The sequence below is a fragment of the Streptomyces sp. NPDC107471 genome (assembly GCF_055582845.1).
The window spans coordinates 337,665-393,936 of sequence record NZ_JBVJPC010000006.1; the positions used below are offsets into that span (position 1 = coordinate 337,665).

A 56,272-nucleotide genomic window follows, 5' to 3' on the forward strand; every position below is an offset into this window, starting at 1 on the left:
CCCCGCGGCGGACCGTCCCCTCGCCGAGGAGCCCGCACTGGCCCATCTGCACGGACTGGCCCATCTGCACGGACTGGAACGGGCGCTCGCGGAGCTGGCGGCGCCCCTGCGGACCCCGAGCGGCTCGCCGCTGGTGGGGGCCTGAACCGACACGGCCATGTCCGTGACGGCCCCGTGAATTTACCGCGGTTGGTCTAGACCGGTCGTGATCGACTGCTACCGTCGCCCCGACGGCACGGACCGAGAGGGGACGACTGTGGCAGACGGCGGCGGACGGCGACGGGCCTACATCGGGTCGTTCACGGCGGCGGGAGGCCCCGGCATCGTGACGGCCGCGGTGACCCCGGCCACCGGCGCGCTGAAGGTGCTGAGCGGCCTGAACGGCGTACCCGATCCGTCGTACCTGGCCCTGTCGGCCGACCGGGACGTGCTGTACGCGGTCAGCGAGACGGCCGAGGGCGCGGTCGCCGCGTACCGGGTGACCGGCGACCGGCCCGAGCCGGCCGGCCCGCCGGTGGCGGTGGACGGGAACGGCCCCACGCACCTCGCCGTGCACGACGGACACGTCCTGACCGCCAACTACGGCTCCGGCAGCGTCACCACCCTGCCCCTGCGCGCCGACGGCTCCCTCGCGGGCGCCCCCTCCGCCGTGCTCCGGCACACCGGTTCGGGCCCGCACACACCCCGCCAGCAGGGCCCGCACGCCCACCAGGTGCAGCCCGACCCGAGCGGGCGGTGGATCGTCAGCGTCGACCTCGGCACGGACTCCGTGCGGGTGTGCACCCTGACGGACGGGGCGCTCGACGTGCACCGCGAGATCGCCCTGCGCCCCGGCTCCGGTCCGCGCCACCTGGCCTTCCACCCCGACGGCACCCGCGCCTACGTCCTCAACGAACTCACCCCGACCCTCACCGTGTGCCGCTGGGACGCCGAGGAAGGCTCCCTGAAGCCCCTGAGCGAGGTCCCGGTGCTCGCGGGCGCCCCTTCGGGCGACGCGTACCCGTCAGGTGTCGTCACGTCCCCCGACGGCCGGTTCGTGTGGACCGCCACCCGCGGCGAGGACGTGCTGTCCACGTTCGCCGTCGAGGGCGACGACCTGCGCCTGGTCGGCACGGTCATCTGCGGCGGCCACTGGCCCCGCGCCCTCGCCGAGTCCGACGGATTCCTGTACGTGGCGAACGAGCGCTCCGGCGAGGTGACCTGGTTCGCCGTGGACCAGGCGACCGGCCTGCCCAGGTACGAGGGCTCGATCGAGGTACCGGCCGCCTCCTGCGTGATCTTCGACTGAGCCGCGGACCGCACGCCGAAGGGCCCGCTCCGAAGGATGGAGCGGGCCCTTTCGGTGATGCGCGGTCGCGGCGTGCGCTCAGCGCACCGGCGCGCCCTGTACCTGCTGCGGGGCGATGCCCAGCGCGGTCGTGTACTTGGCGAGGACGAGCTTGCCGATCGCCGGGTAGGGGCCGAGCGGCTCGGCCGCGGCGCAACCGGCCTCCTTGGCGGCCTCCTCGATCACGGCGGGGTCGATCTCCGGCCCTATCAGGTACGGCGCGAGCGCGAGCTGCTGCGAACCGGAGGACCGCAGTTGCTCGGCGATGGACGCGATCGAACCGTCCTGGTCGAGCGCCGCAGCCATGACGGGCACGGCCAGCCGCGCGGCGAGCAGCATGCCGGTGATACCGGCCGCCTGCACCGCCTCCTCGCCGCCCACCGCGCCGAGGATGATGCCGTCGGCTGCGGTCGTCACGGCGAACAGGCGCGCGCGGTCGGCGCGGGCCAGACCGGCCTCCGACAGCCGTACGTGCAGCGCCTCGGCGAGCAGCGGGTGCGGGCCCAGCACATCGGTGAGGTCGGCCGCGATCCGGCTGTCCATCACCGCCTGGCGGATCCGGCGCAGCAGCGAACTGTCCGGCCCGGCGAGCAGCGGCACCACGACGGCGACGGGGCCGTCGGGCTCCTTGACGTCCATTCCGGCGGCCTTGGCCTGCTCGTACCGCGCGGTGCGCTCGTCGGCGGTGTGGGCCAGCACGGCCTGCAGCGTGGGGAACTCCGAGTCGTCCCCGTCCAGGTAGCCGATCCGCGCGTCGAGGCCGGGCAGCTCGGAGCGGGCGATGCTCACGACCTCCTCGGCGAGGCCGCGCGTGGCGGCACCGGGCGTACCGGGCACCGCGAGGACGAGCGCGGGCGCGCCCTCGGGAGCCGCCAGCGGCTCGGGTCGGCGGTGCCGCCCGGGCTGGCGAGGTCGCGGCATTCGTACTGGCAGGCCGGACGCGGGCCCAGTGGGGGAGCTCATGGCGACGCATGTTACTGGCTTCCTGGGCTTCCCTGTTCGGGGAGGGTGCAGGTGAGCGGTATCCGTCCGGTTTTGTCTGATGAGTTACGTCCGCTTCAGCCCCTCTTTGGGGTCACGACGTACAACATCGCCGCATCGGGCGGCAGGGTGAGCGAACTACGCGCCAGTTCTGTGGCGATCTGTACGGATCCCTCCAACGGCCCGCCCGCGGCCGGGACCAGCCGCGCGCCCGGCAGCCGTCGCTCCAGTTCCTCCTCCAGCGGTACGAGGAGGGCGGCACCCATCCTGAACAAGCCACCGGTGAGACCGACCTGCGCCTCGCCCTCCGCGGGGCAGACCGCGGCCGCGGAGTCGGCCATGTGCCGGGCCGCGTCGCGCAGGATTCCCCGGGCCACCGGGTCGCTCCCGGCGCAGGCCGCCACCTGGGGCGCGAAGGACGCGAGGACGGCCGCCCGGTCCGTGCGCGGATAGAGCCGGCCGGGCAGCTCCCGGACCGGTCCGAACGACTCCTCGGCCCGGGCCAGCAGCGCCGCCGAACCCCCGGACCGTCCGTCATGGGCACGCAGGGCGGCCTCCAGACCGGCCCGCCCGATCCACGCCCCGCCCCCGCAGTCGCCCAGCAGATGACCCCACCCGTCCGCCCGGCGCCAGGTCCTGAGGTCGGTGCCGATCGCGATGAGACCGGTGCCGGCGGCGACGACAGCGCCCGCGCGAGGTCCGAGAGCTCCGGCGTACGCGGTCACGGCGTCCGCGACCAGCGCGACGGTCCGCACCCCGAACTCCCGCTCCAGCGCACCGGGAAGCTCCGCCCGCAGGGCGTCGCCCAGGGTCGCGAGACCGGCCGCCCCCACGACGGCGGTACCGAGTCCGCTCACCCCGGATTCGGGCAGCAACGCCCGCACCAGGGGAACCAGTTGCTCCATCAGATGCCCCGGATCGATACCGCGCGCCCCGGTCCGGACCGGAACCCGCGTCTCCCGTGCCGCGCTGATGTCCCCGTCGGGAGTGCCGACGACCACCCGCAGGCCGGAACCACCGGAGTCGACGGCGAGGAACCCGTCCCCGGCCGCTGAAGGCACCAGGCCCCCTCCTTCCCGACCACCGGCGGCACGCTCGGTCCGACCGGCTCGAAGATCTCGACGCGGAGGAAGGGTAGCGCCTGCGGGACGGCCCGCGCGGGGAGACTTCCCTGGGTATGCGGGGTGTCAGTGTGTGCCAGTAGAGTGACGCGCCGTGGCACCACGACCCTTGTACGAACTTGTCGAAGCGGGCTGGGCGAAGGCTCTCGAACCCGTGGCCGAACGCATCGCGCACATGGGGGACTTCCTCCGGGCCGAGATAGCGGCGGGCCGGACCTACCTCCCGGCCGGGGCGAACGTCCTCAGGGCCTTCCAGCAGCCCTTCGACGACGTCCGCGTCCTGATCGTCGGTCAGGACCCCTATCCCACGCCGGGCATGGCGATCGGGCTGAGCTTCGCGGTGGCGCCCGAGGTGCGCTCACTGCCCGGCAGCCTGGAGAACATCTTCCGGGAGATGCACTCCGACCTCGGACTGCCCAGACCGTCGAACGGCGATCTGACGCCGTGGACCGAGCAGGGCGTGCTCCTGCTCAACAGGGCGCTGACGACCGCCCCGCGCAAGCCCGGCGCGCATCGCGGGCAGGGCTGGGAGGAGGTCACCGAGCAGGCCATCCGGGCGCTGGCGGCGCGCGGGAAGCCGCTGGTGTCGATCCTGTGGGGGCGTGACGCCCGCAACCTCCGCCCCCTCCTCGGCGAGCTCCCGGCGATCGAGTCGGCCCATCCCTCGCCCATGTCGGCGGACCGCGGCTTCTTCGGCTCGCGTCCGTTCAGCCGGGCCAACGACCTGCTGGTCGCCCAAGGGGGACAGCCGGTGAACTGGCAACTGCCGTAGCCCTTTGTCGACGCGGGTGACCGCGGACGTGGTGCGCGTGCGGCGCCGGACCCCCGAAGATCCTGGGGGCCCGGCGCCCGCGGAGCGGCGGGGCGTTGTTCGGTGTCGGTGTCGGTGTCGGTGGCCGTTGCTGTGGCCGTGGCGCCCCGCATCACCCCACCACGGCCGCCCGCACGCACAGCACGTCCGGCAGGTGCGAGGCCAACTGCCGCCAACTGTCGCCGTCGTCGGCCGAGGCGTACACCTCGCCGTTGCGGTTGCCGAAGTAGACGCCGGCCGGGTCCGCGTCGTCCGTGCACATCGCGTCCCGCAGCACCGTGCCGTAGTGGTCCTCCTGCGGCAGGCCCGCCGTGAGCGGCTCCCAGCTCTTGCCGGCGTCCGCCGTGCGGAAGACACGGCACCGGTGACCGGCCGGGACACGGTCCGCGTCGGCGTTGATCGGGAAGACGTATACCGTCTCGCCGCGCCGGGGATGGGCGACCGCCGCGAAGCCGAAGGTGGACGGCAGTCCCTCGCCGATGTCCGTCCAGTGCGCCCCGGCGTCGTCGCTCCGGTACACACCCCAGTGGTTCTGCAGGTACAGCCGGTCGGGATCGGCCGCGTCCCGGGCGACCTTGTGCACGCACTGGCCGAACTCCGGGTTCGGGTCGGGCAGGAACACGGCGGAGACACCGGAGTTGGACGGCACCCAGCTCGCGCCGCCGTCCTGGGTGCGGAACACTCCCGCCGTGGAGACGGCCACGGTGACCGCGCGCGGGTCGCGCTGGTCCGTCAGGACGGTGTGCAGACCCTCGCCGCCACCGCCCGGCACCCATTTCGACCGGGTCGGATGCTCCCACAGGGGCCGGACCAGCTCGAAACTCTCCCCGCGGTCCTCCGAGCGGTACAGCGCGGCCGGTTCGGTGCCCGCGTACACCACGTCCGGCTCGGCCGCCGCCGGGTGGAGCTGCCAGACCCGCTCCAGGGAGGCGCCGGTGTCCTTAGGGAACTTCACGGCGGGCTGGGCCGGCTCCGTCCAGGTGCGGCCCAGGTCGTCGGAGTGGAACACCGACGGCCCCCAGTGCGCGCTGTCGCCGCCGGCCAGCAGGCGCGGGCGCTCGCCCCGGGTGTCGATCGCCACCGAGTACACGGCCTGCGCGTTGAAATACGGACTCTCGTCGAACTCCCAGGTGCCGCCTCGCTCGCGCCCGATGAACAGGCCCTTGCGCGTGCCCACGGCAAGCAGCTTCTCAGCCATACCGATCTCCTCCGTGACGTCTTTGTCCCAGACATCGGCCAGTCTGCACCCCGCCACTGACAGTCACCTCCGGAACAGGCTTCACCGCAGGTCAGGGCGGGGATGGTAACCGGCTGAGGCCCTTGACGGGCGGCTTTCGGCAAGATGCCCGCGGCGGTGGGCGGCCGCTGGGACCGTCGTGACGGAGAACTCGCCGCGAGTCGTGAGCATCGCGGAGTGATCCCCCGTATGGGAGGTCGGTCCGGCATGTTCGTGCGCCCGTCGCTCATGAGGAGGATGCCCTCGATGGCGTTCCGTGGTCCCAAGGTCTGGCTGTGGCGCTGGCGACGCAATCCGCTCCGACGCCGGGCCGACGCCGTCGAGGCGTGGGTCGTGCTCGGTGCGTGGCTGCTCACCGTGGCGGCCGGGGTGCTCGCCGGTCTGGGGGTCAGCCGGGCCGTGGAGCACCAGCTCGCGCTGGAGCGCGTCGAGTGGCGGCCCGTCGTGGCCCGCCTCGCCGACCGGGCGCCCGGCACGGCCGACCCGGGCACGTCGAGCGGCGACCGGGTGTGGGGCGAGGTGGCCTGGACCGGGGCGGACGGCTCCGCCCACACCGGGCAGGTGCGCGTCGATCCCGGCAGCACCCAGGGCACACCCGTCACCGTCTGGACCGACGACCGGGGGCGGCTGATGACCCAGCCCGCCACCGAGGGCCAGGCCCGGGTCCGCGCCGCGGCGATCGGCGTACTGGTCGGCGTGAGCACGGCGATGATCCCCTTCGTAGGGGGCCGGGTCCTGCGCGGCCGCATGGAACGCCACCGCCTCGACCAGTGGGCCACGGACTGGGCCTACTTCGGACCCCTGTGGGGCGGCCGGAGGGCTGACGGGAGGTAGGGGCGGGGCCCGCGGCCGCGGGGAGCGCGGTGGCGGTGTGGGGAGGCGAGGGCCACCTTGCTTCGGGCCGCTGTGGTGCGGTCGACGGGCCGACGGTAGGTAGCGGCGGCGAGCGGGGCTGCCGGGAGCGCACCCACGGGGGGTACGGAGGGGTGCCCCGATTCGGGCCGCTGTACGGCAGCCGACGACAGGCAGCACGGGCAGGCCCGGCCGCGGGGAGTGCGCCGACGGTGTGGGGAGGCGAGGGGCACCCCGCTTCGGGCCGCTGTGGTGCGGCCGATGGGCCGACGGGAGGTAGCGGCGGTGGGCTGGACCTCCGGGAGCGCGCCGACGGGGTGCGGGACCCGAGGGATACCTCGCGCTGTATCTCGCCGCCATCTCCACCGCCGCCGCACTCGCCCTCAGCGCGAGAGTCCTACGCCAAGCGCGGGGGCACCCCTTCCCCGCCCGTACCCAGTACCTCCCCGCAGGCCCGCAGCAAGCGTTCGTCGTCGTGCACGTCATGGCTGCCGTGTCCGCCCGACGCCGAGGCCAGGTGCCGGCGCCGAGACGCCAGTTCGGCACGGAGGAGGTCGTGGAGGGGCGCTCCGGCAGGCCCGAGGGCGGCGAGACAGGCGGTGATGGTTCGGCGCGTGTACGGGGCCTCCGTCCAGGCCGTCCGCAGGACCGGCGCGGCGGACTCCCCGTCCCCGGAGATCCGCCACACCGCACACGCGGCGGACACCCGCTCCCGCAGGTCCTGCGACGACACCATCCGCCGCAGCTCCGGCAGCGCCACACCGGCCTTCGGCCCGAGGCGCGCCAACGCCCCCGCGGCCACACGTCGCCGAGGCCGCCCGACCGCCAACTCGGCGGTCAGCACGGGCAGTACGGCCGTCGCGTCCCCCTCCACGGCCCACAGCGCCCTCGCGGCCACCGCCGCGCACTCGGACTCCAGCAGCTCCCGCAGCACGGGCACGACCAGGGAGGGCGCCGCGCTCCCGAAAACCTCCAGAGCACGAACGGCGGCCTCCACCACGGCGCCCCGCGACCGCAGCCCCACCGGCAGGCCCCGCAGCAGTCGCAACACCTCCGGTACGGCCTCCGCGTCACCCAGCGCGGTGAGCGCCGACAACAGCGGTACGGCCCGTTCGAAGGTCCTGGCGGAGTCCGGCGCGACCTCGCCCAGACGGCGCCGCAATGCGGGAGCGAGCGGGGCCGCCCCAGGGCCCAGGCAGGGGATCACCCGGCCCAGATCATCGGGTACGTCCGGACCGGCCAGCACCTGCGCCAGCACCGGTGTCGCCCGTGCATCCCCGCTCCTGGCCAGGGCCTTGAGCGGACCGCCCAGGGCCGGTGCCCCGCGCCCCCCACGCCGTACCCACAGGTCGGGCCGGGAGGTCACCAGGGCGGCCAGATCGTCGGCGGCGGGTGCGGCCAGGTCGTACAGCTCCTCCAGCACCGACACCGCCGCGTCGCGCAACCTGTCCTCGTCGGCGGCCAGTTGGGCGCCGACCAGGGCGACGGGCTCGGACCAGTCGCCGCGCCACTCGCGGAACAGCCCCGCCGACATCCACACGGCGTTGCACCGGTCGACGGCATCGGGACTGGTCAACTGCCCCCGCAGCAGAGCCGTACGGTCGTCGAGCCGGTCACCGAGACCGCGGTGCAGGGCCCTCAGCAACTGCGAGCCCTCCTCGTCCGAGGGCCGCAGCCGTCGTAACCGATGCGCGAGGGTGTCGGCGTGCGGGCATCCGGCCGTCTCGCGTCCCGTGGACCGCAGGGCGGACCGGGCTCTGAGCAGTCCGACGGCCACCGACACCAGATCGGGCGGAAGCCGGTCGGGGGCGCAGTCGGCGAGCTGGCCGAGGGCGGCGAGCCGCAGCCCGGCGCTGCGGGGCGCGGAACTCTGCGCGGTCAGCAACTCAAGCGCCCCGGACGCGTGTTCGGGATGCCGCCGCACGAAGAGGCCCAGGCTCTCGGTGAGAGCGAGCAGGACCCGGTCGTCCCGCTCCAGTGCACAGCGCTCCCGCAACAGGCCGAGCACGCGGACCGGTTCGTCCAGGAACCGTACGAGGGCACCGGAGGCCGCCCGGCGGACGGAGGGGTCGGCGTCCCCCGTCAGCTCGGCGAACACCTCGGCGCCGGCGCGCAACCCCGCTTGGGCCCGCGGACCGCTCTCCAAGCTGCCCTTCCGACTCCCGCTCTCCGCCCCGATGCTGACGAGCAGTTCGACGATGCCGGCGCGGTCCGCGACCTCCCCGCTCGCCACGAGCGCGAGCAGGAACGGAACACAGGCCAGGGCCGCGTCGTACCCGCCCCCCTGGTGGTGCACCGCGCCGTACATCCCGTCGAGGGCGGCCTCCCGCTCGGCCGGGTCCGCGGAGGCGAGCCCCCGCAGCAGTCCGGGCACGTCCGCCGCGCCGCCGTACGCATGCCGCAGCGAGGCCCAGTCGACCTCGTCGATCCCCGTGAACACGTTGTCCTCCCCAGGCGAAGTACCAACTGATCGGAGTCTGCACCACGGGACCGACAACGAAGCGCAATCACTGTGTGACGGTGAGCGATCCGGACAGGGAGGTGGTCCGGATCTCGCCAAATGCCCCCGGAGCGGCCTCAGTTGCCCCCGGGCAGGGCCCTCGCGAGGACCGCGTCCACGTCCGCGGCGTCGGGCAGCGTGCCGAACGCGTGCCCCCAGTCGCCGCCGAGCCGGGTCGCGCAGAACGCGTCGGCGACCGCCGGCGGGGCGTACCGGACGAGGAGGGAGGCCTGGAGCGTCAGGGCCATGTGCTCCACCAGGCGCCGCGCACCCGCCTCGGACGCCGTGGCCAACAGGTCCTTCAGGCGGGCCACGGCCGAGTCCAGGCGGGCGTCCGCACCCTGGGCCAGGGCGAGTTCGCCGAACAGCGCCTGGGCGGTGTCCGCATCGCGGCGCAACGCCCGCAGCACGTCGAGGGCGTTGACGTTCCCGGAGCCCTCCCAGATCGACAGCAGGGGAGCCTCCCGGTAGTGCCGGGGCATGCCCGAGTCCTCCACGTAGCCGTTCCCGCCGAGGCATTCCAGGGCCTCCGCGGTGAAGGCCGGACCCCGTTTGGTGACCCAGTACTTGCCGACCGCGGTGGCGATACGGCGGAAGGCCTGCTCGCCGGCGTCCCCGCGCACGGCCCGGTCCGCGGCGCCCGCGAGCCGGAGCGTGAGGGTGGTGGCGGCCTCGGACTCCAGCGCCAGGTCGGCCAGGACGTTGCGCATCAGCGGCTGGTCGATCAGCCGGGCGCCGAACGCGCTGCGGTGCCGGGCGTGATGCCCCGCCTCCACCAGCGTCTTCCGCATCAGGGTCGCCGACATCATCACGCAGTCGAGACGCGTGCAGTTGACCATCTCGATGATCGTCTTGACGCCCTGCCCCTCGGGGCCGACCAGCCAGGCCACGGTCGCGTCGAACTCGGGCTCGGAGGAGGCGTTCGACCGGTTGCCGAGCTTGTCCTTGAGGCGCTGGATGCGGAAGGTGTTGCGGCTGCCGTCCGGCAGGATCCGCGGCACCAGGAAGCACGACAGCCCGCCGGGCGCCTGCGCCAGCACCAGGAACACGTCGCACATCGGCGCCGACGTGAACCACTTGTGCCCGCGCAGCGTGTACACCCCGGGCTCCGCCGTGGGCGTGGCCGTCGTGGTGTTGGTGCGGACGTCGGAGCCGCCCTGCTTCTCGGTCATCCCCATGCCGGCGAGCAGGCCCCGCTTCTCGGTCGGCACCCTGAGCTCCGGCTCGTACTCCCGGCCGGTCAGCAGGGGTTCGTAGACCTTCGCCAGGTGCGGTTCCCGGCGCAGCGCGGGGATCGCCGCGTACGTCATCGACGTGGGACAGCCGTGGCCCGCGTCCGTGTGGCCCCACACCAGGCCACCCGCCGTGCGCGCGACATGGGCGCCGGTACGGTCCTGCGCCCACGGTGCGCCGGCCAGGCCCTCCGCGACGGCGGTCCGCATCAGGTGGTGCCAGCTCGGGTGGAAGTCGACCTCGTCGACCCGGTTGCCGTACCGGTCGTGCGTGCGCAGCACCGGCTCGTGCCGATTGGCCAGATCCGCCCACTCCTGGGCCTCGGCACTGCCGGCCCGCAGTCCGAGCCGCCGTATCCCCTCCTCGGCCCAGCCGGCACCCTCACGGCGCAGCCCCTCCAGCAGGACGGGGTCGTCGGAGGCGTCGTACGGGGCCAGGAGAGGGGGCTGGTTGGTGACGGCGTGGGTGGCGGACTGCTCGGACGCGGGAAGGGAGACCATGGAGTCCATGTTGCACTTCCCATGCGGCTGTAGCAATGGTGCAACAAGAAGTGCGTCGTACAGTACGTGACCATGCGGAGGAACGTGTCGGAGCAGCCCGGTGAGGTCGATCTGCGGCCGCTGTCGGCCCGGTCGGTCGTGCTGAGCCTGCTGCTCGGCGCGCACCCGCCGGAGATGCCGGTCAAGGACCTGGTCCGCGCGGTGGAGCCGTTCGGCGTGGGCGGGTCCACGCTGCGTGCCGCGCTCAGCCGGATGGTGAGCGCGGGGGACCTGCGGCGCGCCGACACCGTCTACGGCCTCAGCGACCGGCTGCTCGCCCGTCAGCGCCGCCAGGACGACTCCGTGCACCCCCGCACGCGCGCGTGGAGCGGCGACTGGGAGATGGTCGTGATCACCGCGACGGGTCGCGGGCCGGCCGAGCGCGCCGAACTGCGGGCGCGGCTGACCGCCCTCCGGCTCGCCGAACTCCGCGAGGGCGTCTGGCTGCGCCCCGCCAACCTGGCCCGGCCGCTCCCGGAGGACCTGGACGGGGTCGCCCAGCGCTGCACGGCCCGCCCGGCAGGTTCCGGCCCCGAGCTGGCGGCCGCGCTGTGGCCCCTCGACGACTGGGCGGCGAACTCCCGGGCACTGCTCGCCCACGTCGCCCGCGCGGATCGACCCGCGGACCGGCTCACCGGCTTCGCGGCGGTCGTACGCCATCTGCTGACCGATCCGGTGCTGCCGCGCGAGCTGCTGCCTCCCCACTGGCCGGGCGCGGACCTGCGCTCCGCGTACGCGGCTTACCAGCGGGAGCTGGCGGACACGGTCCCCCAGGAGCGACTGCGCACATGACACGGCGGCCGCGCGGAGCGCCCTGCGGGGACGCTCCGTACGGCCGCCTTCACCTGCCGAGCGGCTACTTGTAGGTGATGTCGGATGTCGCGTACTTGCAGTAAGTACTGTCGGGTCCGGAGCCGTTCGTGGTCGGCTCCTTGCCCGTGTTGTTCCCGATGTACTTCTGGCACGGCACGATCTTCTTGCTGGAGTCGCCCACGATCGTGATCTTCTTCAGGGTCGCGCTGTCGCCGTAGTTGGTGTTGATGCCGACGAGCTTGTTGCCCGAGTAGGTCGCCTCGATGGTGTTGAGGTTGATCGTCCGCTTGTACTGCGTCGAGCAGTTGCCGCAGGAGCGCACGAAGGTGCCGAAGTTCTGCACCGCGAAGTTGGAGATGTTCAGCGTGCCGGCGCCGTTGAACTGGAACACCTTGTCGCTGGCCGACCGCGCGCCACCGCCGGATACGGTGTACACGTTCGACGACGAGGAGCCCCGGAAGGTCGCCGCGTCCTCGCCGACGTCCTCCCACCACACGTTCTGCAGCGTGCAGCTTCCCGCGCAGTGGATGCCGTCGGCGGCGGGGGCGCCGATGATCACGTTCTTCAGGACGGTGCCGGCGGCCAGGTTCAGGATCGGCCCCTGGTCCTCGTCCTGGCTGTCGCTGCCCAGGTCGCCCGAGCCGTACAGGCGCTTCATCCCGTAGTCCTTGGTGCCGGACAGCTCGATGGTCGAGGAGACCGCCTGGCTGCCGTTGGCGGTGGGCCAGGTGGCCGCGCTCGCCGTCGGCGCATTGACGGTCATGATCATGCCAACCGAGAGGCCGAGAGCGGCCGCGGCGCCGGTCAGCGCACGCGTACGCGCGCGTGGACGTGCCGAAGAAGTCATGTCCCGGTTCCTTCTTCCGTGTCGGGGGGTGGACGTGTGGGGGGTCAGATCTTTCCGGCGCCCGCGCCGCCGGTCACCGAGGTGACGACGGAGGAGGCGGGCTCGGCGGTGTAGCTGTACGGAGCGGTGGTGAAGGTGCCGACCCGGGAGACCTCGGTTGCAGCTCCGCCGAGGTCGTTGCCGCGGAGGTTGGCGTAACCGTCCACGTCACTGCTCCGGTTCGTGGTGACAGCGACTCCGGTACTGCGGAAGACGTTGTTCTCCACGAGCATCTGGGCGCCCATGCGCGAGTGCACCGCGGTCTCGGCGCCGACGACGTAGTTGTCGTAGAAGTGCCCGGTGCCGAAACGCAGGCTGGGGATGCGCGAGTTGACGTTGTTGAACCAGTTGTGGTGGTACGTCACCTTCAAGTGCCCGGTGTCCTCGCTCGCGTTGTTGTCGCTGTGGCCGACGAGCGAGCCCTTGAAGTGGTCCTTGAAGGTGTTCCAGGACACCGTGACGTTGTCCGAGCCGTGGTTGATGTCCAGCAGCCCGTCGTAGTAGTCCTTGTCGTGATCGCGGTCCGCCGAGAAGGAGTTGTGGTCGATCCACACCTTCGTCGAGGCCTGCACCTCGATGCCGTCGGCCGGTGCGAGCGGCTTGCTGATGTTCAGGTTGCGGACCACGACGTTCGTGACCTTCTTCAGCCGCAGCCCGCCACCGGTGAACCCGGACGACGAACCGACGCCCAGCACCGTGGTGTTGGAGCCGACGTCGACCGTGCCGCTCAGCGAGATCAGGCCGTTGACCCTGACCACCTTCGCCGTGCTGCCGGTGACGGCCGTCTTGAAGGCGCTCAGTGTGGAGACGGTGACCGCGGAGGCGCTCCCGCCGCCGGTGGTTCCGGCGCCGAAACCGATGGGGGAGGTCTCGGCGGCCCCGGCCGGCTGCGGGACGGCCAGGGCGGCCGCCGTCGCGAGCACGGCCGCACCGGCGGCCAGAGCGGATCTTTGCGCGTGTGTACGTGGGGGGCGAGTACGCATGCGGGTGCGTCCCTTCGTGGCGCCTGCCCGACGCCTGATCGGTCATGTACGTGAAATTTGTTCTCCATGTTGAACAGCGCAGGCGGTGCTGAGCCGCAATGCGCTGTCCCGGTTCAGCGGGTCGGTCACATCGCTGAACGGAACGTAGAGGGTAAGCGCTTTCTGGTCAACGCTTTGCGCAGAAGACATTCGGTCACTCGGGCGGGGGAGGGGGTGGGGCCGTGAGCGAATTCTTTCGACGCGTGGGAGCGCTTCCATGGCAGCCATGTGCATGCCACCATGCTCGCCGGACGCCTCCCTTCCGAGGGAGGGCCGAGACCGTCCGAGAGGGGTGAGGCGGTGGCGCTCCCGCGTATGCGTACGTTCGTCCGCGCTCTGGTGCTCACCGCACCCTGGCGTGGGGTGGATCGCGGCAGTCGGAGCGAGTCGTGCTCCGCTGCCGGCCGTGAGATCCCGGAGAACGCTGCCGGCCGTGACCTCCCGGAGAACGAGGAGCCGGCGCGTCCGAGGTCGCCGTGGCCGCCGGGTCCGGCCGACCTTGCTGGTCGCCAGTTCGGACCGCCGACGGTCCGGGCGGCTCGTGGATGCCGTCGGCTGACACCGGGGCGAACGACCGGCTGCGCTCGCACGACGAGGCTGTCCCGGACGGTCGGCCCGCCCGAGTTGAAGACTGTCGGCCAAGACTGTCGGCCGCGGCGCGTTGATCCGCGGAGGTGTCCACCGGGCTCTCGCGGTCATCCTTCGTCGGCCTTCGTCGGCAGAGCCACCCCTACCGGCACCCGAGTCCTGCCACTGCCGCGAGCGGCAACCTCTCCCCACCGTCCCACCCTGACCCACAGACCACCTCACCCGCCGATCCCTACGCATGAGAGGGGCAAGGACGTGTCCATCACCCCCAGGAGACCGCTGAGTTCGGTGTTGCTGGTCCTGCTGGCGTTACTCGCGGCGGCACTCTTCGCCGCCGTCCCCACCGCTTCGGCCCGCACGGAGGCCGCCGCCACGGAGGCCGCCCCCTCGGCGGTCCTCACCGAGGTCACCGGCTTCGGCGCGAATCCCAGCAATCTCCAGATGTACCTGTACCTGCCGGACAATGTCACCGCGCACCCGGCGGTCGTCGTGGCCGTGCACTACTGCACCGGCTCGGGTCCGGCCATGTACAACGGCACCGAGTGGGCCCGACTGGCCGACACCTACGGCTTCGTGGTGATCTACCCCTCGGTCACCCGGTCCAGCAAGTGCTTCGACGTGTCCTCGCCGCAGGCGCTGAAGCGCGATGGCGGCAGCGACCCCGTCGGCATCAAGTCGATGATCGACTGGACGGTGCGGACCTACTCCGCCGACACCACCAGGATCTACGCCACCGGCATCTCCTCGGGCGCGATGATGACCAATGTCCTGCTCGGCGACTACCCGGACGTGTTCGCGGCGGGCGCGGCCTTCTCCGGCGTCCCGTTCGGCTGCTTCGCCACGACCGACGGCTCCGAGTGGAACAGCGCCTGCTCGGGCGGCACCGTCACCCACACCCCGCAGCAGTGGGGCGATCTCGTCCGGGCCGCGTACCCCGGCTACACGGGCCCCCGGCCGCGCATGCAGGTGTGGCACGGCACCGAGGACGACGTGCTGCGCTATCCCAACTTCGGCGAGGAGATCAAGCAGTGGACGAACGTCCTCGGCGTCAGTCAGACACCGGCCGCCACGGACACGCCTGTCTCCGGCTGGACCCGCACCCGCTACGGCGCCACCGGTGACCGGGCCCCCGTCGAGGCGATCAGCCTCCAGGGAGTCGGCCACAACCTCTACAGCACCGGCATGGCCGCCCGCGCGCTCACCTTCTTCGGTCTCGACAGCTCGGGCCCGGCGCCCCAACCCCAGCCGGGCGCCTGCAAGGTGACGGCCACGACCAACGCCTGGAGCACCGGTCTGACGGCCTCGGTCACCCTCACCAACACCGGCACGAGCACGATCAACGGCTGGCAACTGGCCTTCACCCTCCCCGCCGGCCAGACCATCACCAACGGCTGGGGCGCCACGTACAGCCCGTCCTCCGGCGCGGTGACGGCGACGAACGCGAGCTACAACGGCACCGTCGCGCCGAACGCGAGCGTCAGCATCGGCTACCAGGCCGACCACGGCGGGAACAGCGCGGCGCCGGGTGCCTTCGTGCTCAACGGGAAGACCTGCACGGCCGGTTGACGGCTCACGGGCTCTCGCTGTCCTCCGGCGGGACGTTCCGGCGCAGTGCCCGGGCGTCCCGCCGGACGGCGTGCCAGGAGCGCAGCAGACCCCGCACCTGGTCGAGCAGTCCGGTGAGCACGTACAGGAACACGGACACTGCGCTCGCCGCGCCCAGGATGTCCAGGACGATCCGCGACTCCATGCTCGGGGCCTCCTCCGAGAGGGAGGGCGGTCGAACCGAGCGCGAGCCGCAGGCAGGATGGCAGGTGTCTCAGGCCGACCACCCGGTACCGACGGTGATCAACTGAGGCCCTGCCGGCGTGCAGGCCGCGTGTGAAGTTGTCGCGATTGACGCGCCGCCGATCCGTTCGGCGGACGCGCCCGAAAGGGACGCCGGACCCATTCCCGTCGCAGTCGGCGAGCCGACCGTGCGCAGGGAGCCTACTTCTCGCGTCCCCCGCGCCGAAGGCCTTTCGGGAAACAGGGCTCAGACCGACCGGTGGTACTGGTCCGGCACATGCACGTCCCCGCCCAGCTCCCGGGCCGCGAGCCGCGCCCAGGACGGGTTGCGGAGCAGTTCGCGGCCCAGCAGCACCGCGTCCGCCTCGCCGTTGGAGAGGATCTTCTCGGCCTGCTCGACCTCGGTGATCAGGCCGACCGCGGCGACCGGGAGGTCGGTCTCCGCCTTGACGCGGGCGGCGAAGGGGACCTGGTAGCCGGGGCCGAGGGGGATGCGGACGCCCGCCGCGTTGCCGCCGGTGGAGACGTCGAGGAGGTCGATGCCGTGGGCCCGCAGGTCGTGGGCGAAGCGGACGGTGTCGTCCGGGGTCCAGCCGTCCTCCTCCAGCCAGTCGGTCGCCGAGATGCGGAAGAAGAGGGGCTTGTCGTCGGGCCACACCTCACGGACCGCGTCGACGACCTCCAGCGCGAAGCGGGTGCGGTTCTCGTACGAGCCGCCGTACTCGTCGGTGCGCCGGTTGCTGTGCGGGGAGAGGAAGTTGCCGATCAGATAGCCGTGGGCGCCGTGGATCTCGGCGACTTCGAAGCCGGCGGCGAGAGCACGCCGGGCCGCGTCGGCGAACTGCCCGACCACCTTGCTGATCTGATCCGTTGTCAGCTCCGTAGGGACGGGGTGCCGCTCGTCGAAGGCGAGCGGGCTCGGGCCGAGCGGCTGCCAGCCCAGTGCGTCCGGGGGGAGCGGCGCGCCGCCCTTCCAGGGCTGGTCGGTGGCGGCCTTGCGGCCGGCGTGGGCGAGCTGGATGCCCGGGACGGTGCCCTGGGCGGCCAGGAAGCCGGTGATGCGGCGGAACGCCTCGACCTGGGTGTCGTTCCAGATGCCGAGGTCGTAGGGGGAGATGCGGCCCTCGGGGCTGATGCCGGTCGCCTCGACGATGATCAGGCCGGTGCCGCCGGCCGCGCGTGCCGCGTAGTGCGCGAAGTGCCAGTCGTTCGGGGCGCCGATCCCGGGGCCGTCCGGAGCGGCCGAGTACTGGCACATCGGCGGCATCCACACCCGGTTCGGGATCGTCACGTCGCGCAGGGTGAAGGGCTCGAAGAGTGCGCTCACGGCGGGCTCCATTTCGTCACGGGACCGGTGGTGGTCGACTCGTACGATAGGCATCGTAGTACGTCGGATGTCAAACTACGAAGGGTCTCGTACAATAGGGCTCCCGAGGCCGGTCCCCGAGTCCGCACGGCCCCCGGGACACCTGGAGAAGTGGAGCCGCCGTGACCTCCCCCGCCATCAGCAGTCGTGCCCTTCCGCACCCCGAGCGCGGCGAGATCCGGCTGGAGGGCATCCTGCACGCCCTCTCCGACCCGATGCGCCTGCAGATCGTGCGCGAGCTCGCCGCGGTCGGCGACGAGCTCTCCTGCTCGCACTTCGACCTGCCCGTCACCAAGTCGACGACCACCCACCACTTCCGGGTGCTGCGCGAGAGCGGGGTGATCCGGCAGATCTACCGGGGCACGGCCAAGATGAACGGCCTGCGCCGGGACGAGCTGGACGGGCTCTTCCCGGGCCTTCTAGACGCCCTCCTGGACGCCGCCGCCCGCCAGGCCGTCCGGAGCGGGAGCGACTGAACTGCCCTCCGCCGGAAGGTGGTTGGCTGGAGAGCAGGTTGCCTGTCAGGGGTGTGCCGACGCGGATTCCCCCGCGGCGGGCCGCCTGCTCTCCCTCGCCCTAGGGGGCGTGTCCGCGCACCGCGTCCATCAGGGACTGCCAGTCCGGCAGCTTCACCACGCCACGGCCCAGGGACGCGCCGAGGTCGACCTCCGCCCGCTCGATGGCGCACCAGCCCGCCCACTCCACCGGTTCGAGTCCCGCTGCCCGCAGGGCGTCGAGCGGGTCCTCGCGCCGTTCTTCGCGTGCGAGCGTGGGCGCGTCCTCGAGGAGCGAAGTCACCGTCTCCTTGGCGTCCGGGCGGTTGGTGCCGATCACTCCGGTCGGACCGCGCTTGATCCAGCCGGCCACGTACTCTCCGGGGACGGGGGAACCGCCGCGCACCACACGGCCGTCGACGTGGGGCACCGTGCCGCTCTCCGCGTCGAACGGCAGCCCCGGCACCGGCATGCCCCGGTAGCCCACCGATCGCAGCACCAACTGGGCCTCGATCTCCTCGAACTCACCGGTGCCGCGCACACCGCCGTGCCCGTCCGGCAGCGTCCGCTCGAAACGGACCGCGCCCACCCGACCGCCGTCGGCGAGGACTTCGACGGGACGCAGGAAGAAGCGCAACGCGATCCTGCGGGCGGACGGCCGTGCCCCGGCCGCCGCCCAGCCGCGCAGCACCTCCACGTTCCGGCGCTGCGGCGCGGGCAGGGGAGCGGGGTCGAGGTACGCCGGATCCAGCGCCAACTCATCTGCCCGGACGGTCACTTCGGTGTCCGGAAGCGACCCCAGCTCGCGCAGCTCCTTCGTGGTGAAACGGGCCTGGGAGGGGCCCCGCCGCCCCACCATGTGGACCTCGGTCACCCGGCTGGCCGCCAACGCGGTGAGCGCCGGATGCGGGATGTCGGTGGGGCTGAGCTCGGTCGTCCCGCGCGCCAGCATCCGCGTCACGTCGACGGCGACGTTGCCCACCCCGATGACCACCGCCGACCGGGCGCCGACCACGAAACCGTCGGCCCGGGAGTCGGGGTGCGCGCTGTACCAGGACACGAACTCCGTCGCCGACCAGCTCCCCGGCAGTTCCTCGCCCGGGATCCCGAGATGCCGGTCGGTGGCGGCGCCCACGCAGTACACGACGGCGTGGTACAGCTCGCGCAGCCGCGCGGCCGGCACCCCGCCGGGGCCGATCTCGACACCGCCGACGAACCGCACCCGCTCGTGCTCCAGGATCGTCCGCAGGTTGTTCTGGAGCGATTTGATCTTCTCGTGGTCCGGTGCCACCCCGTAGCGCACCAGGCCGTACGGGCACGGCAGCCGGTCCAGGACGTCCACGAGCACCTCGGGGTCCTGCTGGACGAGGCCCTGGGCGGTGTAGCACCCGCTGGGCCCGGAGCCGACGACGGCGACACGCAGCACGGCGGAACTCCCTACGAGAGGAGTCGCTGACACCTTCAGGATCGCACCGCGCGTGCTGCTCTGACAGGGTGCCGGAAGGACCTGCGCGTGCGTGTCCGGCCACAGCGGGTGTGATCATGCGGTTACGTTGCGTGTGTGCTAGAAGCATCCTTTCTTAATCTTTCTGATCGTTGTCCGACGGACGGCAGCGTGTCCGTGTGGCCCGCGTGGGAAGTGCGGGAGGACGGGAGCGCGACGGCCTGGTTCCAGGTCCGGCTGGTCTTCCCCGACGGCGCCCGGGTGGACGTCCTCGCGGTGGTGGCCGAGGACGGTGTCTCCCTGGAGGACGTGCGGGCCCAGCCCGCCCTCTCGCTCGACGACCTGGGCGCGCTCGCGGACTGGATCGAGGAGCCGCTCTTCGAAGCGTGCGGCCGCAGGTCCGGGGCGGACGCCGGAGGCGAGGCGGGGGCGGCGCGTCGTGCCCGGCCGGCCTGGCCCCGTGGGATCGAGGGGCGGTGGCTGATCGCGCAGGAGTACCGCGCCGCCCAGGAGGACGGTGTCGACCCGGTCCTCGCCGTGATGTGCGCGACCGGGCACAGCCGCCGCAAGTCGCTCAGGCTCATCTCCCAGGCCCGCGACGCGGGCTTCCTGACACCGCGTCACGCGCGGCGCTGACCGCACCGGTCGAGCCGGCCGGGACGCTCAGAGCATGTCCCGCATGCGGTTGATCTCGCTGGTCTGCTGGGCCACCACGTCGTCCGCCATCTCCTCGATGCGGATGTTGTTGCCCTGGCCCTTCACGTCCGTCGCCATGGTGATCGCCCCCTCGTGATGGGTGATCATCAGGGTGAGGAAGAGCTCGTCGAAGGCCTTCCCCTTCGCCGCCCGCAGCTTCTCGAGCTGCGCCTCCGTCGCCATGCCCGGCATCGAGGCATGCGCGTGGCCGTCGCTCTTCTCGGACTGGCCGTGCTCCTTCAGCCAGGCCCGCATCGCTTCGATCTCCGGACCCTGCGCGGCCGAGATCCGCTCGGCGAGGGCCTTGAGCTTCGCCGACTCGGCTCGCTGCGGGGCCAGTTCGGTCAGCTCCAGCGCCTGGGCGTGGTGCGCGATCATCATGCGGGCGTACGAGACGTCCGCCGAGTTGGGGGTGTCGTCGTCGGCCCGCTGCTCCTCGGCGTCCTGGGCGGACAGCGTGCGGTTCGCCTGGCCGGGCTTGCCGGGTGCCAGCACCGAAGGCCCGCTCGCCGGGGCGGACTTGGGATCCCCGCCGGAGTCGCAGCCCCCGAGGGCCAGGACGGCCAGGGCGGCCAGGGTGGCCGTCACGTACGGCGCGTGGCGGAAAAGCACAGTGGTCACCCGTGGTCCCTTCATGACGAGTTCGTTGCCCCCTATTGATCTGTGCATGGTGAAGACGATACTGCGGTGACGCGTGAACCGTTCCACATGAACGGCACAGGGAGGAAAACAGTGATCCTGTTGAGAGAGTCCCGAACCCGGCACAGACGACTGGGAGTTGCCGCGGCCGCCGCGGGCCTCCTGGCCGCACTGCTCACCGCCGGTCCCGCCGTCGCGACCCCCGACCCCGGGGACGGCCCGACGAACGGCAAGGGCGTGTCCAAGAGCACCGAGGCCGAGGTGAAGACCGCGATCGCCGACGGCGAGATACCCGGACAGGACGAGATCGTCCACTCCGACAACATCGAGCACCTCGTCAACATCCCCAAGGACGCACTGCCCGGCACCAATTCGGACCTGGCCTTCCAGGGCAGGTACGCCTTCTCCGGGAACTACGACGGTTTCCGCATCTTCGACATCAGCAACCCGAGGGCGCCGAAGACGATCGCCCAGGTGCTGTGCCCGGGCTCGCAGAACGACATCTCCGTCTCCGGGAACCTGCTGTTCCTCTCCACCGACTCCTCGCGCAGTGACAGCAGTTGCAACAGCACCACCCAGCCCGCGACCGAGAAGTCGTCGTGGGAGGGCATGAAGGTCTTCGACATCAGCGACAAGAGGAACCCGAAGTACGTCGCCGCCGTCGAGACCGCCTGCGGCTCGCACACCCACACGCTGGTGCCCGAGCGCCGGAACGTCTACATCTACGTCTCCTCGTACTCGCCGAACGCCACCTACCCCGACTGCCAGCCGCCGCACGACGGCATCTCCGTCATCAAGGTGCCGCGCAACGCCCCCGAGAAGGCGGCGGTCGTCAGCTTCCCGGTGCTCTTCCCGGGCGAGGGCCCCGACGGCGGCGGCAACCCCGGCTCACCCACCAACCCGGGCGTCTCCAAGACCACCGGCTGCCACGACATCACGGTGCTCCCGGACGAGGACCTGGCGGCGGGCGCCTGCATGGGTGACGGCATCCTGTTCTCCATCAAGGACCCGGAGAACCCGAAGGTCATCGACCGGGTGCAGGACAACGTGAACTTCGCGTTCTGGCACTCGGCGACCTTCAACCAGAGGGCGAACAAGGTCGTCTTCACCGACGAGCTCGGTGGGGGCGGTGCGGCCACCTGCAACGCGGCGATCGGTCCGAACCGCGGCGCCGACGGCATCTACGACATCGTCGGCAAGGGTGACAAGCGCAAGCTCGTCTTCCGCGGCTACTTCAAGATCCCCCGCCACCAGGCCGACACCGAGAACTGTGTCGCGCACAACGGCTCGCTGATCCCCGTCAAGGGCAAGGACATCATGGTCCAGGCCTGGTACCAGGGCGGCGTCTCCGTCTGGGACTTCACGAACTCCGCGAAGCCCAAGGAGATCGCCTACTTCGAGCGCGGCCCGCTGAGCACCACCACCATGCAGACCGGCGGAGCGTGGTCGGCGTACTACTACAACGGCTACATCTACTCCAACGACATCGCCAAGGGCTTCGACGTGCTGAAGCTCAGCGACAGGCGGACGGATCCGGCCAGGAAGGTGCGGCTCGGCGAGCTCAACGTCCAGACGCAGCCGGACTACTTCGACTGATCCCCGGCCTCCGGGCCCGTGTCGAAGAACCGCGACGGATCCCTGTCGCACGTCCCGTCGGGCGCCTCGGCGTCCGGCGGGACCCCCTGCTCCCAGTCGAGCCGGTAGCGCGTGAACAACTCGGCCCGCAGGGTCGCGAGCGGCATCGGGACGTTCGGTACGACCATCGCGTAGACCGCGCCCATGAGCTGTGAGCGCAGCATCGGGTAGTCGGTCTCGACCGACTGTGAACCGTGCCGTTCCATCGTGTCCCGCAGCAGTTCGGCCAGGCGCTGCTGTTCCGGGCACTCCACGAAGCCCTCGGTGTCCAGCAGGCCCGCCATGTGCTGGCGCATCAGCACGGTCCGGTCCCGGGCCAGGCCCAGGACCGCGTCGATGGCGCGGGCCATCCGCTCCCGGCCGTCCTCGGTGCACGGCTCGCGCTCCAGCGCCTCCTGCAGCGTGCGGTGCATGAGCCGGTGCACGGCGGACTGCACGAGCTGGCGCTTGCCGGGGAAGTAGTACGACACCAGACCGCGCGCCGAACCGGCCCGGTCCGCGATGTCGCCGAGGGTCGTGGACTCGTAACCGCGCTCGGAGACCAGCTCCAGCGCCGCCTGCAGGAGCCGCTCCCGGGAACGGCGGCGCAGCTCTTCGTTAACCGAGGCGCTGCGCGGGGACATGCTGTAACTCCTGCGTTGACTGGCTATCAGCCAACTATACTCAGTGAGACCCGGACCGGCCCGGAAAAGGCCTGGTCGGGGCTGCCGCCTGCTCTGGGCGACGCGGGGGATCGTCCAGGGTGGGCGAGCATACGCCCCGATGGTGTCCTCAGGCGACGACCTGACGGGGTGACCACCCCGTTTTCGGACACTTTCCGGTGGGAATCGCGGCGGCCCGAGCCGGGTGTCACCTCACCAGATCGAGAACGGTCCGCAGCGCGTCGGGCCGCTGTGCGGCCGGCAGATGATCCACGAAGTGCACCCCGCAGCCGAGGGCCGCCGCGCCGCCGTCCGCCCGCCGGTCGTCACCGACCATCAGGACGTCCCGGGGCGCCACCCCGAGTGCCGTGCAGGCGGTCGTGAACAGCCGGGGGTCCGGCTTCTGGACACCGTGCTCGTACGACAGCACGTACGCGTCGACGTACGGATCGAGCCCGTGCGCGCGGAAGACGGGACGCAGGTCCCAGCCGATGTTGCTGACCACGCCCACCTTGGTCCCGCGCTCCCGGAGCGCGCGCAGCACCTCGGCGGCGTCGGGGTAGGGCTGCCAGGCGGTCGGCAGCATGTGCCGGTCGTACAGCGCGTCGTGCAGGGCGGGGTCCGGCAGCGTCACGAGCCGTGACAGCCCGGTGTACGCGGCCCGGTGCAGCTCGGCGCTCTCGTCCCGGACGCCCCACACGGCCGCGAGCTCGTCCGGCATCGGCACCCGGGGCGCGACCCCGCCGGGCAGTGCCCCCACGCTCTCCAGCTCCCGCACGGCCCGCGTCAACTCGGCCTCGTCGAGGGTGATTCCGGCCTCGTCGAGGACGGCCCTCAGCCAGGAGTCGGTGGACTCGATGCGGAAGAGGGTGCCCGAGAAGTCGAACAGGACGGCAGTCATGCGGTGATCCTACGGGCCGGGATCTCCCGCGTGAGCGCGAGGTCGGGCAGGTCCGGGCAGGTCAGGGCCGTACCGCTGGTGCACCAGCACGGCCAGGGACACGAGCGTCGCGCCGAGGAGCCAGCCGCCGATGACGTCGGAGGGCCAGTGGACGCCCAGCCAGACGCGGGTGAGGCCCACGCCCACGACGGAGATCACGGCGACTGCCAGTGCCGTGGACCACAGCGCGCGGCCGACACCGTGGCGGTGGAGGAGCCACAGCAGGAGACCGCACACGACCGTCGCCGTCAGTGCGTGGCCCGACGGGTAGGCCGCGAAGTGCGCGCTGTCGACGGGGTCCGGCCAGACGGGGCGCTCGCGGCCGACCGCGGACTTCATGACCTGCTGGACCAGTGTGCCCAGCGCACATGTGACCACCAGCCATGCGGCGAGCCAGCGGGCATTGCGCCGCCACACCAGCCAGACCGCCGCGACCGCAGCGAGGAGGCGCATCGCCCACGGGTCCCAGACCCAGTCCGTGAGGATGCGGAAGGCATGGGTGAGCCCCGGCTCGTCGACCGCCCAGCGGTGGGTGGTGTCGGCGATGTCGCCGTCCACGTCGAGGAGTGGATGCCACTTGGCCACGACCAGGACGAGCAGCAGCACCGAGCACAGGGCGAGGACACCGGTCGCGCGGGCGGCGGTCCGGTGCTCCGGCGGACGGGGCGGGGAGTCGACGGACGGGGTGTGCATACTGCGATCCTCGCCGACCGGTGTGGTGTGAGGCGAATCCCGGGACGGGACGGGCCGATCGGTCCTTGCCGGGTTCCCCGTCGCCCGCGCGTCCATGCCTGCGTCGGGACGCCACCCGCGACTCCAGGCGGGCCGATGCGGGGCGCCGTACGAAAATGACGCCGGGCGCCTGACCGGCGTTTTGCCGGGTGCCGTACGGGAGTTGCGCCGTCAAGCAGGCCCGTGCCCTAGCCGGCGCCGACCGTGCACGTCAGAGCGTCAGCAGCATGGCCACCATCGCGATGCCCATCGACAACCGGCACACCCGCGAGAGTTCGGGACGGTCGCCCCAGCCGACGGTGCCGCCCCCGGCGGTCACCGGTATCAGGCGGGCGCCCGACAGCAGGACGTAGCCCGCGAAGTAGAGAAGCAGCAGGCCCGTCACCGCGGGCACGCCCGCGCCCCCGTGGTGTCCGGGGGAGGCCGCCATCACCACCGCCATGTAGACCATGGCCCCCGCTCCCACCAGGTGGTGCAGATGGTGGGTGCTGGTGCGCGCCGCCCACAGCGCGCGCAGCGCCGCCCCGCCGAACACCGCCGCGCACAGCGGCCAGGCCCACGCCGGCGGCGTGAACACGGCGGCCGGTACGGCCATCGCGGCCATCCCGAAGCCCATCAGCGCCTCACCGCCCGCGGCCCGGCGCTGCTCCTCGACGCTGCTGCGCATCCGCAGCAGGCAGTACGCCCCGGTCGCCGCGCAGAGCGCGACCAGCAGCCAGCCGGGCGAAGCCGGTCCGTGCACGCCCACCTCCCCGCTCGACGGTCGGTCAAAAAATGCCCGGGCCATGCGGCGCGCAATCGAGCGCAAGGGTGTACGCGGGGAGCGTGCGGCGGAGCACAGCAGGTCAGAGGGGCGCTCCAGCTATCGTTTACGAGTAAAACACCTGCTAAGGTGTTGAGCATGAGCAGTGTGACCTCCCGCCCCGACACCCCGCGCGCCCGCCGTCTCCCGCTGGCCGGCGTGCTGCGCCTCGGCAGGCCCTCCGACATCTGGTTCAAGCCCGCCGTGAGCGTGGTGGTCGCGGTCGCCCCGCCCAACCTCACCCTGCTCGCCCTCGGCCGCCTCGACCTGGCGATGTACACCATGGCCGGGTCCCTGTGCGCCCTCTACGCCCACAACCGGCCCTACGCGGCCCGGGCCGGCGCCCTGGCCTGGGTGGTGCTCGGCATGGTGGCGGGTCTCGGGGCCGGTCTGGTCGCCGCCTCGCTCACGAGCAGCGCGGTGCTGCTGGTCACCGTCGGCGCGCTGATCGCCGCCGTGCAGAAGGCGCTCTGCGACGCGACCCGGGTCGGCCCGCCCGGCCACGTGGTCCTCACCTTCATCAGCTCCGCCTCCCTGTTCGTCCCGCAGACCCTCGGCCAGGTCCCCGGCCACCTCGCCCTGGCCGTCGCGACGGGCGCCTGGGCGTGGCTGGTGTGCATGGCCCCCGGCCTGCTGCGCCCGCACGGCCCGGAGCGACGGGCCACCGCCCGCGCCCTGGCCGCGGCCGCCGCGTACGCCGAGAACCCGGGCCCCCGTGCGAGCGGAACCGCGCACGCCGCCGTCCAGGCCGCCTGGCAGACCCTGCTGTCGGCCGGAGCCCGCTCCGACACCCGGCGGGCGCTGGAGCGCCTCGTCGTCCGCGCCGAGGTCGCCCTGGCCGCCCCGTCCGACGCGGACCCGGACCGCCTCCGCGCCTGGGCCCGTGAACTGCGCGGCACCGCACCGGTCCCGCAGGCGCCGGACGACGACGAACTCCTCGGCGTGGAGGCCGAACTCGCCGCCCCCGCCCACCCGGTGTGGCGCACGCTCGCCCCGATCGCCGTACGCACCGCCCTGGGCTGCGCCCTCGCCGGCTACGCCTCCCTGGCGCTCGGCGTCGGCCGCCCCTACTGGGCCCTGGTCACCGCGGCCTCCCTCTACCAGGCCAACGTCACCCTCACCTGGAGCCGGGGCGTCCAGCGGGTCGTCGGCAACCTCCTCGGTGTGCTGGTGTTCGCCGCCGTCGTCCCCCTCGCCCACCTCGGGCCCGCCGCGCTCGTGCTGAGCTGCCTCGCCTTCAACTTCGGCGCCGAGGCGCTCATCGCCCGCAACTACTGGCTGGGCAGCGTCTGCGTGACCCCGATGGCCCTGCTCATCACCGAGTTCGCCGGGTACCAGGAACCGGGCCGGCTGATCACCGAGCGGGTCCTGGACACCCTCGTCGGGGCGCTGGTCGGTTTCGCCGCCGCCGTGGCCGTCACCAACCGGCGCGCGGGCGACCGGGTCGAGCAGTCGCTGGCCGCCGTGGAGCGCGCCCGGGAGCGCACCGCCCGCCTCCTGGCCGAGCCGCATCTCGCCCCCGGCGCCCTGGACTCGGCCCGCCGCGCCCTCGCCACCGCCCTGGTCGACCTGCGGGCCACCGTGGAGGCCGCGTCCGGCGAATGGTGGCAGCGTGCCCTGCCCCAGGAGAGGGTCGTGCGCGCCGAGCAGGCCGCACACCGTACGCTCGCGGCGACGATCCGGCACCACAGAGCGGAGGGCGCACGCCCATGACGGCACCGAACGGACGACCCGCGGACCCGACGAGGCACGACACCGTCGCCGCCGTCGTCCGGCAGTGGCAGACCGTCCACCCGGGCCTCGACACCGGACCCATGGAGATCATCGGCCGCGTCAACCGCTGTGCCGCCCTCCTCCAGCAGGCCGAGGACGCCCCGCTGCGCCGGGCCGGGCTCAGCCGCCCCGAGTTCGACCTGCTCGGCGCGCTGCGCCGCACCGGTCACGAGCTCACCCCCGGTGACCTCGCCCGCGAGACCTTCTCCTCCGGGGCCGCCGTCACCAAGCGCCTCAAGCAGCTCACCGAACGGGGCCTGGTGGAGCGCCGCGGCGACACCCGCGACCGGCGCGTCGCCCACGTCCGGCTCACCGAGGCCGGCCGCGAGCTGGTCGACGGCATCCTGCCGGAGCAACTGGCGTACGAGACGGCCGTGCTGTCCGTCCTGCCCCCCGAGGCCCGCGACGAGCTCGCCGCCGGGCTGGGGGAGCTGCTCGCCCGGCTGGAGGGCACCCTGGGCGTGCTGCGCGCCTGACCCCTCCGACCTGCGGTTTCGCAAGTTTCGAAGCCCGCTGCCTGTTGACGCGGTCCCCCCGCGCTTCCTACGTTCGTGCAGGTCGGTGCGGATCATCGACGGTCGTACGGAGTGTCGAACGAAGGATGGATGCCGTGGCAGCCGAAGGCCCCGCCCGCGAGAAGCTCACCATCGACCTCGGCACCGGGACCGGCCCCTTCCACGGGGGAGCGAGCGGCACGCTCTACGGCCTCTACGGCGACGGCGTGCCCAGCCGGGTGGTGGTCGAGGGCATGTACCCGCGGACGGTGACGACCAAGGCCCAGGACGGCACCCAGCATCCCGGCGGCGACGCCCTGGAGATCCTGCCGCCGTTCGTCGCCGCGGGCGGCAGGGACGTCTACGTCTACCTGCCCGACTTCTACCGGGGATTCCCGTACGAGTGGCCGGGCGCCACCGGCGAGGAGCGGCTCGCCGGGCACCTGGACGTGATCCGCCGCCAGGTCGAACTCGGGCTGACCATGGGGGAGTTGCGGTCCCACCTCGTGTACGTGCCGTTCAACGAGCCCGAGGGCAACATGTTCGGCGAGGGGGAGTGGAGCTCCGACGGGGTCTCCTGGCGGACCGAGCCCGGGCCCTGGTTCGCCGCCTGGGAAGCCGCCCACCGCCTCATCAAGGCCCTCGACCCGGACGCCCGGGTGGCCGGCCCCAACACCAGCGAGCTGTACTCCGAGGTCAGGGACTTCCTGGAGTTCGCGAAGTCGCACGGCGTGCTGCCCGACATCGTCACCTGGCACGAGCTGTCCTCGCCCGCCGAGGTCCGCACCAACATCGCCAAGTACCGGTCCATGGAACGGGAGTTGGGCATCGGACCGCTGCCCGTCAACATCAACGAGTACGCGCACAACTACCACGTCTCCGTCCCCGGCCAGATGATCCAGTGGATCGCCGCGATCGAGGAGTCCAAGGTCGACGCCGACCTCGCCTACTGGAACATCGCCGGCAACCTCAACGACTCGGCGGTGGAGGCGAACAAGGCCAACGGCCAGTGGTGGCTGTACAACGCCTACGGGCAGATGACCGGCCACACTGTCCGGGTCGTCGCCCCGCACCCCAACGAGCAGTACACCCTCCAGGGCGTGGCCACCCTCGACCGGGACAAGCGCCAGGCCAGGGCGCTGTTCGGGGGTGCGGGCGGGGCGGCGGACCTGGTGTTCGAAGGCGTGGACCCGGAGGTCTTCGGCACGGTGGTGCACGTCCGTGTCACGGAGATCCCCTGGACGGGACAAGTCGGCTCCTCCGCACCGCCGTTGCGGCTCCGCGACGAGCAAATACCGGTTCAGGAGGGCATGGTGACGTTGAATCAGACCGGGCTCGACGCGATGTCCGCCTACCAGGTGATCCTCTCCCCGGGCGGCAACGCTGCCGCCGCGCTGCCGCCCGCGGTGCGCTGGATGCGGACGTACGAGGCCGAGGACGCCGCTTACACGGGCAGCGGCTACTCGAGGAACGGGCCCGAGGGATCCCCGTCCGCCGTCGACCGGTTCGCCACCTCCGGCGGCCACCACGTGAGCGGGCTGCGCACCGGCTCCGACGGGGTGCTCGCCTTCCACGTCGAGGTCCCGCAGGACGGAAGCTACGACCTCGTGGTGTTCGCGGGCTCCCACAACCTCGCCGACCCGGTGCGCGAGCAGGGCCCCACCAACGTCTTCCTGCGCGTGGACGGCAAGGACCCGCGCGAACTGCGGCTGCCGCTCGGCTACAAGCCCGCGGTGTGGGGCCACACCGACACCCGGGTGGAGCTGACCGCGGGCCGCCACCGGATCACCCTCGCGGCCCAGGACCCCGACCTCGGGGTCACCAAGGGCGACGCCGCCGTCGACAAGCTGGACGTCGTGCTGCGCGAGGAGGACGAAACCGCCCTGTACGACGCCGAGTTCGCGGACCTCGGCGGCGGGGCCCGGGTCAGCCACGCGCACCGCGGAGCCTCGGGGCCCGGAGTCGCGGTGCTCCCGCGCGGCGGCACCGTCACCTTCTGGGCGTACGCCGAGGACGACGGCGAGGCCTCCGTGACCGTCGACGTACTCGGGCCCGGAGAGGGCGAGTTGCGGGTCAACGGCGAGGAGCTCGGACGCGTCGAGCGCGGGGCCGTACCGCTCTTCCTCGCCGGGGGCGTCAACAAGGTCACGGTCACCGGGACCTCGGACCGGCTGATCGTCGACCGGCTGCGGATCGCCCCCTCGCACGGTCTGCTGCCCACCACCGTGCACGCCGCCGAGGAAGGCGTCCTGACCGGCACGGCGAGGGTCACCGGGCTCCTGTACGCCACGGGCGGCAAGGCGGTCGACGGCGTCGGGGCCGGCCCCGAGAACGCGCTCACCCTCACGGTCACCGCCGACCGAGCCGGACGCCACGCGCTGACCATCCGCTACTCCAACGGCGAGCAGCCCCCGTCCACCCACTACAACCCGGACCCGGTCTGCCGCCACGCCGACGTCTCCGTCAACGGCGCCCCCGCGCACCGCGTCCTGTTCCCCACCACCTTCAACTTCAACAACTTCTGGAACCTGTCCCTGCCGGTCACCCTGCGCCCTGGCCTCAACACGCTCACCTTCACCGCCGACCAACTCCCCGACTTCACCGGCGACACGGGCGACGCGTTCGGCCGGCGCTCCGCCCACGCCCCCGTCATCGACCAGGTCACGGTGACCCCGCTCGCCCCCGAGCGACCCCTCTAGAGCCCCTATGCCGGCGGCGCGGCCGTGGTGCGGCGCGTGACCGGCGTCGGCGAGAGCCTGATCCGGACCGAAGGACACGGCCCTCTCGTACGACGCGTCGGGGCCCGCGAACAGCGGCACGGCGTCGTACCGGCTGCCGTCCGGTACGTACCGGCTGACGAGCAGTCTGCGCTGGCTCAGCCCCGTCCGGCCGGTGCCGCCAGCTTGCGCAAGCGGCGCCAGTTCAGGCGGGGTTGGGGCGCGGGCACGCCAGGGCGCTTGCGCGGGACGCGGACGCGGAGCGCTCCGGGCGCGATCCGGCAGTGCACCGGGGTGGGCAGGACCAGGGCCTCGCCGTCGACGCCGACCTCGATCTCCGGGTGGTCGGCGTCGACGACCACCTCCCGCGCGGCCAGGACCGCGAGACCCTCCGGAGCGGGGTCGAGCAGGAGCGCCGCCGCCTCGGCCGCGCTGTCCACCCGGACGCCGAGGACGCCGAGCACCCCGGAGTCGAGCCGCTCGCGGCGGCCGAGGCCCACGGGGTCACCGGTGCGATAGGCGTTGTTGCTCACCAGCACGGCCTGCGGCCCGTCGATCGTGGTCGTTCCGACGCGCGCGGTCAGGTGCGGGCCGCGCTGCCGGGTGAGCAGATCGGGCAGCAGTTCCAGACTGGTGCCGATCTTGTCGTCGCGGTAGGCGGGACTCTGGACGACCGCCGCGTACGCCCCGAAGGAGGCGTTGTTGACGAAGGGATGGTCCGCCACGAAGCCCAGGTCCACCGGGAGTTCGACCCCGTCGGTGAGCGCGTCGAGACAGGCCGCGGGGTCGGTGCGGTCGAGGCCGAGGTCCATGGCGAAGTGGTTGCGGGTACCGGCGGAGATCACGAGGAACGGCAGGTCGTGCTCCGCGGCGACGGCGGCGACCAGCGCCTGGGTGCCGTCGCCGCCCGCGACGCCGAGCAGGTCCGCGCCCTCCGCCACGGCAGCGCGGGCCAGCGCGGTCACGTCCTGGTGCTCCTCGGGGTCGAGCAGCACGACCCGCGCGCCCAGGCGTTCGGCCTTCTCCCGCAGCCGGAACTGCTCGACCTTCCCGCCCCCGGAGCGGGGGTTCATGATCAGGAAGGCGTGTCGCACGGACCGCGCCCGGTGCTCCTTCATCCGCTTGGGGCGGCTGCCGGTGCTGCGCAGCGCGCGCCGCCCGCTCCACACGGCCACGCTCCACAGCACCGGCGACAGCAGGAGCACCCACCCGAGGGTGAGCACGAAGAGGACGAGGACGAGGGCGGGGACGAGGACCGCGAGCCCCGCCGCCAGCCAGCGCTCCGGACCGCGCCGGGTCAGCGTCCACCACACCGCGGCCGCGGTGACGGCGGCGCCCGCGAGCCCGGCGGCCAGCAGCAGAACGCCGCCGAGACCGCCGTGGGCGAGGGGGAGCAGGACCGCGAGGGCGGCCGCGGCCAGGGACGTCCTGGCCGCCCACCGCTGTCCGCGCCAGGCCGGGGCGTTCACGTCCACACTCATGTGCTCCTCCACTGCTCGACGCCCTCGGGGCCACGGCGGTCGGCGGAGCATAACCGAGTCGATGGAACGGACGACGACGCGCGGGGAGTTCGGTCAGATTCCGGGCCGGTACCGGATCGGATGGTCGGCCGGCACCTCCACCAGCACGATCGGTGTGCCGTCCGGGTCCGCCACCCACATCTCGACCAGCCCCCACGGCTCCCGCACCGGTGGCCGGACGATCTCGACGCCCTTCGCGAGCAGTTCCTCGTGCGCCGCGGTGACGTCCGCGACCTGGAGCCACAGCCGCACGTCCGCAGCCGGGGGAGCCTCGGAGCGCCCGGACAGCTCCAGGAACCCGCCGCCGAGGAAGTAGACGGTGCCCCGCTCCGGCCCCGTGCCGAACTCGCGGTACACCGCGAGGCCCAGCCGGTCGCCGTAGAAGACTCGGGAACGCTCCGGATCCGTGGGCCGCAGCAGGACGCGGCCGCTCAGTACGTGCACCATGCGGGCGAGCCTAGCCGTGGGGTTACCCTCGACCCTGCCCGAGTCGTGCCCCTGAAGTGGAGATGCGCCCCATGGAGACCACCCCCGGCCTCACCTTCCGTGACGCCACCGACGCCGACGTGGACACGCTGGTCGCGCTGGTGGAGTCGGCGTACCGCGGGGACGACAGCCGGGCCGGGTGGACCACCGAGGCGGACATCCTGGAGGGACAGCGGACGGACCCGGAGGGTGTCCTCGCGGTCATCAAGTCGCCCGACAGCAGGCTGCTGGCGGTGGAGCGGGAGGGGCAGGTCGTGGCCTGCTGCCAGCTCGAACACCGGGGCACCCACGCCTACTTCGGGATGTTCGCGGTCAGCCCCACGCTCCAGGGCGGCGGCCTCGGCAAGGTGATCATCGCGGAGGCGGAGCGGATCGCCCGGGAGACCTGGGGCGTCACCGAGATGCACATGACGGTGATCTCGGTGCGCGACGACCTCATCGCCTGGTACGAGCGGCGCGGCTACCGCCGTACGGGACGGATGACGCCCTTCCCGTACGGCGACGAGCGCTTCGGGGTGCCGCAGCGCGAGGACCTGCAGTTCGAGCTGCTGGTCAAGCCGCTGGTGTGACGTTCCTGCCGCGGTCTTCGCGGCAGACGCGGCTCAGGCCGTGAAGCGGCCGGTGCGCTTGATCTCCGGGTAGTCGGTCGTGGCGCCGTCGAGCTCCAGGGCGCGCACCAGCCGCAGATGGTCCTGGGTGTTCACCACCCAGCCGATGATCTTCAGGTCCGCCTTGCGGGCCGCCTCGACGACCTCCAGGGTCAGGCGGCGGATGTTCAGGCAGACCGTCCCCGCACCGGCCTCGACGGCGCGCTCCACGATGTCGGGGCCGAACCGGCTGCCGATCAGCGCGGTCCGTACGCCGGGCACCAGACGGCCGATCTCGGCGATCGCCTCGTCGTGGAACGAGGACACCTCGACGCGGGAGACGAGATCCCGCCGGAGCATGACCTCGGCCAGCGCCCGGGCCGCCGCGATGTCCTTGATCTCGGCCTGGAGCGGCGACCGCACCGCGTCCAGGACCTCCTCGAACACCGGGACGCGTTCGCCGCGGCCCGCGTCCAGCGCCCGCAGCTCGGTGAGGGTCTTCTCGGCGATCGCGCCGGTTCCGTCGGTCGTGCGGTCCACGTCCGTGTCGTGCATGACGACGAGGGCGCCGTCCTTGCTCAGATGCAGATCGAGTTCGATGACGTCGAGCCCGGCCTGCTGGGCGGCGACGAAGGAACGGAGGGTGTTCTCGGGTTCGGTACCCATGACTCCGCGATGACCGATGGTAAGGAAGTTCAAGGTTCAACTCGCTTCCGTCGACGGCGGCTCGGTGCAGAGCCGCAGCCTAACGGCTACGCCGCGTGATGGACCCGTGCGTACACGAGGGAACGCCGTGACAAGCGGGGGAGTGAGATCGGTTACCCAAAATCGCTGTGTTCATGGCACCCGACAGGAAAAAGTTCGGTGACCATTGGGGTGTGCAGGATAACTTCCCGAGTCCGCTCTTGCTGGACGGAAGCCCGTATGTATACGGTCTTCATACGCGAGGTTCTCCCGTGGAGGATGGGACATGACGGAAATTCTTGTGCAGGCGGCTTCGGGGGACCAGTTTCCTCCCGTGACCAGGGTGGTGGAGCACCCGGCATGGCCGGTGCTCAAGGATGCCGTGGAGCAGATCCGGCCATGGCAGTCCAAGGACGGGTCGATCGACTTCGAGGCCGAGGGCGCCCCCGCGCGTGCCGACGCCGAGGCCGCCGTACGGCGTGTCGTCGAGGCCGTGCAGGAGCTGTCGCCGCTGCTGCCGCACGACGCCGACTACCACTCCGCCCTGGCGAAGGACCTCCGGCGCTGGTCCGAGGGCGGCTTCGAGGTGCCCGACTTCCTCGACTCCCTGCTGGCCTTCCAGCCCGCCGCGAACCGTGCGGACGGCCTCCAGCACCTGGTCGTCTTCCCCATGTACACGCAGAACGGCAACCCCGACCGCAACCTGGAGGCGGTCGTGCTGCGCATGGTCTGGCCCGAGTGGCTGGCCGAGCTGGAGCGCACCCGCTACGACAACCCGCTGTTCTGCGGCATCAAGTTCGAGGACTTCACGGCCGGGTACGACACCAACTCCGCCGTGCTCTTCCCGGAGACCATCGCCGTGCGCGAGGCGCCGGAACGATTCTCCTGGGGCGGTATCTTCTGCGACCGCGAGGCCGCCCGGTTCCGCCGGGTCACCGACGCGGCCGTCGACATCCTGGGCCTCGAGCTGCCCGAGGACATCGCCGCGATGGTCCACGACCAGAAGCGCTGCGAGGAGGCCTTCGTCCTGTGGGACATGGTCCATGACCGCACCCACAGCCACGGCGACCTGCCCTTCGACCCGTTCATGATCAAGCAGCGCCAGCCGTTCTGGATGTACGGCCTCGAAGAGCTGCGCTGCGACCTCACCGCCTTCAAGGAGGCCGTGAAGCTCCAGGAGGACGGCGTCCCGCAGGCCCGTGACGTGCAGTACGCGGTCCTCTTCGACCGCATGTTCCGCTTCCCGGTCACCGGCGAGCGGGTCCGCAACTACGACGGCCTCGGTGGTCAGCTCCTCTTCGCCTACCTGCACAAGCACGACGTCGTCCGCTGGACCGACAACAAGCTGTTCATCGACTGGCAGCGCGCCCCGCAGGTCACCAACCAGCTCTGCGCCGACATCGAGCAGCTCTACCGCGACGGCATCGACCGTCCCAAGCTCGTCCACTGGTTCGCCGGCTACGAGCTCGTCTCCACCTACCTCGCCCCGCACCCGGGCTCCAAGTGGGCCAAGGGTCCCGACGCCCTCGACCTGTCCCAGCCGCCCCGGAAACTCGTGGATGACGTGCTTCCGGACGAGTTTCCGCTGAGCATGTTCTATGAGGCCCTCTCCAAGAAGCTTCGTCATGTGATCGCCTCGACCCGGGGCATCACGGCCACGAGCGCCGAGCGGGCCGCCGCGTGAGCGAGCGCGGCACCGGGAACACTGCACAGGCCGTCGCGGCGGCCGCACAGGAGGCGAAGAACATGGTGGGGAACGGAGCTCTCAGCGGTGCGGTGATCGCGGTGGCCGGCGCGGGCGGTCCCGCGGGCCGCGCGACACTGCTGCGGCTGGCCGAGGCGGGCGCGACCGTCGTCGGCGCGGACAACGACCCGGAGCGGCTCGCGGAGGCCGTGGACGCGGCACGCTACGCCTCCGGCGGCGCCACCGTGACCGGCGAGCCGGTCGACCTGCTCGACCTGGACTCCACCCGCGACTGGGCCACGCACATCGAGAAGGACTTCGGCCGGGTCGACGGCCTGGTCCACCTCGTCGGCGGCTGGCGCGGCAGCGAGACCTTCATCAAGTCGAGCCTGGACGACTGGGACTTCCTGGAACTCCTGCTCATCCGCACCGTGCAGCACACCTCCCTCGCGTTCTACGAGGGGCTGCAGCGCAGCGACCGGGGCCGTTACGTCCTGATCAGCGCCGCCGGCGCGACGAAGCCGACCGCGGGCAACGCCTCGTACGCCGCAGCCAAGGCCGCCGCCGAGGCCTGGACCCTCGCTCTCGCCGACGCCTTCCGCAAGGCCGGGGGCGCCGACGGGCCGAAGTCGGCGGCTGCGATCCTGGTGGTGAAGGCACTGGTGCACGAGGCCATGCGCGCCGAGCGGCCCAACGCGAAGTTCGCGGGCTTCACGGACGTCAGGGACCTGGCCGAGGCGATCGCCGGTGTCTGGGACAAGCCCGCCGCCGAAGTGAACGGAAACCGTCTGTGGCTCACCGAGAAGCCGTGAACCCCCCGAAGACCGACGCCCGTCGCCATCACGACCCCGAGGTCCGCGGTTTCGCCAGCGACAACTACGCCGGGGCCCACCCGGAGGTGCTCGCCGCCCTTGCCGTGGCCAACGGCGGGCACCAGGTCGCGTACGGCGAGGACGACTACACCGAGAACCTCCAGGGGATCGTCCGCAGCCACTTCGGGGCCACGGCCGAGGCGTTCCCGGTCTTCAACGGCACCGGCGCCAACGTCGTCGCGCTCCAGGCGGTCACCGACCGCTGGGGCGCGGTGATCTGCGCCGAGAGCGCGCACATCAACGTGGACGAGGGCGGCGCCCCCGAGCGGATGGGCGGCCTCAAGCTGCTCACCGTGCCCACCCCCGACGGCAAGCTCACCCCCGAGCTGATCGACCGGCAGGCCTACGGCTGGGACGACGAGCACCGCGCGATGCCGCAGGTCGTCTCGATCACCCAGTCCACCGAGCTGGGCACGCTCTACACGCCCGACGAGATCCGCGCGATCTGCGACCACGCCCACGCGCACGGGATGAAGGTCCACCTGGACGGCTCCCGGATAGCCAACGCGGCCGCCTCCCTCGACGTCCCGATGCGGACGTTCACCAACGCGGTCGGCGTCGACATCCTCTCGCTCGGCGGGACGAAGAACGGCGCGCTGTTCGGCGAGGCCGTCGTGGTGATCAACCAGGACGCGGTCTCCCACATGAAGCACCTGCGCAAGCTGTCCATGCAGCTCGCCTCCAAGATGCGTTTCGTGTCGGTGCAGTTGGAGGCCCTGCTCGCCAAGGACCTGTGGCTGCGCAACGCCCGCCACTCCAACGAGATGGCCCAGCGCCTGGCCGAGGGCGTGCGGGCCGTGCACGGCGTCGAGATCCTGTACCCGGTGCAGGCCAACGGCGTCTTCGCGAAACTTCCGCACGACGTGAGCGAGCGCCTCCAGAAGCGCTTCCGCTTCTACTTCTGGGACGAGTCCGCGGGCGTCGTCCGCTGGATGTGCGCCTTCGACACCACCGAGGACGACGTGGACACGTTCGTGGCGGCGCTGAAGGAGGAGATGGCCCGCTAGCCGGGCGCCCGGCCGACTGTGCTTGCATGCCGGTGTGGACGAGACGCGGAGCCGGGTCCGGCCGAGGACGGACGACGACGTGCGGGCGTGCGTGCGGGTGCTGGCGGAGGTGCACCGCCGCGACGGCTACCCGGTGAACTGGCCCGCCCGGCCCGGCGAGTGGCTGACGCAGGCTTCGGCGCTGGGCGACTGGGTCGCCGATCTGGACGGCCGGGTGGCGGGCCACGTGGGCCTCACCCGCGGCGGCGCAGGCGACCTCGCCCCTGCCCTGTGGGGTGAACGCAACGGCACGAGCGCGGAAAGGGCCGCGGTGGTCGGCCGGCTGTTCGTCGCCCCGTGGGCGCGGGGGCACGGAATCGGCGCGATGTTGATGGGCCGGGCGGTCGAGGAGGCGCGGCACCACGGGCTGCACCCGGTGCTGGACGTCGTCGCCTCCGACACCGCCGCGGCGGCCCTGTACGAACGGCTGGGCTGGACGCGGCTCGCCACGGTCGAACAGCGGTGGAGTGCCTCGCAGGTGGTGACCGTCCACTGCTACTACGCATAAATATACTGAGCATCGTAAATTGATTGACCCCGGGGTGATCGTCTTCCTATGCTCTGCGGGCATGGAGCTGATCCAGAACACCCCCGACCTCTCCGCGTACCTGGCCGCCGACGAGGCGATCGACCATGACCACCCGATCGTGCGGGAGACTGCCGCACGGCTCGCCAGGGAAGCGGTCGACTCGTATGCCTATGCGCGGCTGGCCTTCGAGTTCGTCCGCGACACGATCCCGCACTCCTATGACTCCGGCGATCCACGCGTCACCTGGCGGGCCTCCGACGTCCTGGAGCAGAAAACCGGCATCTGCTACGCCAAGGCGCACGCCCTGGCCGCGCTGCTGCGCGCCGAGGACATCCCGACCGCCCTCTGCTACCAGCAACTGGGCGTGATCCACGGCCTGGTCGCCGTCCGGTTCAACGGCGCCTGGCACCGCCAGGACCCCCGCGGGAACAAGCCCGGCGTGGACGCCCGGTTCTCCCTGGACGGTGAGCGGCTGGCCTTCACGCCCGATCCTGAGTCCAACGAGATGGACTATCCGGTCCTGTACGCTGAACCGCATCCGGCCGTCCTGAGCGTCCTCAAGGCCGCCCCCGACCGGCCCCACCTCTGGAAGACGCTCCCCACCGCACTCTGAGGCACCGATGACCCTCTCCCTGACCGTGTCCGACGAGGTGCGCGCCCTCGCGCCCGGCTTCGCGCACCTCGCCGTCGAGGCCCACGGACTCGTCAACGGACCGAGCACCGAAGCCGGTTCGGCACTGCTCGACGACGCGGCCCGCCGTCTCGCCGTACGACTGGACGGGCGCGCCCCGCACGAGGACCCGCACATGGCGGCCTGGCGGGAGGTCTACACGGCGTTCGGCTCGAAGCCGTCGCGCACCCGCAACTCGGCGGAGGCGCTGGCGAAGAGGGCCCTGTCGGACGCGGGCCTGCCCCGCATCAACCTCCTGGTCGACCTCTACAACGCGATCAGCGTCGCGCACCTCGTCCCCGTCGGCGGCGAGGACCTCGACCGCGTCCGGGGCGGGATGCGCCTCGTACGGGCCGGCGGCGACGAGGAGTTCGTGACGACGGCCGGGGGCGCGGAGGTCGTCGAGCACCCCGACCCCGGCGAGGTCTTCTGGTGCGACGACGCCGGGGTGACCTGCCGTCGCTGGAACTGGCGCCAGGGCCCGCGCACGAGGCTCACGGAAGAGACGGTCTCGGGGATCTTCCTGCTGGAGAGCATGGCCCCGATGCCGTACGCCGACGTGGAGCGGGCGGCCGGCGAACTCGCCGAACTGCTGGAGAAGTTCAGTCCGGGGGCGCGGATCGAGGTGACTACCGCGCCTCCGCCTCGCGCACCTGCTCCGGAGTAGGTGCCGTGCCCCCGAGGTGTGCCGGCATCCACCAGGTGTCGTCCGGCCCCTTGGGGCGCACGGGGTAGGCGCGCTGGGCGGCTTCCAGCAGTTCGTTGACCCGCTCGCGCACCTGACGGGTGATCACTCCCGCGTACTTGTCGCGGGACGCCTCGATCGCCTCGCCGACCCGGATGGTGATCGGGATGTGGCTGCGCTTGAAGTTGCGGGGATGCCCCTTGGTCCACAGGCGCTGGGTGCCCCACACGGCCATCGGGATCAGCGGGACGCCCGCCTCCTGGGCCATCCGCGCCGCGCCCGACTTGAAGCTCTTCAGCGTGAAGGACTGCGAGATCGTCGCCTCCGGGAAGACCCCGACGATCTCGCCGGACCGCAGCGACTCCAGGGCGTGGGCGTACGCCGTCTCGCCCTGCTTGCGGTCGACCGGGATGTGCTTCATCCCGCGCATCAGCGGACCCGAGATCCTGTGGCGGAAGACGGACTCCTTCGCCATGAAGCGCACCAGACGCTTCTGCGGGAGCGCGGCCAGGCCGTTGAAGACGAAGTCCAGATAGCTGATGTGGTTGCTCACCAGCACGGCGCCGCCCGAGCGCGGGATGTTCTCCGACCCCTTGCAGTCGATCTTGAGGTCCCAGGCCTTGAACAGCGCCTGGGCGAATCCGACGACGGGACGGTAGACAAGCTCTGCCATGGGCGGGGTGAGCCCTTCCTGCTCTGCCTGGGAAGCCGACTCCCGGCGTTAAGTTACGCAGCCGTAGGTTTACGGCATCTCGCAGATCGTGCCCGAAGAACGGGCGGGGAGCCAGCCCTGGTGCCCGCTGAGGGAGAGATTCTCGTCACGTCCGCCCGTTGATCCACCTCGGGGTTTTAAGCCGCCTTTACTCCGCGCGTACCCCCACCCGCCGCACGAGCAGGTACATCTCGCATCCCGGGCAGTACCCGAACGTGGCGTTGAGGAACGCCGCCGCGAGCGCGGCCCCCGTGGCGGCGAGCCCGAGCCACTGCGGCCCGAACCCGTATCCGACGAGCCCGAGCACCGCGAAGGCGAGACCCACCGCCTGCGCGAACCGCGGCGGCTCCGGTGACTCGAACCCGGTCGGCGGCCCGATCCGCGGCCGTACGACCCTGCGGAACAGCAGGCCGTACGGCGAGCGGCCCACCCCGCCCGCCGCGCCCAGCGCGAACGCGAGCGTCTGCCAGGCCAGCAGCCAGACGCTGCCCGTGATCAGAACGGCCGCCAGCACGACGGTCGTCACGGCCGCGCCGAAACGCGGCCCTCTTGCGTCGATGTCCATGAATCAAGCATTCCGCAACGGGCAGACCTGGAGGGGGCGGGAATCTTTGCAGTCTCATGAATGCTGATGCGGGTGATGACCGGACTTGTGGTGTGCGTGGCGGTGCTCGTGACGGCGAGCGCCTATGGGCTGCTGCAACGGCGGCGGAGCGGGAGGGTACGGGTGCGCGGGCGCGACGACGGAAAGAGGCTCGGGGCGGCCGAGTTGGGGGAGGAACTCGGTGAGCGGGCCACGCTCGTGCAGTTCTCCAGCGCCTTCTGCGCGCCCTGCCGGGCGACCCGGCGGGTCCTCGGCGAGGTCGCCGACCTGGTCCCCGGCGTGGCCCACGTCGAGATCGACGCGGAGAAGAACCTGGACCTGGTCCGCGCGCTCGACATCCTCAAGACGCCGACCGTCCTGGTCCTCGACGCCGACGGCAAAGTCGTCCGGCGCGCCGCCGGCCAGCCCCGCAAGGCGGACGTCATCGCGGCGCTCGGGGAGGCGGTTTGACCCCGTGCGGGCTCACGGTGAGGCAGCTCCCACATCCCGGAACCGACTTGACTGTGCACCGCACCTATCGTCAGCCTGACCGTATGCCTACGGAACTCCTTCTGTTCGGGCGGGTCCACGTCGACCTCGCCCGCACCGCGAGCGCGCGCTGTCCGGCCTGTTGAGCAGCCACGGTCCAGCTCGACACGCCTCGCAGAAGGAACACCGCATGACGGCCACATCTCTCGGCAGCCCGCAGCTCGCCTCTCCCGACCTCCTGCGCTCCGTCTTCCGACGGCACGCGGCGGGGGTCGCCGTGATCACCGCGAACGGTGACGCCGGCCCGGTCGGCTTCACCGCCACCTCCCTCGCCTCCGTCTCCGCCGAGCCGCCCATGCTGTCCTTCGGCATCGGCACGGGCGCCTCCAGTTGGCCCGCGATATCCCGGGCCGAGCACGTGGGCGTGCACATACTCGGCGAGCACCAGGAGGACCTGGCCGCCACCTTCGCCCGCAGCGGCGCCGACCGCTTCGGCGCGCCCACCGCCTGGAGCGAGGGACCCGAGGGCGTCCCCGTCCTCGACGACGTGCTCGCCTGGCTGGTGTGCCGGGTGCACGCGCGCGTGCCGGCCGGTGACCACCGCATCGTGCTGGCCGAGGTGCGGATCGGCGATCCCGCGGGCGACGGGCGGCCGTTGCTCTACCACCAGGGCCGGTTCAACGGCCTGCGCGACTGATCGGCTCGTCGGCGGCTTCGCCGGTGTGCGGGGCCGTCGAGTTCCGATTACGCTGCGTTGCGAAGGTCACAGTTCAAAGCGCTTGCTTAGCGGGCAGGAACTGGATGTACTGGTGAGTAATATTGCGGTCGGAGCACAGCCCGCCCCGACCGGGATCGGCCGCTTGGGGCGCCTATGCTGCCTGCAAGAGGCAGCCGAGAAATGACGATGCAGTAGGAGAGCCGGCGTGAGCTTGAGGATCGTTGTCACTGTGAAGTACGTGCCCGACGCCACCGGCGACCGGCACTTCGCCGATGACCTGACCGTCGACCGGGACGACGTGGACGGTCTGCTCTCCGAGCTGGACGAGTACGCGGTCGAGCAGGCGCTGCAGATCTCCGAGAACTCCGACGACGACGTCGAGGTCACGGTCCTGACCATCGGCCCCGAGGACGCCAAGGACGCGCTGCGCAAGGCGCTGTCCATGGGCGCCGACAAGGCCGTCCATGTCGAGGACGACGACCTGCACGGCACCGACGCGATCGGCACCTCCCTGGTGCTGGCCAAGGCGATCGAGAAGGCCGGTTACGACCTGGTCGTCTCCGGCATGGCCTCCACCGACGGCACCATGGGCGTCGTACCGGCCCTGCTGGCCGAGCGTCTGGGCGTCCCGCAGGTCACCCTGCTCTCCGAGGTCTCGGTCGAGGACGGCACCGTCAAGGGCCGCCGCGACGGCGACGCCGCCTCGGAGCAGTTGGAGGCCTCCCTGCCGGCCGTCGTCTCGGTCACCGACCAGTCGGGCGAGGCGCGTTACCCCTCCTTCAAGGGCATCATGGCGGCGAAGAAGAAGCCGGTGGAGTCCTGGGACCTGTCCGACCTGGACCTGGACGCCGAGCAGGTCGGCCTCGAGGGCTCCTGGACCACGGTCGACTCCGCCGCGGAGCGTCCGGCCCGCACGGCCGGCACGATCGTCAAGGACGAGGGCGAGGGCGGCAAGCAGCTCGCCGAGTTCCTCGCGAGCCAGAAGTTCATCTAAGGGTCCTGGCCCGCTGAGGCTCAACCCCCTTACCGCCCCTTAAGCCTTCGCAATCCGCAGGAGAGCATTCCCATGGCTGAAGTTCTCGTCTACGTCGACCACGTGGACGGTGCCGTCCGCAAGCCCACCCTGGAGCTGCTGACCCTGGCCCGCCGCATCGGCGAGCCGGTCGCCGTCGCACTCGGCAACGGCGCCGCCGACACCGCCGCCGCCCTCGCCGAGCACGGCGCGGTCAAGGTCCTCACCCACGACGCCTCCGAGTACGCCGACTACCTGGTCGTGCCCAAGGTCGACGCCCTCCAGGCCGCCGTCGAGTCCGTGTCCGCCGCGGGCTCCCTGGCCGCCGTCCTGGTCCCGTCCTCCGCCGAGGGCAAGGAGATCGCCGCCCGTCTGGCGCTGCGCATCGGCTCCGGCATCATCACCGACGCCGTCGACCTGGAGGCCGGCGACTCCGGCCCGGTGGCCACCCAGTCGGTGTTCGCCGCGTCCTTCACCACCAAGTCCCGTGTCGCCAAGGGCACCCCGGTCATCACGGTGAAGCCGAACTCCGCCTCCGTGGAGGCCGCCCCGGCCGCCGGCGAGGTCTCGGAGCTGAGCGTGACCTTCTCCGCGCAGGCCACCGGCACCAAGGTCACCGGCCGCACCCCGCGTGAGTCGACCGGTCGCCCCGAGCTGACCGAGGCCGCGATCGTGGTCTCCGGCGGCCGCGGTGTCAACGGCGCCGAGAACTTCGCGATCATCGAGGCCCTCGCCGACTCGCTCGGCGCGGCCGTCGGCGCCTCGCGTGCCGCGGTGGACGCGGGCTGGTACCCGCACACCAACCAGGTCGGCCAGACCGGCAAGTCGGTCTCGCCGCAGCTCTACATCGCCAACGGCATCTCCGGCGCGATCCAGCACCGCGCGGGCATGCAGACCTCGAAGACGATCGTGGCGGTCAACAAGGACGCCGAGGCCCCGATCTTCGACCTCGTCGACTACGGCGTGGTCGGCGACCTCTTCGACGTCGTCCCCGCCCTCACCGAGGAGATCAAGACCCGCAAGGGCTGATCCCGCTCCGGGCGTACGAGGCCCCCGTGACCGCCGACGCGGTCACGGGGGCCTCGCCTCATCCCAGGGTGAGCGTGGCCTGCACCGGCAGGTGGTCGCTCGGGAACTGCCCGTTGACCGCGAAGGTGTTGACGGAGGCCCGGTCCACGGTCGTGCCGGGTGTGGCGAGGATCCAGTCGATGCGGTCGCCGTCCGGGGTGAGGGGCCGGTAGCCGTGGAAGGTGGCGTACGCCTTGCCGCGTTCGGCGGCGGTGTCCCAGGTGTCGACGAGTCCCGCGGCGAGCAGGATGTCGTAGGCCCGGTTGTCGTGGGCCGTGGCGTTGAAGTCGCCGGTCACCACGACCGGTAGCGCCCGGTCGAACGCGGCGATCCGCGCGCCGAGGAACTGCGCGGAACGCTCCCGCGCGTACTGGCTCACGTGGTCGAAGTGGGTGTTGAGGACGTAGAACTCCCGTCCGTCGGCGGCCCGGTCGCGGAAGCGGACCCAGGTGACGATCCGGGGGAGCGAGGCCCCCCAGGTGTTCGAGCCGATGACTTCGGGCGTGTCGGAGAGCCAGTGCGTGTCGTGCTCGACGGGGGCCAGGCGCCGGTTGTCGTAGAAGACCGCAGTGGACTCGTCGTGGCTGCCGCCCTCGCGGCCGGTGCCGATCCAGTCGTAGTGCGGTCCGAGGTCGGCGTGGATGTCGAGCAACTGCTGGTAGAGGCCTTCCTGGGTGCCCAGCAGGGCGGGGGCCTGCCGGCGCAGCAGCCGGCGCATCACCGGGCGGCGGGCGGCCCAGCTATGGGGTTCGGAGGTGCTCGCGTAGCGCAGATTGAACGTCATGACATCGAGTCGGCGGCGGTGCGGCTTGGCGGCGGAGGCCGGCAGCGTGCCCATCAGCGGCACGGTGACGGCGGCGGCCACGGCGGTTCTCAGGCCCATGCGTCGCGTCATTCTGTGGGTGTCCGACATGTTGATTCCCTCCCGACGGGACAGGATGAATGGTCGAGCCGGAGTGCGGTAGACGGCGTAGGGGATCTCGGCTCCTCGCGTGAACGCGGCGGCTCACGCTGTGGACGGGGTGTTGACCGTCGGGAAGCTTCGCGGATAACTTCGCTCTACGGATTGTTGATTCCGCAGAGCGGAAAACTGGAGGACGTGGGATGGGTCAGGGCCAGCAGGAGCAGGTGGCGACGAGCCTCGCGGGAGCCGTCAGCGAGGAGATCAGCGCCTCCCTCGCGCCGGTCGACGCCGAACTGGAGCGCCGCTACCCCGGAGACCCCGGCACCCGCCAGCCCGTGCACACCGTCTACGTCCCCGGTGACGTCTTCGCCGCCGACACCATCCGTTCTTGGGGCGATCAGGCCCTCGCCGCCCTGGACGAACACGCCCCGGACGCCGCCTCCTTCGCTGCCGTCCTCGGGCTCTCCGACGAACTCGCCGAGCCCGTGTACGCGCGCGTGCGGGCCAAGCTGGAGCACGAGCCGATCGAGGACCTGCGGGTCGACTTCGAGGACGGCTACGGCCCGCGCCCGGACGCCGAGGAGGACGGGACGGCGGCCCGCGCGGCCCGGCTGATCGCCGAGGCGTACCAGGACGGCACGGCGGCGCCGTACATGGGCATCCGCATGAAGTGCATGGAGGCCGCCGTCCGGAACCGGGGCATCCGGACCCTCGACGTCTTCCTCACCGGCCTGATGGCGGCGGGCGGGCTGCCCGAGGGGCTGGTGCTGACCCTGCCGAAGGTGACGTACGCCGAGCAGGTCACCGCGTTCGTCCGGCTCCTGGAGGCCTTCGAGAAGGCGCACGGACTGGACTCCGGACGGCTCGGCTTCGAGATCCAGATCGAGACCAGCCAGTCCATCCTGGCCACCGACGGCACCGCCGCGGTCGCCCGCATGATCCAGGCCGCCGAGGGCCGCGCCACCGGACTGCACTACGGCACCTTCGACTACAGCGCCTGCCTCGGCGTCTCCGCCGCGTACCAGGCCAGCGACCACCCCGCCGCCGACCACGCCAAGGCGGTCATGCAGGTCGCCGCCGCGGGCACCGGCGTACGGGTCTCGGACGGCTCCACCAACGTCCTGCCGGTCGGACCGACGGCGAAGGTCCACGACGCCTGGCGGCTGCACTACGGCCTGACGCGCCGGGCCCTGGCCCGCGCCTACTACCAGGGCTGGGACATGCACCCCGGCCACATACCCACGCGGTACGCGGCCGTGTTCGCCTTCTACCGCGAGGGTTTCGAGCAGGCGGCGGGACGGCTCGCCCGGTACGCCAACCGGGCCGGCGGCGACGTCATGGACGAGCCCGCCACCGCCAAGGCGCTCAGCGGTTACCTGCTGCGCGGCCTCGACTGCGGCGCCCTCGACATCGGTGAGGTCGCCCGGCTGACCGGACTGACCCGGGCCGACCTGGAGGGGTACGCGGCACCCCGGCGTGGCGATCTGACCGTCTCCCCGCACTAGCCTCCGAGCGGGCGTCTCCACCAAGCGGCGGACGACGTAGCGACCCTGTCACAGTCGCAACCGGCGGCTGGAGTTGTCACTCCTGCCCCGTAGTCTGTACCGCACGCATTGACGTGTCACAGGAACGGGGCAGCGGTGTCTTCGGGGGAGACCAACGGAAAGGGCCAGGACGAGACCGGTCGCCTTCTGGCCGGGCGTTATCGGGTCGTGGCCCAGCTCGGTCGCGGCGGTATGGGTGTGGTCTGGCGGGCCGTCGACGAGGTCCTCGGCCGCGAGGTCGCGGTCAAGGAACTGCGGACGTACACCGACGCGGACGGGCCCGAGCTCGCCGATTTGCGGCTGCGGATGCAGCGCGAGGCCCGCGCGGCGGCCCGCGTCCGGCACCCCGGAGTCGTCGCGGTGCACGACGTGGCCGAGGTGGACGGGCGCCCGCTGATCGTCATGGAGCTGGTCGAGGGCCCCTCCCTGGACCAGGTGCTGCGCCGGCAGGGCACCCTGGACCCGCGCGAGGCGGCCGGCATCGGCGCCAAGGTCATGGACGCCCTGGCCGCCGCCCACGAGGCCGGCGTACTGCACCGGGACGTCAAGCCCGGCAACATCCTCCTCGACCGCTCAGGCCGTGTCCTGCTCACCGACTTCGGCATCGCCACCATGGACGACCCGGGCGACGGCTCGGCCACGAACCTGACCCGCACCGGCCATCTCGTCGGTTCCCTGGACTACATGGCCCCCGAGCGCGCCCAGGGCGCCGATCCGGGACCGGCCTCCGACGTGTGGGCGCTGGGGGCCACGCTGTACGCGGCCGTCGAGGGCGCCTCGCCGTTCCGCCGCACCTCGACGTTCTCCACGCTCACCGCGATCGTCGGCGAACCGCTCCCCGAATCCCACCGTGCCGGTCCCCTCGGTCCTGTCCTCCAGCGCCTGCTGGACAAGCGGCCGGAGGCGCGTCCGGCGGCCGAGGAGGCGCGTGCGCTGCTGGAGGCCGTGGCGGACGGGGCCGAATCCGGGGCGGACAGTCCCACGACGACCCTGCGGGGTGCGGCGGAACCGATGGCGGGGCAGGCCGAGACGGTCTCCGACGTGCCGGCGGCGCCGGCCGCTTCCGGGTCGCAGGCGGCGGAGGGGGCCGTACCGCACGGTCAGGGTCAGCCCGCCCCGGACCCCATGGGGCAGCCCACCACGGACACCGCAGGGCAGGCCGAGGCGCCGGCGCCCTGGTGGGTCGGGGCCGCTTCCTCATCCGAGGCTCCCGGCCAGGCCGGTTCCCCGGAACAGGGCGTCGGTGCCACCCCGCCGGGCGGCGGCGCTCCGGCGCCCGGTCCCGGCCCGTCCCCGGCCCCTGTGGCACCTGTGGGGCCCAGTTACGGCATGTCCCGTGACACCGCCCCCATGGACCCTTCCCGCACGCCCCGCCGCAACCGGCGCGCCCTGCTCGCCGCCGCGGCCGTCGCGGTCGTCCTCGCGGTCGCCGGCACGGCCGTCGCGCTGATGCACAACGCGGACAAGGCCGAGGCCGACGGCCGGGCGGTCGCGTCCGGCACAAGTGAGTCGGCCGCGGCCTCCGCCTCCGACGGCCCCGACGCCGACCGTTCCGGCAGCGCCGCGCTGACGGACGGGGACGCCGGGAAAACCCCGGACGCCGAGAAGTCGCGGGGCGAGGACGGCAGCGCCGACCCCACGAGCCGTGCCCCCGCGTCCTCCACGGCCCACTCCTCCGGCGGCGGCTCGGGCAGTTCGGACAACGACGACACGGGCGGCAGCGACTCCGGGAAGGGCGGTACGGCCGGGGACGGCGACCCCAGCACCCCGCCGCCGTCCCCGGCCTGCACCGCCATCGGCGGCGGCAAGTACAACTGCACCGTCTGGAAGACCGCCAAGTCCTACACCGCCTCCGGAGCCGAGGCCGGCGTCCTCAACGCGGGCACCAACTATTTCTTCTGCCAGTCGAACCTGGGCCGCCGGGAGACCTCCGGCTCGTGGACCAACGTCTGGTGGGCGCGGACGGACGACGACAGCGGCAACACCGGGGTCTACGTCAGCGACGTCTACATCAAGGGCGGGAACAACGACGAGCCGGTGCCGGGACTCCCCGTCTGCTGAACCGTCACGTACCGCTCCAGGCCCGACTCCGTGACCCGCTTCTCGTCGGCGAACAGCCGGGTGCCTCTCTCGCACAGGTGCCGGTCGGCGCGCGCCCGGGCCGTGAACTCCTCCGGGGTGACGCCGAACAGCTCGCGCAACCGGGCCGATCCCACGAGGAGTTCGGTCAGCAGCTCCCGCTGGCCGGGGTGGGTGCGCGGGGTGCCGGTGCCGTCGTGCAGCACGCCGTGGCGGTTGACGTACGCGTGGACGCCCGGCGGCGTGACGCCGCCGGGCAGCTCGGCCCGCACCTCGGGCGCGGGCAGCCAGGCCCGCCCGTAGTTCCCGTGCGGCAGCGGCACGCCCTCGCTCGCGTCGATGACCGCGAGCTGTTCGGCGTCCAGCAGGACGACGAACAACTCCCGTACCGCTCCCGTGGCTTCGAAGGGCGACGCGGACACGTACCCCATGCGGCTCACATGCGCGGAGACGCCCACGTCGACGCCGGTCACCCGTGCCCTCAGCATCGGCACCGGCGAGGCGATCCCGCACTCGGTCATCTTGTGGCGCAGTTGCCCCGGACTGGCGTTGGAGCCGACCGCGAGGACCGGGACGCGGCCCTCCTGCGCCCACCGGTCCAGGGGCAGCGGCCCGTCGAAGGGCACCAGCCGGTCACCGTCGAGAAGCGCGGAGTCCGCCGGCCACGCGCCGGGATAGAGCAGCGGATGGTCGCGGGGAGCCTCGGCCAGACCGAGTGCCTCCAGGGTGAAGTCCCGCACCGGTCGCTCAGTCCGCCGGCGGCAGCTCGCCCGAGCCCCGGGTGATCAGTCGCGTCGGCAGCTCGATCCGCTCGGGGGTCAGCAGCGTCCCGTCCAACTGGCGGAAGAGCCGCTCCGCCGCCGTACGGCCGAGTGCCGCCGCGTCCTGGGCGACGACCGTGACACCCGGCTGGAGCAGATCGGCGAGTTCGATGTCGTCGAAGCCGACGAGGGCGACCTGCCGGGTGTGTTCGGCGAGGACCCGGATCACGGTGACCGTCACCCGGTTGTTGCCGGTGAAGATGGCGGTGACGGGGGAGGGGCCGGCGAGCATGTCCTCGGCCGCCCGGCGCACCCGCTGCGGGTCGGTGACGCCCAGCGAGGTCCAGGCGTCCGCCACCTCGATGCCGGCGTCCTCCATGGCGGCCCGGTAGCCGCGCAGTCGCTCGGCGGCCGTGTGGATGCGGGGCATGTCACCGATGAAGCCGATCCGCCGGTGGCCGTGCGCGATGAGGTGGGCCACGGCGTCGCGGGCACCGCCGAAGTTGTCGGACAGGACGACGTCGGCGTCGATCCGGCCCGCCGGACGGTCCACGAACACGGTGGCGACGCCGGCCTTCAGCTCCGGCTCCAGATAGCGGTGGTCGTCACCGGCCGGGATGACCACCAGGCCGTCCACCCGCCGGGCGCACAGGGCCAGCACCAGTTCCTGCTCGCGCTCCGGGTCCTCGGCGCTGGAGCCGTTGATGAGCAGGGCGCCGTTGGCCCGGGCGACCTCCTCCACCGCACGGCTGAGCGGGCCGTAGAACGGGTCGGCGAGGTCCTCCAGGACCAGGCCGATGCTCGCGGTACGGCCCTTGCGCAGCACGCGCGCGCTGTCATTGCGGCGGAAGCCGAGGGCCTCGATGGCCTCCCGGACCCGGTGTTCCGTCTCGGGTGTGACGCCCGGTTCGCCGTTGACCACGCGGGAGACCGTCTTGAGTCCGACGCCGGCTCGCGCCGCCACGTCCTTCATGGTCGGGCGGTTGCCGTACCGGGTCGTGGAGAGGCGGTCTGCTCGGCTGTGGGTGTCGGGCACGATAACGGCGTCCTGTCCTGTCGTCGACGGGGATGCGGCGGTCCATGATTTTGTATGAGGATGTGGCGTCGAGCATAGAGCCTGGACAACGTTGTCAGATGCGGGAGACACTGTCCACCGCAATCTGTCGGCCAGCGCCCCACCGCGACACCGGCCTGTCCATTCCTCAAGGTTGAACGGGGAGAACTGACACTGATGCACACCGACCTCGTGGCTGCGCTCGACATCGGCGGCACCAAGATCGCCGGAGCGCTGGTGGACGGCCACGGCCGGATCCTCCTCCGCGCCCAGCGCGCCACCCCGGCGCAGGAGGACGGCGAGAGCGTGATGCGTGCCGTCGAGGAGACCCTCGGCGAGCTCACGGACTCACCGCTGTGGGCACGCGCGGGCGCCCTCGGGATCGGCAGCGCGGGCCCGGTGGACGCCTCCACCGGCACCGTGAGCCCGGTGAACGTACCGGGCTGGCGCGACTACCCGCTGGTCCGCAGGGTCCGGGAGGCGACCGGCGGGCTCCCCGTGGAGCTGATCGGCGACGGTGTGGCCATCACGGCGGCGGAGCACTGGCAGGGTGCTGCGCGCGGACACGACAACGCCCTCTGCATGGTCGTGTCGACCGGGGTCGGCGGCGGTCTGGTGCTGAACGGCGAGCTGCATGCCGGACCCACCGGCAACGCGGGCCACATCGGTCACATCAGCGTCGACCTCGACGGCGACCTGTGCCCGTGCGGCGGGCGCGGCTGTGTGGAGCGCATAGCCAGCGGTCCGAACATCGCCCGGCGCGCGCTGGAGAACGGCTGGCGGCCAGGCCCCGACGGCGACACCTCCGCCGCCGCGGTGGCCGACGCGGCCCGGGGCGGCGACCCGGTCGCCGTGGCCTCCTTCGCCCGTGCGGCCCAGGCGCTCGCCGCGGGCATCGCGGCCACCGCGACCCTCGTGGAGATCGACATCGCGGTCATCGGCGGCGGGGTCGGCAAGGCGGGCGACGTCCTCTTCGAACCGCTGCGCAAGGCGCTGGCCGACTACGCGACCCTGTCCTTCGTCCAGCGCCTGACGATCGTGCCCGCGCAGATGGGTACGGACGCGGGGCTGGTCGGGGCGGCCGCGGCGGCGCTGGCGAAGCGGACCGACACGGCCGCCGCGGTCTGACGCCCGGGTCGACGGAACCGGGAGAAACGTTCACCTGACGGCCGGACCCGGGGCCGGGCCCGGCCGTCTCGTGCGTACGGCGGCTCTCAGCAGCTCAACCGCGCGTCGGCCCAGTCGGCGTGGTCCGAGTCGATGCCGTCGCCGCCAGCGGTGACGACCAGCCGGACCAGCCGGGCGCCGGTGACGTCCGCGGTGAGCGGCTGGGCCGGCATGGCGTTGGTCAGGACGCCGGTGGACGCCACCTTGGTGCCGTCCGCCCACACCTCGAAGGCGACCGTGCCGTTCGCGCCCTTCTCGTCGTCCACGCCGACCTGCGCGGTGACCGTCTCGCAGGCCGCGCCCGTGTAGTACTCCACGGAGCTCTCCGCGTGCACCCCGAGCCCCTTGGCGTACACCACTCCGCCGATGGTGATCGGGTTTCCGTCGCCCGCGGCGCTCTCCCCGTTGCTGGTGTTGCGTTCGGCGGGCCCGTAGCCGTTGGAGGCCGACAGCCACGGCAGATCACCGAGGCCGGAGGTGCCCGAGGGCGGCGGGACCACCACGGTCGCGCCGAACGGCAGGACGCTGTCGACCCGAACACCGGTCGGCGAGCGGTAACTCGCCCTGAGCGTCAGGTCGTACGACCCCGTCGGCGTCCCCTGCGGAGCGGTGACCGACCAACTCGTGCGCAGCGAAAGGCCCGTGGGCAGGGCCGGGGCGGAGGTCGGGGACGTCGCCCGAACCGTCCAGCCCGCGGGGCCGGACAGCCGTACGGAGACCTGTCCGGCCGGGGTGCGGCCCAGGTCGGTGACCGTCGTCGTCAGCGTGGCGGGCAGGCCCGCCTGGATCAACGGGTCTGCGTCCAGGCCGAGTTCGACGGCGGGCGGGTACCGGTGCCACCCGCGGTCGGCGAAGACCCGTACGAGGACCGTTCCGTGCGCGGGGACGGTCGCCGAGATCGTGCCCGCGGTGTTGTAACTCCGGTGCTGCCACAGGTCGCGCAGGGTGTACGCGTCGGCGTCGGGCAGGCCGACGGCCGCGGCGGTGGTGGCGACGCGCTGGGGGCTGCTCGACTCGTTGAACAGGGCGACCGTACGGCTGCCGTCCTTCATCTCCTTGGCGACGACCCAGCGGCCGCCCTCGGACGAGACCACGGAGCCCTGCTTGCCCAGCGGGTCCTGGTCGACGGCGATGACCTCCTTGTTGGAGAGGATCTCGAAGGTCTCCGCCGAGGCCGAGCGCAGGTCGGTGCCGATGAGCAGGGGCGCGGCCATGACCGACCACATCGAGAAGTGCGAGCGGTACTCGGTGTCCGTCATGCCGCCGTTGCCGACCTCCAGCATGTCCGGGTCGTTCCAGTGGCCGGGGCCCGCGTGGGGCGCCAGCGGCAGGTTCTGCTTGAGGATCGACAGCATCGAGCCCCAGGTGTCGCTGATGTCACCGGTGGTGCGCCACAGGTGACCGACGTCGGAGGCCCACTCCCAGGGCTTGTTCTCGCCCCACTCGCAGATGCTGTAGACGATCGGTCTGCCGGTCGCCTTGAGCGCGTCGCGCATGGTCGTGTAGCGCGACCTGGCGTCGACGCCCTGGTTGTTGCAGTTGTCGTACTTGAGGTAGTCGACGCCCCAGTCGGCGAACTGCTGGGCGTCGCTGTACTCGTGGCCCAGCGCGCCGGGGAAGCCGACGTTGCTGCACGTCCTGGTGCCCGCGCTGGTGTAGATGCCGAGCTTGAGGCCCTTGGAGTGCACGTAGTCGGCGACGGCCTTGATGCCGTTGGGGAAGCGGGCCGGGTCCGGCACGAGCTTGCCGTCGGCGTCCCGGTCCGGCAGGGCCCAGCAGTCGTCGAGGTTGACGTACTGGTACCCCGCGTCCTTGAGGCCCTTGTCGACGAAGATGTCCGCGATGCCCTTGACCATGGCCTCGTCGAACTCGGCCCGGCAGTGGGTGGAGTTCCAGTTGTTGAAGCCCATGGGCGGGGTGAGGGCGAGTCCGTCGGCGAGGGCGGGCGGGTCCGCCTCCGGCGCGTCCGCGAGGGCGTGGGCCGCCCCGGGCACGGCGAGCAGCAGCACCGTGAGTGCGGCGACCGTCCTTCGGCGGGTGGTGCTGGTGGTGCGGGTGGTGCGGGTGTGAAGGTGACGCATCGTTACGTTCCTCCGAACCAGCGGCAGTCGATGACGACATGTACGCGTCATCATGTGAGCGTTTACGTTAGGACGTGTTGGACTGTGGTGGAAGAGAGCGGTCCCGGGACGGCTGCGTGACCCAATCGGTCCGGTGCCGTTGATCAGGCCATGAAGAAGCGCAGCATGCTCGCCATCGCCTCCCTCGCCACCGGCTTCGTCGTCGCGGCGATCACCCCCTCGCACGCCCTGGGCGAGGAACTCGATCACCTCGACGTCGACAAGACCCTCAGCTCCCTCGACCACACCGTCTCCGGCGAGAGCCTGGATGGCCTGGACGAGACGGCCCTTGGCCAGGGCGGCTGACGAGGTCCGCCGGCGGCCGTCGCGGGAAGGGGCGCGGCTGCCCGGCGTCGTGACGGCGGGTCCGTGTCGGTTGCGGAGACGGGCGGGGCTCCGTCCTGTTGCCGGGCGGGACTCGCGGCAGGTGGCCGCCTTGTCCGAAGCGGTCACGGCCGCCTTTGCCCCGCCGGGTGTTCAGGGCTCCTCCGAGGTCGTGGCCGTCGGCCCGCTGACAAGGGCGCAAGCCGTCCGGGCCAGGAACCGCGGGCGCGTGCCGTCGGCATCGGCGCAGAGCCTCCGGGCTGCTCCGGGGCGGGGGACCGGCGATGAGCGACCGCCCCCTCCGCGAGAAACGCGCCCCCCGCAAGGACCCGCACGGCCTGGCGAACGCCGGATCGCCAGGGCGTAGGGCGTCCGAACAGAGTCCACGGCACCGGGGTCCCTCCCGTCGAGGGGCCCCGGTGCCGTGTCCGTGCGCCCTCATCTGCGGCTGGTTTCCGTGGCAGGGTGGAACGGGCAAGCCACAGGGGGCCAAACAGAAGAGGGGGAGTCCGTGATCGTCTGGATCAACGGCGCGTTCGGTGCGGGGAAGACCACCACCGCACGGGAACTGATCGAACTGATCCCGAACAGCACGCTCTTCGACCCCGAGGACATCGGCGCGGCGGTCGTGCGTCTGTTGCCGCCCAAGCACCTCGCCGAGGTCGGCGACTTCCAGGACCTGCCGATCTGGCGACGCCTGGTGATCGACACGGCCGCGGCGATGCTCGCCGAGCTCGGCGGGACCCTCGTGGTCCCCATGACCCTGCTGCGCCAGGAGTACCGCGACGAGATCTTCGGCGGCCTCGCCGCCCGCCGGATCACGGTCCGGCACATCCTCCTCGCACCGGCGGAAACGATCCTGCGGGAACGAATAGCCGGGCGGGAGGCCCCGCCGACCCTGCCGCTCGGACAGATGGGCCAGGGGCACTGGGCGTACGACCACATCGAGCCCTACCGGGCCGCCCTCGCCTCCTGGCTCACCGCCGACGCCCATACCGTCGACACCAGCGCGCTCACCCCGTACGAGACGGCCGCCCGCATCGCCGGGGATCTCGCCGCCGGGACCGTGCCCCCGTGCGACATCGTGCAGACCCCGGAGCCCACCGCGGAGACCGTGGCCGCCGGGGTCCTCCTCTTCGACGAGCAGGACCGGGTGCTGCTCGTCGACCCCACCTACAAGGCCGGCTGGGAGTTCCCCGGCGGTGTCGTCGAGCCCGGCGAGGCACCCGCGCAGGCCGGGATGCGCGAGGTCGCCGAGGAGACCGGCATCCGACTGGACGACGTACCACGGCTCCTCGTCGTCGACTGGGAACCGCCCGTGCCTCCGCAGTACGGCGGACTGCGTCTCCTCTTCGACGGCGGCCGGCTCGACTCCACCCGGGCGGGGGCCGTGCTGCTCCCGGGTCCGGAACTGCGCGGCTGGTGTTTCGCCAGCGAGGAGGAGGCCGCGGAGCTGCTGCCGCCGGTGCGCTACGAGCGGCTGCGGTGGGCGCTGCGGGCCCGCGAGCGCGGGGCGGCGCTGTACCTGGAAGCCGGCGTTCCGACCGGCTGACGCGGGGGGTGGGCCCCGTCGGCGCGCTCCGCCGGCGGGGCTTCGCCATGTCCGGGTGTGTTCGAGTCAGGCAAGCGGAGGGCGAGAACCCGCCAAGGGAATGGTCGCGTTACCTCCATGTCAGAGCTAACGAAACGTCCCGCCCTCGTCAACTCTTGGCAACGAGCGCAAACAATCCCCTTTCCGGTCATTTTCCGCCTTGACCGGCCTCTCGACGGGTTGCGACAGTCCGCTCAGTCTCACGGCGCCGACAACGGCCGGCGACCGACGTCTTTCCCCCAGGGAACAGCCCCATGACGAGACCCTGTCCGCCGGCGACGGCCACCACCTCGCGCCGGCCCCAGCACATACCCGGGACGTCCGCACGATGACGACGCAACAGCAGCCGATGCCCGCCGACACCGGCACCACCACGGCCGGCGAACCGACTCCGCAACCGCGGGGCGACAGCACGGCCATCACCGGGCGCTCGCCCGCCCGGATGGCCTGGCGGCGCATCAGACGGGACAAGGTCACCCTGGCCGCGTTCGTGATCACGGTGCTCTTCATCCTGATCGCGCTGCTGGCCCCGGTCCTGACGGCGGTCACCGGCTGGGGGCCGATCACCCCCGACGGCCGGGCGATCGACCCGGACACCGGCAACTTCCCGCGCGGGGCGCTGGGCGGCATCAGCCTCACCCACCTCCTCGGCGTCGAACCGGGCACCGGCTACGACCTGTTCGCGCGGATCGTCTACGGCCTGCGCACCTCGTTGTTCGTCGGCTTCGCCTCGGCCGTGCTGTCCACCGTCGTCGGGGTCGTGGCCGGTCTCGCGGCGGGCTATTCCGGCGGCTGGGTCGACTCCGTGCTGTCGCGGATCATGGACGTGATGCTGGCCTTCCCGCAGTTGCTGTTCATCATCGCGCTCACCCCGGTCATCCAGAACGCGATGCAGACCAACAACCACGGCGGCACCGACGAGAACCTCCGGTTGCTCGTACTCGTCCTGAACATCGCGGTGTTCGCCTGGGCCTACACCGCCCGCCTGGTGCGCGGGCAGGTCCTGTCGCTGCGCGAGCGGGAGTTCGTCGACGCCGCGCGGATCATGAGCGCCGGGCGCTGGCACATCCTCCTCCGACAACTGCTGCCGAACCTGTGGGCGCCGGTCCTGATCTCGTTCGCGCTGGCCGTCCCGCAGAACATCACGACCGAGGCGGCCCTGTCCTACCTCGGCGTGGGTGTCATCCCGCCCAACCCCGACTGGGGGGCGCTTCTTTCGGACGCCTCGCAGTTCTTCCTCCAGGACCCGATGTACCTGTTCGTCCCCGGCGTCCTGCTGCTGATGCTCGTCCTGGCGCTGAACCTCCTCGGC

53 protein-coding genes (2 of these 53 only partly in view) are annotated in these 56,272 nt (G+C 72.0%); 29 read left to right on the forward strand and 24 right to left on the reverse strand.

Annotated elements, in window-relative coordinates:
- Both ACZ66S_RS22665 and ACZ66S_RS22670 read left to right on the forward strand, forming a co-directional pair.
- On the forward strand, positions 1-145 hold the end of the coding sequence (locus tag ACZ66S_RS22665; protein WP_469903321.1) for an FUSC family protein. Its footprint begins 1,361 nt before the window's first position; only the last 145 of its 1,506 coding nucleotides appear in the window; the start codon falls outside the window, past its left edge; the stop codon is at positions 143-145.
- Positions 146-256: 111 nt separating this feature from the next.
- Positions 257-1,288 (forward strand): lactonase family protein, encoded by a 1,032-nt coding sequence (locus tag ACZ66S_RS22670; RefSeq protein ID WP_469903322.1) that lies wholly within the window; start codon positions 257-259, stop codon positions 1,286-1,288.
- A gap of 78 nt (positions 1,289-1,366) precedes the next feature.
- Here ACZ66S_RS22670 and ACZ66S_RS22675 read toward each other — a convergent pair whose 3' ends face one another.
- The gene (locus ACZ66S_RS22675) at positions 1,367-2,290 is read right to left on the reverse strand and encodes a sirohydrochlorin chelatase (RefSeq protein WP_469903323.1); all 924 of its coding nucleotides are present in this window, start codon (positions 2,288-2,290) and stop codon (positions 1,367-1,369) included.
- A gap of 95 nt (positions 2,291-2,385) precedes the next feature.
- Positions 2,386-3,369, reverse strand: coding sequence for an N-acetylglucosamine kinase (locus ACZ66S_RS22680; protein WP_469903324.1), 984 nt, complete (start codon positions 3,367-3,369; stop codon positions 2,386-2,388).
- A gap of 154 nt (positions 3,370-3,523) precedes the next feature.
- Between ACZ66S_RS22680 and ACZ66S_RS22685 the strand changes: the two genes are divergently transcribed.
- Positions 3,524-4,201 carry a uracil-DNA glycosylase gene (locus ACZ66S_RS22685; protein WP_469903325.1) on the forward strand — a complete coding sequence of 226 codons (678 nt, stop codon included), beginning with the start codon at positions 3,524-3,526 and terminating at the stop codon, positions 4,199-4,201.
- A 151-nt stretch (positions 4,202-4,352) separates the two neighbouring features.
- Here the strand turns inward: ACZ66S_RS22685 and ACZ66S_RS22690 are convergent, their stop codons facing one another.
- Positions 4,353-5,438: a WD40/YVTN/BNR-like repeat-containing protein gene (locus ACZ66S_RS22690; protein WP_469903326.1), complete on the reverse strand. Its 1,086-nt coding sequence runs from the start codon at positions 5,436-5,438 to the stop codon at positions 4,353-4,355.
- Between the two features lie 285 nt (positions 5,439-5,723).
- Between ACZ66S_RS22690 and ACZ66S_RS22695 the strand changes: the two genes are divergently transcribed.
- Positions 5,724-6,311, forward strand: coding sequence for an Rv1733c family protein (locus ACZ66S_RS22695; RefSeq protein WP_469903327.1), 588 nt, complete (start codon positions 5,724-5,726; stop codon positions 6,309-6,311).
- Positions 6,312-6,726: 415 nt separating this feature from the next.
- On the opposite strand, the gene ACZ66S_RS22700 is transcribed toward ACZ66S_RS22695, so the two are convergent.
- On the reverse strand, positions 6,727-8,769 hold the full coding sequence (locus ACZ66S_RS22700; protein ID WP_469903328.1) for a HEAT repeat domain-containing protein: 2,043 nt from the start codon (positions 8,767-8,769) through the stop codon (positions 6,727-6,729).
- 137 nt (positions 8,770-8,906) lie between these two features.
- On the reverse strand, positions 8,907-10,562 hold the full coding sequence (locus tag ACZ66S_RS22705; RefSeq protein WP_469903329.1) for an acyl-CoA dehydrogenase family protein: 1,656 nt from the start codon (positions 10,560-10,562) through the stop codon (positions 8,907-8,909).
- Between the two features lie 72 nt (positions 10,563-10,634).
- On the opposite strand from ACZ66S_RS22705, the gene ACZ66S_RS22710 reads away from it, so the two are divergent.
- A complete protein-coding gene (locus ACZ66S_RS22710; protein ID WP_469903330.1) occupies positions 10,635-11,393 on the forward strand; it encodes a PaaX family transcriptional regulator C-terminal domain-containing protein in 759 nt (252 codons plus the stop codon).
- Between the two features lie 64 nt (positions 11,394-11,457).
- Here ACZ66S_RS22710 and ACZ66S_RS22715 read toward each other — a convergent pair whose 3' ends face one another.
- Together ACZ66S_RS22715 and ACZ66S_RS22720 are read right to left on the reverse strand one after the other, a co-directional pair.
- A complete protein-coding gene (locus tag ACZ66S_RS22715) occupies positions 11,458-12,261 on the reverse strand; it encodes a pectate lyase (RefSeq protein ID WP_469903331.1) in 804 nt (267 codons plus the stop codon).
- A gap of 44 nt (positions 12,262-12,305) precedes the next feature.
- Complete coding sequence (locus ACZ66S_RS22720; protein WP_469903332.1) at positions 12,306-13,283, reverse strand: pectate lyase family protein; 978 nt, start codon at positions 13,281-13,283, stop codon at positions 12,306-12,308.
- Positions 13,284-14,165: 882 nt separating this feature from the next.
- Between ACZ66S_RS22720 and ACZ66S_RS22725 the strand changes: the two genes are divergently transcribed.
- Entirely contained in the window at positions 14,166-15,476 is a 1,311-nt protein-coding gene (locus ACZ66S_RS22725) for an extracellular catalytic domain type 1 short-chain-length polyhydroxyalkanoate depolymerase (protein ID WP_469903333.1), read from the forward strand.
- A 4-nt stretch (positions 15,477-15,480) separates the two neighbouring features.
- Here ACZ66S_RS22725 and ACZ66S_RS22730 read toward each other — a convergent pair whose 3' ends face one another.
- On the reverse strand, positions 15,481-15,660 hold the full coding sequence (locus tag ACZ66S_RS22730; RefSeq protein ID WP_469903334.1) for a hypothetical protein: 180 nt from the start codon (positions 15,658-15,660) through the stop codon (positions 15,481-15,483).
- 285 nt (positions 15,661-15,945) lie between these two features.
- The gene (locus ACZ66S_RS22735) at positions 15,946-17,025 is read right to left on the reverse strand and encodes an NADH:flavin oxidoreductase/NADH oxidase (protein WP_469903335.1); all 1,080 of its coding nucleotides are present in this window, start codon (positions 17,023-17,025) and stop codon (positions 15,946-15,948) included.
- A gap of 161 nt (positions 17,026-17,186) precedes the next feature.
- On the opposite strand from ACZ66S_RS22735, the gene ACZ66S_RS22740 reads away from it, so the two are divergent.
- Entirely contained in the window at positions 17,187-17,540 is a 354-nt protein-coding gene (locus tag ACZ66S_RS22740; protein ID WP_469903336.1) for an ArsR/SmtB family transcription factor, read from the forward strand.
- 100 nt (positions 17,541-17,640) lie between these two features.
- On the opposite strand, the gene ACZ66S_RS22745 is transcribed toward ACZ66S_RS22740, so the two are convergent.
- Positions 17,641-18,984, reverse strand: coding sequence for an FAD-dependent oxidoreductase (locus tag ACZ66S_RS22745; RefSeq protein WP_469903337.1), 1,344 nt, complete (start codon positions 18,982-18,984; stop codon positions 17,641-17,643).
- Positions 18,985-19,173: 189 nt separating this feature from the next.
- Between ACZ66S_RS22745 and ACZ66S_RS22750 the strand changes: the two genes are divergently transcribed.
- Positions 19,174-19,638 (forward strand): DUF6214 family protein, encoded by a 465-nt coding sequence (locus ACZ66S_RS22750; RefSeq protein ID WP_469903338.1) that lies wholly within the window; start codon positions 19,174-19,176, stop codon positions 19,636-19,638.
- Between the two features lie 27 nt (positions 19,639-19,665).
- Here ACZ66S_RS22750 and ACZ66S_RS22755 read toward each other — a convergent pair whose 3' ends face one another.
- On the reverse strand, positions 19,666-20,334 hold the full coding sequence (locus ACZ66S_RS22755) for a DUF305 domain-containing protein (protein WP_469903490.1): 669 nt from the start codon (positions 20,332-20,334) through the stop codon (positions 19,666-19,668).
- A 96-nt stretch (positions 20,335-20,430) separates the two neighbouring features.
- Here ACZ66S_RS22755 and ACZ66S_RS22760 point away from each other — a divergent pair, with 96 nt between their 5' ends.
- The gene (locus ACZ66S_RS22760) at positions 20,431-21,933 is read left to right on the forward strand and encodes an LVIVD repeat-containing protein (protein WP_469903339.1); all 1,503 of its coding nucleotides are present in this window, start codon (positions 20,431-20,433) and stop codon (positions 21,931-21,933) included.
- On the opposite strand, the gene ACZ66S_RS22765 is transcribed toward ACZ66S_RS22760, so the two are convergent.
- The 4 genes from ACZ66S_RS22765 to ACZ66S_RS22780 all read right to left on the reverse strand — a co-directional run bounded on the left by ACZ66S_RS22765 (position 21,921) and on the right by ACZ66S_RS22780 (position 25,027).
- Positions 21,921-22,595, reverse strand: a complete 675-nt coding sequence (locus ACZ66S_RS22765; RefSeq protein WP_469903340.1) for a TetR/AcrR family transcriptional regulator — start codon at positions 22,593-22,595, stop codon at positions 21,921-21,923. The genes ACZ66S_RS22760 and ACZ66S_RS22765 overlap by 13 nt on opposite strands.
- A gap of 226 nt (positions 22,596-22,821) precedes the next feature.
- A complete protein-coding gene (locus ACZ66S_RS22770; RefSeq protein ID WP_469903341.1) occupies positions 22,822-23,514 on the reverse strand; it encodes an HAD family hydrolase in 693 nt (230 codons plus the stop codon).
- A gap of 9 nt (positions 23,515-23,523) precedes the next feature.
- Positions 23,524-24,246, reverse strand: a complete 723-nt coding sequence (locus tag ACZ66S_RS22775) for a phosphatase PAP2 family protein (RefSeq protein ID WP_469903342.1) — start codon at positions 24,244-24,246, stop codon at positions 23,524-23,526.
- A 250-nt stretch (positions 24,247-24,496) separates the two neighbouring features.
- A complete protein-coding gene (locus ACZ66S_RS22780) occupies positions 24,497-25,027 on the reverse strand; it encodes a DUF5134 domain-containing protein (RefSeq protein ID WP_469903343.1) in 531 nt (176 codons plus the stop codon).
- Between the two features lie 159 nt (positions 25,028-25,186).
- Between ACZ66S_RS22780 and ACZ66S_RS22785 the strand changes: the two genes are divergently transcribed.
- The 3 genes from ACZ66S_RS22785 (at position 25,187) to ACZ66S_RS22795 (ending at position 30,053) form a co-directional block, all read left to right on the forward strand.
- Positions 25,187-26,800, forward strand: coding sequence for an FUSC family protein (locus tag ACZ66S_RS22785; protein ID WP_469903344.1), 1,614 nt, complete (start codon positions 25,187-25,189; stop codon positions 26,798-26,800).
- Complete coding sequence (locus ACZ66S_RS22790) at positions 26,797-27,336, forward strand: MarR family winged helix-turn-helix transcriptional regulator (protein ID WP_469903345.1); 540 nt, start codon at positions 26,797-26,799, stop codon at positions 27,334-27,336. The genes ACZ66S_RS22785 and ACZ66S_RS22790 overlap by 4 nt, the downstream gene beginning before the upstream one ends.
- A 125-nt stretch (positions 27,337-27,461) precedes the next feature.
- Positions 27,462-30,053 carry a cellulosome protein gene (locus ACZ66S_RS22795; protein WP_469903346.1) on the forward strand — a complete coding sequence of 864 codons (2,592 nt, stop codon included), beginning with the start codon at positions 27,462-27,464 and terminating at the stop codon, positions 30,051-30,053.
- Positions 30,054-30,229: 176 nt separating this feature from the next.
- Here the strand turns inward: ACZ66S_RS22795 and ACZ66S_RS22800 are convergent, their stop codons facing one another.
- Positions 30,230-31,552, reverse strand: a complete 1,323-nt coding sequence (locus tag ACZ66S_RS22800) for a diacylglycerol/lipid kinase family protein (protein WP_469903347.1) — start codon at positions 31,550-31,552, stop codon at positions 30,230-30,232.
- A 93-nt stretch (positions 31,553-31,645) separates the two neighbouring features.
- The gene (locus ACZ66S_RS22805; RefSeq protein WP_469903348.1) at positions 31,646-32,038 is read right to left on the reverse strand and encodes a VOC family protein; all 393 of its coding nucleotides are present in this window, start codon (positions 32,036-32,038) and stop codon (positions 31,646-31,648) included.
- 71 nt (positions 32,039-32,109) lie between these two features.
- On the opposite strand from ACZ66S_RS22805, the gene ACZ66S_RS22810 reads away from it, so the two are divergent.
- On the forward strand, positions 32,110-32,646 hold the full coding sequence (locus ACZ66S_RS22810) for a GNAT family N-acetyltransferase (RefSeq protein WP_469903349.1): 537 nt from the start codon (positions 32,110-32,112) through the stop codon (positions 32,644-32,646).
- A gap of 33 nt (positions 32,647-32,679) precedes the next feature.
- On the opposite strand, the gene ACZ66S_RS22815 is transcribed toward ACZ66S_RS22810, so the two are convergent.
- The gene (locus ACZ66S_RS22815) at positions 32,680-33,363 is read right to left on the reverse strand and encodes a glycerophosphodiester phosphodiesterase (protein WP_469903350.1); all 684 of its coding nucleotides are present in this window, start codon (positions 33,361-33,363) and stop codon (positions 32,680-32,682) included.
- A 271-nt stretch (positions 33,364-33,634) separates the two neighbouring features.
- Between ACZ66S_RS22815 and ACZ66S_RS22820 the strand changes: the two genes are divergently transcribed.
- From ACZ66S_RS22820 to ACZ66S_RS22845, 6 genes are all read left to right on the forward strand, one after another.
- Entirely contained in the window at positions 33,635-35,032 is a 1,398-nt protein-coding gene (locus ACZ66S_RS22820; protein ID WP_469903351.1) for a DUF6421 family protein, read from the forward strand.
- A 62-nt stretch (positions 35,033-35,094) separates the two neighbouring features.
- Positions 35,095-35,844: an SDR family NAD(P)-dependent oxidoreductase gene (locus tag ACZ66S_RS22825; protein ID WP_469903352.1), complete on the forward strand. Its 750-nt coding sequence runs from the start codon at positions 35,095-35,097 to the stop codon at positions 35,842-35,844.
- A complete protein-coding gene (locus tag ACZ66S_RS22830; RefSeq protein WP_469903353.1) occupies positions 35,841-36,911 on the forward strand; it encodes a threonine aldolase family protein in 1,071 nt (356 codons plus the stop codon). The genes ACZ66S_RS22825 and ACZ66S_RS22830 overlap by 4 nt, the downstream gene beginning before the upstream one ends.
- A gap of 34 nt (positions 36,912-36,945) precedes the next feature.
- Positions 36,946-37,458: a GNAT family N-acetyltransferase gene (locus ACZ66S_RS22835; RefSeq protein WP_469903354.1), complete on the forward strand. Its 513-nt coding sequence runs from the start codon at positions 36,946-36,948 to the stop codon at positions 37,456-37,458.
- 61 nt (positions 37,459-37,519) lie between these two features.
- Complete coding sequence (locus tag ACZ66S_RS22840; RefSeq protein ID WP_469903355.1) at positions 37,520-38,092, forward strand: transglutaminase domain-containing protein; 573 nt, start codon at positions 37,520-37,522, stop codon at positions 38,090-38,092.
- A gap of 7 nt (positions 38,093-38,099) precedes the next feature.
- Entirely contained in the window at positions 38,100-38,816 is a 717-nt protein-coding gene (locus tag ACZ66S_RS22845) for a B3/B4 domain-containing protein (protein WP_469903356.1), read from the forward strand.
- Here the strand turns inward: ACZ66S_RS22845 and ACZ66S_RS22850 are convergent.
- Positions 38,779-39,507, reverse strand: a complete 729-nt coding sequence (locus ACZ66S_RS22850; RefSeq protein WP_469903357.1) for a lysophospholipid acyltransferase family protein — start codon at positions 39,505-39,507, stop codon at positions 38,779-38,781. The genes ACZ66S_RS22845 and ACZ66S_RS22850 overlap by 38 nt on opposite strands.
- Positions 39,508-39,694: 187 nt before the next feature.
- Positions 39,695-40,111: a DUF4395 domain-containing protein gene (locus ACZ66S_RS22855; RefSeq protein WP_469903358.1), complete on the reverse strand. Its 417-nt coding sequence runs from the start codon at positions 40,109-40,111 to the stop codon at positions 39,695-39,697.
- A 75-nt stretch (positions 40,112-40,186) separates the two neighbouring features.
- Between ACZ66S_RS22855 and ACZ66S_RS22860 the strand changes: the two genes are divergently transcribed.
- The 4 genes from ACZ66S_RS22860 (at position 40,187) to ACZ66S_RS22875 (ending at position 43,377) form a co-directional block, all read left to right on the forward strand.
- A complete protein-coding gene (locus tag ACZ66S_RS22860; protein ID WP_469903359.1) occupies positions 40,187-40,600 on the forward strand; it encodes a TlpA family protein disulfide reductase in 414 nt (137 codons plus the stop codon).
- Between the two features lie 208 nt (positions 40,601-40,808).
- Positions 40,809-41,315, forward strand: coding sequence for a flavin reductase family protein (locus ACZ66S_RS22865; RefSeq protein WP_469903360.1), 507 nt, complete (start codon positions 40,809-40,811; stop codon positions 41,313-41,315).
- Between the two features lie 226 nt (positions 41,316-41,541).
- Positions 41,542-42,330, forward strand: coding sequence for an electron transfer flavoprotein subunit beta/FixA family protein (locus ACZ66S_RS22870; RefSeq protein ID WP_469903361.1), 789 nt, complete (start codon positions 41,542-41,544; stop codon positions 42,328-42,330).
- Between the two features lie 72 nt (positions 42,331-42,402).
- Positions 42,403-43,377: an electron transfer flavoprotein subunit alpha/FixB family protein gene (locus ACZ66S_RS22875; RefSeq protein ID WP_469903362.1), complete on the forward strand. Its 975-nt coding sequence runs from the start codon at positions 42,403-42,405 to the stop codon at positions 43,375-43,377.
- Between the two features lie 58 nt (positions 43,378-43,435).
- On the opposite strand, the gene ACZ66S_RS22880 is transcribed toward ACZ66S_RS22875, so the two are convergent.
- Entirely contained in the window at positions 43,436-44,299 is an 864-nt protein-coding gene (locus ACZ66S_RS22880) for an endonuclease/exonuclease/phosphatase family protein (RefSeq protein ID WP_469903363.1), read from the reverse strand.
- Positions 44,300-44,520: 221 nt separating this feature from the next.
- Here ACZ66S_RS22880 and ACZ66S_RS22885 point away from each other — a divergent pair, with 221 nt between their 5' ends.
- On the forward strand, positions 44,521-45,825 hold the full coding sequence (locus tag ACZ66S_RS22885; RefSeq protein ID WP_469903364.1) for a DUF6986 family protein: 1,305 nt from the start codon (positions 44,521-44,523) through the stop codon (positions 45,823-45,825).
- A 135-nt stretch (positions 45,826-45,960) separates the two neighbouring features.
- A complete protein-coding gene (locus tag ACZ66S_RS22890; RefSeq protein ID WP_469903365.1) occupies positions 45,961-47,925 on the forward strand; it encodes a serine/threonine-protein kinase in 1,965 nt (654 codons plus the stop codon).
- On the opposite strand, the gene ACZ66S_RS22895 is transcribed toward ACZ66S_RS22890, so the two are convergent.
- Both ACZ66S_RS22895 and ACZ66S_RS22900 read right to left on the reverse strand, forming a co-directional pair.
- The gene (locus ACZ66S_RS22895) at positions 47,871-48,683 is read right to left on the reverse strand and encodes a hypothetical protein (RefSeq protein WP_469903366.1); all 813 of its coding nucleotides are present in this window, start codon (positions 48,681-48,683) and stop codon (positions 47,871-47,873) included. The two genes, ACZ66S_RS22890 and ACZ66S_RS22895, sit on opposite strands and share 55 nt — an antisense overlap.
- Positions 48,684-48,690: 7 nt before the next feature.
- Positions 48,691-49,740: a LacI family DNA-binding transcriptional regulator gene (locus ACZ66S_RS22900; protein WP_469903367.1), complete on the reverse strand. Its 1,050-nt coding sequence runs from the start codon at positions 49,738-49,740 to the stop codon at positions 48,691-48,693.
- A gap of 195 nt (positions 49,741-49,935) precedes the next feature.
- Between ACZ66S_RS22900 and ACZ66S_RS22905 the strand changes: the two genes are divergently transcribed.
- Entirely contained in the window at positions 49,936-50,886 is a 951-nt protein-coding gene (locus ACZ66S_RS22905) for an ROK family protein (protein ID WP_469903368.1), read from the forward strand.
- 86 nt (positions 50,887-50,972) lie between these two features.
- On the opposite strand, the gene ACZ66S_RS22910 is transcribed toward ACZ66S_RS22905, so the two are convergent.
- The gene (locus ACZ66S_RS22910; protein ID WP_469903369.1) at positions 50,973-53,006 is read right to left on the reverse strand and encodes an NPCBM/NEW2 domain-containing protein; all 2,034 of its coding nucleotides are present in this window, start codon (positions 53,004-53,006) and stop codon (positions 50,973-50,975) included.
- Between the two features lie 150 nt (positions 53,007-53,156).
- Between ACZ66S_RS22910 and ACZ66S_RS22915 the strand changes: the two genes are divergently transcribed.
- From ACZ66S_RS22915 to ACZ66S_RS22925, 3 genes are all read left to right on the forward strand, one after another.
- Positions 53,157-53,351 carry a hypothetical protein gene (locus ACZ66S_RS22915; protein WP_469903370.1) on the forward strand — a complete coding sequence of 65 codons (195 nt, stop codon included), beginning with the start codon at positions 53,157-53,159 and terminating at the stop codon, positions 53,349-53,351.
- 529 nt (positions 53,352-53,880) lie between these two features.
- Positions 53,881-54,921: an NUDIX hydrolase gene (locus ACZ66S_RS22920; RefSeq protein ID WP_469903371.1), complete on the forward strand. Its 1,041-nt coding sequence runs from the start codon at positions 53,881-53,883 to the stop codon at positions 54,919-54,921.
- A gap of 367 nt (positions 54,922-55,288) precedes the next feature.
- Positions 55,289-56,272 carry the 5' portion of an ABC transporter permease gene (locus ACZ66S_RS22925; protein WP_469903372.1) on the forward strand. 45 nt of this gene lie beyond the right edge of the window, so only the first 984 of its 1,029 coding nucleotides appear in the window; it begins with the start codon at positions 55,289-55,291; the stop codon falls past the right edge of the window.

Coding starts and splice junctions, on each gene's coding strand:
- ACZ66S_RS22855 (WP_469903358.1), bottom strand. CDS start 40,111: ATGGACATCGACGCAAGAGGGCCGCGTTTCGGCGCGGCCGTGACGACC.
- ACZ66S_RS22785 (WP_469903344.1), top strand. CDS start 25,187: ATGAGCAGTGTGACCTCCCGCCCCGACACCCCGCGCGCCCGCCGTCTC.
- ACZ66S_RS22770 (WP_469903341.1), bottom strand. CDS start 23,514: ATGACTGCCGTCCTGTTCGACTTCTCGGGCACCCTCTTCCGCATCGAG.
- ACZ66S_RS22765 (WP_469903340.1), bottom strand. CDS start 22,595: ATGTCCCCGCGCAGCGCCTCGGTTAACGAAGAGCTGCGCCGCCGTTCC.
- ACZ66S_RS22850 (WP_469903357.1), bottom strand. CDS start 39,507: ATGGCAGAGCTTGTCTACCGTCCCGTCGTCGGATTCGCCCAGGCGCTG.
- ACZ66S_RS22880 (WP_469903363.1), bottom strand. CDS start 44,299: ATGGGCCTGAGAACCGCCGTGGCCGCCGCCGTCACCGTGCCGCTGATG.
- ACZ66S_RS22730 (WP_469903334.1), bottom strand. CDS start 15,660: ATGGAGTCGCGGATCGTCCTGGACATCCTGGGCGCGGCGAGCGCAGTG.
- ACZ66S_RS22820 (WP_469903351.1), top strand. CDS start 33,635: ATGACGGAAATTCTTGTGCAGGCGGCTTCGGGGGACCAGTTTCCTCCC.
- ACZ66S_RS22710 (WP_469903330.1), top strand. CDS start 10,635: ATGCGGAGGAACGTGTCGGAGCAGCCCGGTGAGGTCGATCTGCGGCCG.
- ACZ66S_RS22915 (WP_469903370.1), top strand. CDS start 53,157: ATGAAGAAGCGCAGCATGCTCGCCATCGCCTCCCTCGCCACCGGCTTC.
- ACZ66S_RS22755 (WP_469903490.1), bottom strand. CDS start 20,334: ATGAAGGGACCACGGGTGACCACTGTGCTTTTCCGCCACGCGCCGTAC.
- ACZ66S_RS22695 (WP_469903327.1), top strand. CDS start 5,724: ATGGCGTTCCGTGGTCCCAAGGTCTGGCTGTGGCGCTGGCGACGCAAT.
- ACZ66S_RS22885 (WP_469903364.1), top strand. CDS start 44,521: ATGGGTCAGGGCCAGCAGGAGCAGGTGGCGACGAGCCTCGCGGGAGCC.
- ACZ66S_RS22840 (WP_469903355.1), top strand. CDS start 37,520: ATGGAGCTGATCCAGAACACCCCCGACCTCTCCGCGTACCTGGCCGCC.
- ACZ66S_RS22675 (WP_469903323.1), bottom strand. CDS start 2,290: ATGAGCTCCCCCACTGGGCCCGCGTCCGGCCTGCCAGTACGAATGCCG.
- ACZ66S_RS22910 (WP_469903369.1), bottom strand. CDS start 53,006: ATGCGTCACCTTCACACCCGCACCACCCGCACCACCAGCACCACCCGC.
- ACZ66S_RS22860 (WP_469903359.1), top strand. CDS start 40,187: ATGACCGGACTTGTGGTGTGCGTGGCGGTGCTCGTGACGGCGAGCGCC.
- ACZ66S_RS22810 (WP_469903349.1), top strand. CDS start 32,110: ATGGAGACCACCCCCGGCCTCACCTTCCGTGACGCCACCGACGCCGAC.
- ACZ66S_RS22905 (WP_469903368.1), top strand. CDS start 49,936: ATGCACACCGACCTCGTGGCTGCGCTCGACATCGGCGGCACCAAGATC.
- ACZ66S_RS22775 (WP_469903342.1), bottom strand. CDS start 24,246: ATGCACACCCCGTCCGTCGACTCCCCGCCCCGTCCGCCGGAGCACCGG.
- ACZ66S_RS22875 (WP_469903362.1), top strand. CDS start 42,403: ATGGCTGAAGTTCTCGTCTACGTCGACCACGTGGACGGTGCCGTCCGC.
- ACZ66S_RS22720 (WP_469903332.1), bottom strand. CDS start 13,283: ATGCGTACTCGCCCCCCACGTACACACGCGCAAAGATCCGCTCTGGCC.
- ACZ66S_RS22825 (WP_469903352.1), top strand. CDS start 35,095: ATGGTGGGGAACGGAGCTCTCAGCGGTGCGGTGATCGCGGTGGCCGGC.
- ACZ66S_RS22845 (WP_469903356.1), top strand. CDS start 38,100: ATGACCCTCTCCCTGACCGTGTCCGACGAGGTGCGCGCCCTCGCGCCC.
- ACZ66S_RS22865 (WP_469903360.1), top strand. CDS start 40,809: ATGACGGCCACATCTCTCGGCAGCCCGCAGCTCGCCTCTCCCGACCTC.
- ACZ66S_RS22715 (WP_469903331.1), bottom strand. CDS start 12,261: ATGACTTCTTCGGCACGTCCACGCGCGCGTACGCGTGCGCTGACCGGC.
- ACZ66S_RS22805 (WP_469903348.1), bottom strand. CDS start 32,038: ATGGTGCACGTACTGAGCGGCCGCGTCCTGCTGCGGCCCACGGATCCG.
- ACZ66S_RS22800 (WP_469903347.1), bottom strand. CDS start 31,552: ATGAGTGTGGACGTGAACGCCCCGGCCTGGCGCGGACAGCGGTGGGCG.
- ACZ66S_RS22795 (WP_469903346.1), top strand. CDS start 27,462: ATGGATGCCGTGGCAGCCGAAGGCCCCGCCCGCGAGAAGCTCACCATC.
- ACZ66S_RS22705 (WP_469903329.1), bottom strand. CDS start 10,562: ATGGTCTCCCTTCCCGCGTCCGAGCAGTCCGCCACCCACGCCGTCACC.
- ACZ66S_RS22690 (WP_469903326.1), bottom strand. CDS start 5,438: ATGGCTGAGAAGCTGCTTGCCGTGGGCACGCGCAAGGGCCTGTTCATC.
- ACZ66S_RS22790 (WP_469903345.1), top strand. CDS start 26,797: ATGACGGCACCGAACGGACGACCCGCGGACCCGACGAGGCACGACACC.